Genomic DNA, 57,671 nt, shown 5'->3' on the forward strand with positions numbered 1-57,671 from the left:
CGCCATTCAGTTGTCCGCTTACTTATTAGACGTTGCTTAGGAGTTATAATTACACGAGACAATAAAACGCATCGAGAGTAGCCAAAACGTATCAGGAGAAGGAAGAACATGACTGGAAATATAACGGAAGGTGCAATAACATAACGGCAGGTGTAGCACGAACATGACGGCAAAATATAACAGCTGTAGCAATAACATAACATTACGGGAGTAGCAAAGAGGCCACCCTCCACCCACTGTCGGGGGAAGGGTGGTCTTGCTAGGTGTCCTTACTACCGGTCAAGCGTGAGCGAGTAGTCGACTTTTCCTTTGAGCACGAACACGGTGTAGAGGATGCCGATGACGAGCCAGCCGCCGCCGAGTAACATCGCCGTCGTGTGCAAACTAGAAAACAGCCACAAAATGAGCAACGCACCGATACTTGGAGCGATTAAATAGCGGATGACGTCGCCGCGTGCTCTTTTTTTGCCGCGGATAAAATAGTGGGCGATCACGGACAAGTTGACGAACAAAAAGCCGAGTAACGCCCCGAAGCTAATAAACGAATAAATGATCTCCAATTCGCCGAGCACAGCGGTGAGCGATATAGCGCCGATGAACACGATGTTGAAGACAGGCGTCTTGTACTTCGGGTGGATGTAGGCGAACGGCTTGGGCAAAGCCCCTTCGCGGCCCATAGCGTAAAGTAAGCGCGAGGCACTGGCGTGCGCCGAGAGCGACGCTGAAAAGATGGCGACGATCGTTCCGGAGAGGAAGAACGCCTTTAAAAACGAACCGCCGACGAACACAGCAATTTCTAGGGCTGCCGCATCCGTATTTTTAAAGCTCGTGAAGTCCGGGTGGACGAGTTGCAACACGTACGAGGTGCCGATAAACATGACCCCGCCTAACAGAGCGATGAGAAAAATGGCACGCGGCAACGTTTTGGTCGGGTTGATCGTCTCTTCGGACAACGTCGTAACTGCGTCAAATCCTAAAAAGGAAATACACAAGATCGAAGCGCCGGCCAAAACAGGAGACAGTTCCATTTGCGCCGTATAAAAGGGATCGGCAGAGAGCAGGGTCGCCATTCCCATCCCTTCGTTTATTCCGTGAATGACAAAGCCGACAAATACGAACAGGACGAGCGTTTGAAAAGTGACGAACAAACTCGTGATCGCAGCCGTTAATTGAATGCCAAATATATTGATCGTCGTAATAATGACAGCCAAGATCGGGACCCACACGGTGATCGGGATGCTTGGAAAGGCAGCGGAAAGGAAAACACCGCCAATCGCCAAATCGACCATCGGCAAAAACAAATAGTCGAGCAGGACGGCCCAGCCGACGAGAAAACCGACCGTCGGGTGAATGCTTTTTTGCGTGTATGTAAAGATCGAGCCGGCCGAGGGATAAGCTTTTACCATCTTTCCATAACTGTACGCGGTAAAAAGGAGCGCGACTAAGATGGCGACGTACGCAGTGGCGACGTGGCCTTTCGTCACTTGGGCGACGACGCCGTACGTATCTAACACGACGAGCGGATCCATATAAGCAAGCCCGATGAGGACGAGCGGGATCAGCGTCAACGTCCGTTTTAATTGATTGTTCGAAGCATCGTTTTTCACATCTGTCGTCAATCTAAAATCCTCCCAACAGTTAACAGTAGCGTCTTTTATGAAGTTGCGTTCTCTAGCGTTCTCTTTATGTATGCGTGAAGGAGCAAACAAAGAAGGCAAAAGGTGAACACACAAACGATACAACTAAATGGCGTAGAAGGCAATCGTTTTTTTAGAAGGTAAAAAAAGGTAAAAAAACGGGCACAATAAACATCCCGCGCCACTGTGACTGGGTGGCACGGGATGTGTATCTGCAAACATCTAACGGTCGATTCTGACGATTGAAAGAACGATCAGTCAGTTATCTTTCTTCTGCAATGCCGCTTTGAACGCGTCGGCCAGACTAGAACCAGACGAGTCGCCTTCCGAGTATTTTTTTAGCAGCTGCCGTTCTTCTCGTTTCGAGACCGCTTTTTTCCCGCGGTCGAGCTTTTCCACGATGCCACATGGACGGCATTGAAAATACTTGCCCGCCTTCCCTTGATGGATTTCCATCCGCTTGCGGCACTGGGGACAGCGCCGTTTGGACAGAATCGGATCTTTACGGCGGCGGTAGCCACACGCGCGATCCGAACAGACGAGTACTTTGCCGTCTTTGCCGCGAACTTCTTTAAGGAATTCACCGCATTCTGGACATTTGGAGCCAGTCAAGTTGTAGGCGCGGTACGTTTTTTCGCTCTGCTTGATCGCGCGCACGTATTTTTTCGTTTGGGTGCGAATGTCGGCGAGGAAGGAGCGGGCATTGCCTTTGCCACGGGCGATCGCTTCCAGTTCGCGTTCCCAGCGCGCCGTCAGTTCCGGCGACTTGAGCTCGTCGTTGACGAGGTCGATCAATTGTTTTCCTTTGCGCGTCGGGGCAAAGCGACCGTTTTGCCGTTCGACGACTTCGGTGGCAATGAGGCGCTCGATAATGTCAGCGCGAGTCGCTGGCGTGCCGAGGCCGTGTTTTTCCATGCGCGCGAGGAGGTCCGCTTCTGTTAACCGCTGTGGCGGTTCGGTGTACGCCTGTTCAATGGCGATGTCGCGCGGCACGACAGTGGATCCTTCGCGTAAGGTAGCGAGTCCGCCGCGCGCAGGCTGTGCGCCTGCTCCTGGCGTATTCAGCCCATCCCCCGAATACGTCGCATCTTTTGCATCGTTTGTATCTTTCCCCAGCACCGCTTTAAATCCCGGGTCGCGCACGACCGTGTCGTGGACGGTAAACGTCTCACCGGCAATGTCGATGTCGGCGTGGATGACGTCGTAGCGGTGCGGCGGGTAAAATAGCGTCAAAAAGCGGCGTGCGATCAAGTCGTATAGGCGGCGTTCGTCGGGCGACAGGTCGCTTAGGCGCACCGATTCATCCGTTGGAATGATGGCGTGGTGATCCGTCACTTTTTGTTCGTTAAACACCCGCTTCGCCTGTACGGTTGCCTTGCCGCGCAAAAGTGGCTGCGTTTCCTCTTTGTACGCGCCGGCGATGGCGCGCAGCCGGTCGCGCATCGTCTTTTCCAGGTCGTTCGTCAAGTAGCGCGAGTCGGTGCGTGGGTACGTGACAAGTTTGTGGTGCTCATACAGCCCTTGCAGCACGTTTAACGTTTTTTTTGCGGAAAAGCCGAAACGTTGGTTGGCATCGCGTTGCAGTTCCGTTAAATCGTACGGCAGTAGTTGTGGCTCGCTTTTTCCTTTGCGGCGGATCGAGCGGACGGTGCCGCGCTGCCCTTGTATTTTTTCATGGAGTTTCTGAGCTCTCGCCTCGTCGAACAGACGCTTGTCGCCCTTTCGTTCCCACGTTGCGGTAAAGGTGGGGAAGCGGGCGTGCAACGTCCAGTATTCTTTCGGGACGAAGCTGTTAATGGCGTTTTCTCGTTCAAGCACCATCGCCAGTGTCGGCGTTTGCACCCGTCCGGCGGAGAGTGGGTCGTCGTATTTCGTCGTCAACGCGCGCGTCACGTTGAGGCCGATGAGCCAGTCTGCCTCGGCGCGGCACACGGCCGATTGATACAGCGAATCGTATTGTTTCGCTGGTTTCAGTTGCTTAAAGCCGTCGCGAATGGCGCGGTCGGTTTGCGAGGAAATCCAGAGGCGCTTCACCGGCTTTTTCCAGTGGATTTTTTCGATAATCCAGCGGGCGACGAGTTCGCCTTCGCGCCCTGCGTCAGTGGCGATGACAAGTTCGTTAATGTCTGAACGCTTGGCGAGGCGTTCGATTGCCTTAAATTGCGCGCTTGTCTTACGAATGACCTTTAGCCCCATTTTGTCCGGAATTAACGGCAAATCGTTGAGGCGCCACGTTTGGTATTTTTTGTCGTAATCCTCCGGCATTTTTAACTCGACAAGGTGTCCGAGTGCCCAAGTGACAATATATTTCTGTCCTTCGATGAAGTTTTTCTGTTGATTGTGGCAACCGAGTACGTGCGCTAAGTCGCGGGCGACGCTCGGTTTTTCTGCGAGGACGAGTGTTTTCATCGCGATCTCCTTTCAAGACGTGTGATCACAAAAAGAAAACTAGAGCTGGTCTCCAGTTTTCTATAACGGACGATCGAGTTGTTTCTATATTATACATTGTAACGTCTCATATGCTAATGGGCAACGGACACGGCCCTTCTCGGGCAATGGGGAGGTCTGCCATACGACTCCGCCATGGGACCACGCCGTTCGGTGCCGTTCGATCCTATCATTCGATTAGGTAAACAGCGCTTGTAAAATAAAGTTGAGCGCGAATAAGGCGGCAACAACGTAAAGTGTCGGCGACAGTTGTTGCCCTTTTCCCACGGCGATTTGCAGCAGTGGGTACGCGATAAACCCGAAGGCGATGCCGTCGGCGATGCTGTATGTCAGGGGTATGAGCACGATCACTAAAAAAGCGGGAAACCCTTCCGTAAAGCGGTGAAACGGGATATGTTTCACGTTTTGCATCATCAGTCCGCCGACGACGATTAAAATCGGCGCGATCGCTCCGTCGGGGATGATCGCAATGACGGGTAGGGCAAATACTGCCGTGCCAAACAACAGTGCCGCTGTCACGGCGGTCAAGCCGGTTCTTCCGCCTGCGGTTATGCCGGATACGCTCTCCGCCGCACAGACTGTCGGACTCGTGCCGAATAACCCCGACAAGGCGGCAGAGACAGAAGAGGCTTGGAAAGCGCGTTTAAACTTGCGCGCATCAGGTAGCATCCCGTGCAACAAGCCCATCGTTTCAAAAGTAATGATCATCGTTAGCGAGAACGTTGCCGTCCAGAAGCGAACGTTCAGCCAATCGAAGGCGAATGTGAGTTGTCCGAGTGCGTCCATATACGGTTATAGTGAAATGCCGCCGCTAGGCGCCTGGCTAAACGACGTTTGTCCGCTTAATAGCCCGACGACGGTTGTCAGAGCGATCGCAAGTAAAAAGCTGCCCTTAACGTTTCGTGCGTACAAGACGATCGTGACGAGCAACCCGAACAGCGTAAGCAGCGCTGCCGGCTCGTGCAAATCGGCGAGCGTGAGCATCGTCGACGAGTCAGCTGCGACGAGGTGTCCTTTTTGCAAGCCGATAAACGTCAAAAAGAGACCGATGCCGACGGTGATGCCGTTTTTCAGTGCGTTGGGAATGGCGCGGTGTAATTTTTCACCTAATGTCGTTACGGCGGCGAGCACAAAAAACAGGCCAGAAAGGACGACACAGAGGAGCGCTTCTTGCCAAGAGAGCCCCATCGATTGCACAATCGTATACGTAAAAAAGGCGTTAATGCCCATACCGGGCGTAATGACAATCGGTGCGTTCGCCCACAAGCCGATCAGTAAACTGCCGACGACACTGGCAATAATCGTGGCAATCGTTCCCGCTTGCAGTGGAATGCCAGCGTCCGCTAAAATAAGCGGATTAACGACGACGATGTACGCAATTGTAAAAAAAGATGTCACACCGGCGGTTATTTCCTGCCGGATCGAGCATTCCTGTGCTTCCAGTTGAAATAGACGATTTAACAGGTTATACAACAAATTCCCTTCTTATGATCTACAAAACCCCTCAACCCACCCGTGACTAAAGCCATTGTCACCATTACCTATTATACACAAAAACTGTATTTGTACAGTGGGAGAGGTGGGGAGGTTTTCGCACGGTTAACCTTTCGCTTGTATTTGTTGAATCTAAAATCGGCTTAAAAATTCATGAAGCGATCGTGTAAGGATATTTTATTGACAACCTAAGTGCATAGTGTTTATATTATACATATACACATTAAACACTATGAACAGGTACCCGAAAAAAGGGGGGTTCCATGAATATTATTATTTCCAATGTCGTTAAGGAGCCGATCTACGAGCAAATTAAGCAGCAAATCAAACAGAGCATCTTGAAAGGTGAGCTAAGCGAAGGCGATGCCCTCCCTTCGATTCGCCAACTGGCGAAGGATCTGCACATTAGCGTCATTACGACGAAGCGGGCGTACGATGAGTTGGAACGGGAAGGATTTATCACGTCTGTCGTCGGAAAAGGATCGTTCGTCGCGGGACAAAACAGTGATTTACTGCGGGAAAAACGGCTGAAGATGATTGAAGAGAAGCTAGCGGAAGTCGTCTCAGAAAGCCACATGCTCGGAATCAGGTTAGACGAATTGAAAGAGATGCTCACTTTATTGTACGAGGTGGATGATTAATGGAAAATACCGTTAAGTTAACGAATGTAAGCAAGGCCTTTGCGAATTTTCACTTGCAGGACGTGTCGTTTGCGATTAAGCGCGGGTACATTACCGGGTTTATCGGGCCGAACGGGGCAGGGAAAACGACGACGATTAAGCTGATGATGAATTTGCTGACGCGAGACTCCGGTGCGATCGAGATTTTTGGTAAGGACGTTACCAATAATGAGCAGTCGATTAAGCAACGGATCGGTTTCGTGTACGCCGACAATTGCTTTTACGAACACCTGACGATCGCACAAATGAAGCGGGTGATCGCCCCGTTTTACGAGCAGTGGGACGACACCGTGTTTGAACAGTACCGGCGCGCCTTCAACTTGCAGTCAAACAAAAAAATCAAACAGCTGTCCAAAGGGATGAAGACGAAGTTTGCACTAGCCGTCGCCTTGTCCCACGACGCCGACCTCATCGTGATGGACGAGCCGACGTCGGGACTCGATCCGGTGTTTCGGCGGGAAATTCTCGACATTTTGGCCAACATTATTCAGGACGAGGAAAAAACGGTCTTTTTTTCGACGCACATTACGTCGGATCTGGAGCACATTGCCGACTACATTACATTTATTCACGACGGGCGCATCGTCTTCAGTGAGACAAAAGACGATGTGTTGGCGCAGTACCGGCTCGTCAAAGGATCAAACGAGCTGCTCGATTGCGATACGCGCAAACTGTTTACTGGTGTGCGCGAGACGTCCGTCGGTTTTACCGGGTTGACGCGGCAAGCGGAGCTGGCACAGCAACTGTTCGGTGCCGAGGCAGTGTTTGAGACGCCGTCACTCGAAGATATTATGGTTTATACGGCGAGGGGGAGTCGACATGCGTAACCTATTGTTGAAGGAATATATGGTGAACCGAAGTACAATCTTTATTAGTTTTATCGCGATGATTTTTCTCGGCACGATCATGTTCACTAGTGAAGATTCGCTTCCTCCCGTGGCGATTGCGGTGCTGTTCATTCTCGTCATTCTCGTCAGTTCTGGTTCCGTCGAACAAAAAAACGACAGTGATGTGTTAATAAACAGTTTGCCCGTTACGCGGCGGCAAATTGTGGCGACGAAATTTATGTTCCCGTTAGTGCTCGGAATCGTCTTTATCGCTTATATGGCAGGGGTACGCGCCGCACTCTCACTCGTTGCCCCAGTGGCAGTCGCGCCAGTAAGCGTGGCAAGCGCTCTGTTCGCGCTGGTTGCGATCGGCTTGTTTACGGCAGTATACTATCCGCTGAACTATTTGCTCGGTCCACGCTTTATGCAAATCGGGCTCGTCGTCTTTTATTTGCTTACCTTTTTCGCCTTCCCCATGTTGTTAAATATTGCGCGAAAATATGCGTATTGGGGGTTGCTCACCTGGTGGCAACAAACGTCACCCGTGCTCATCGCCTTGTGCGCTGCCGCTGTTACCGCACTAATCCTCGTCACCTCTTGGTTATTAACGACGCGAGTATATGAGCAGAAAAACTTTTGATTTTCCATCAAAAAAGGTTAACCCAGCCAAGGGCCCTTACAGGAACGGGCTAAGGTTGCATTGTTAATCAAAAAGTGTTGGTCTGTTGTGGAACGATTATTTGCTTCAACTAATAAAGTTTACCCTGTACAAAACTGTTTACTTAATATAATATATATGTATAGCAAGTAAACAAACTTTTGGAAAGGGTGCTGTGAAGTGTCACAATTTGCGTTACCGAAACTGCCGTACGACTACGACGAGTTGGAGCCGCATCTCGATGCGCGCACGATGGAGATCCACCACGGGCGCCACCACGCGACTTACGTGAACAATTTAAACAAGGCGTTGGAAGGGCAAAGCCAGTTAGCGAACGCTTCAATCGAAGAACTGCTCAGCAATTTGAACGACGTGCCGGAAGAGATTCGCACGAATGTGCGTAACCAAGGCGGTGGCCACTACGGCCACAGTTTGTACTGGACGATTATGAAACCTAACGGCGGCGGAAAACCGACGGGGGACGTCGCCCGCCTCATTGACCGCGACTTCGGTAGCTTTGAGGAGATGAAAGTGAAGCTGTCGCAAGCGGCGGTTAGCCGTTTCGGTTCAGGTTGGGGCTGGCTCGTCGTCAACGGAGAGAAGCTAGAAGTGACGAGCACCCCGAACCAAGATACGCCGCTCATGGAAGGGAAGACGCCGATTTTAGTCGTCGACGTGTGGGAGCACGCCTACTACTTGCAATATCAAAATAAACGGCCTGACTTTGTGAGCGCCTGGTGGAACGTCATCAATTGGGAAGAAGTGGAACGGCGCTTGTACGAGGCCATTCGCTAGGTTGACACCGATGTTGGCGAATGGTGTCATTGAGAGTGTGACCCGCCAAAAAATATTGCTGACTTTTAAGACGAATGGCCCCATGCCCGCGCAGCAGATGGCGAAGATGCTCGGCATCACGTCATCGGGTGTCCATCGCCATCTGACCAAGTTAACGCAAGAAGGGTACATACGGTTCGAATGCCCGGACACGAGTCCGGGCAGGCCGTGTCGCTATTACCGTTTGACAGAGAAGTCAAACGGTTTATTTCCCGAGAAATACGACGAACTAGCGTGTGAGTTACTGGACGCTTTAGCGGAGATGCGCGGGGAGTCGTACGTTCGTCAAATGCTGACGCGGCAATGGGAGCGAGCATTTGCTGTATATGAAGCACATGTGGCTAACTTACCGTTAAAGCAGAAAGTGTATCGCTTTGCACAGTTGTACGACGCGGATGGCTACATGTCGAAGGTTGCGGAAGGGGAGGAAGGGACGTACGTCCTGATCGCACACAACCATCCGCAGCGCGAGATCGTCCGTAAGTATCCGTACGTTTGCGAGATTGAATTGACTCTCATCCGCCGCTTGCTGCAGGTGCCCGTGGAGCAGCTGGAATGTATCTCTAGCGGCGGAAGGTGGTGTCGTTACCTTATTTACCCATATGCGAGTTAATGAGTGTTGAAAGTCCTAAAGCAAGTTAAAAGCCTCAAATACGTACATTAGTACGTACATTAGTCCAATCGTTAAGTCCGATCGCCCGACCGAAGGGGCGACTTTTTTTATCGTGTAAGCTTGGGCATGCAGGATGTGAACGAAAGCTGCGATCACGTAAAACGACACCCCGAGGGACAACAAAACCTGAGCTACATTCAGATCGCTCAGGTTGAGGGAGTCAAAGTAACTGTTACTGTCAAAGTAACTATTACTGCTGTTAAAGCGACAGTTTATTTCTGCTGTTACTTTTTTAATCCGTCGTAAATTTTGTCGATGTTCCACTGTAGCATCTTCAAGTACGTATCGCCGTCTTCACCCGGTTTACCCGTTTCATCGGAAAACAGTTTGCTGGCGATGTCAACGCCCGCTTCTTTGGAGACGGTTTCCATCGGTCTGGGCTCGACGTTCGATTCGACGAACAGCGCCGGTACCTTTTTCTCTTTAATAAACTTGACTAGGGACGTAATTTGTTCCGGAGTCCCCTGTTCTTCCGTGTCGATTTCCCATATATACCCTTCTTCGAGGCCATAAGCAGCCGCCATGTATTGGTAGGCGCGTTCACTCGTCACAAGGACGCGGCGTTCCTCGGGAATTTCAGCGATGCGCTCCTTGTACTGTTGGTGAATCTTTTCTAATTCCGCAATGTACACTTTGGCGTTTTCGTCGTATACGTCGGCGTGGTCGGGATCGACCTTTTTCAAGGCGTCGCGCGCATTTTCCGTCATTTTAATCCCGACTTCTGCTGATAAGAAGGAGTGTGGGTTGATTTCCTTTTCTTTTCCGTCGTCAGACGACAAATACATCGGTTCAACACCTTCGTTCAGTTCGAACACTTGGTCGCCGTCCATCGTTTTACCGGCGGATTCGACTAAGTTCTCAAACCAGCCACCTTCTGTTTCCATATCGAGCCCGTTCCAAAACATCACATCGGCGTCGGTCGACTTCTGGATATCTTCCGGAAGTGGGCTGTACTCGTGAGGATCGGTGCCGATTGGGACCATGCTATGGATGTCTACGCGGTCACCGCCGACATTTTTAACGATGTCTTGTAAAATGGAGAAAGTCGTTACGACTTGCACTTTGTCGTTACTTTTTTTGTCATCTTTGCTGTCACTATTTTTTGCATCCGTCGTCGCTTTTTCCCCATTTTTTGACGATGCGTCCCCGGTCGCACTGTCACTGCTACAGGCAGATAAAGCCAACACGGCAATTAATGCGATACAGACGACTTGCAAAAGCTTAAAGCGTTTCATGTGATACATTCTCCTCTACTCTGTATTTCTTCATTTTTTATTTAAAAATGGTACATACTAACATACACTTACGAATGCTCACGAATGGGTGGCTGTCTTTCGTTGGCGCGACTTGAGTGAACGCCATAAAATACCTTGCTTCGGCGAGAAGACGAACGCCACTCCGAACAAGATCGTCGCGACGAGGACGATGACTGCACCCGAAGCTAAGTTAAATTTGTGACTGAAATAGAGGCCGATGATCGACGAGATGACGCCGAACAATGCAGACAAGTAAATCATCACCCACAGGCGATCTGTCAATAAGTAAGCTGTCGCAGCAGGTGTAATGAGCATCGCCACAACGAGAACGATTCCGACCGTCTGCAACGAGGCGACAGTGACGAGCGTCAGCAAGGTCATCAAGAAATAGTGGATCAGCTGGTTCGGCAAGCCGTACGCGGCAGACATCGTCGGGTCAAAAGAGCTAATAAGCAACTCTTTGTAAAAAAGGTAAACCGCGGCGATGATGACGACGCCGATGGCGAATGTCATCCACATGTCGCCCGAACGTACAGCTAACACGTTACCGAACAAAATGTTGTTCAAGTTCGTCGTGCTTTGTGCCGTCGAGATGAGAATAATTCCTAAGGCAAACATCGCCGTAAACACGATACCGATCGACGCGTCGTTTTTAATGCGGCTGTTTTGGCTGACATAGCCGATCCCGAGCGACGTCAGGACTCCTGTTACGACGGCGCCGATGAAATAGTTAATGTCGAGCAAATAGGAGACCGCAACGCCGGGTAATACGGCGTGCGAAATCGCGTCGCCCATTAGGGCCATGCCGCGCAAGATGATGAAACAGCCGATGACGCCACATATGATGCCTACCATCACTGACGTGAATAACGCCTTTTGCAAAAACTCGTACTGCATGACGTCGCGTAAAAAGTCCATTACACACCCACCCCGATTTCTTCAAACAAGGAAAACTGTTTCTGGAAAGCTTTTAGCATGACTTCCGGTTGAAACACTTGTTCAACGGGCCCGCAACCGACGAGTTCCTTGTTAATGACGATGAGTTCGTTAAAGTAGTTATTCACTTTACTTAAGTCGTGGTGCACGACGAGCACCGTTTTGCCCGCGTCGCGCAACTCTTTTAAAATCGACACAATCATTTCCTCGCTCGTCACGTCAATCCCTACGAACGGTTCATCGAGGAAAAAGAGGTCTGCGTTTTGGGCTAACGCGCGGGCGATGAACACGCGCTGCTGTTGCCCGCCGGACAGTTCGCCGATTTGTCGGTTGGCAAAATCTTGCATGCCGACAGTTTCTAAACATTGGCGTGCCCACTTTTTTTCTTTTTTGCGTGGCCGTCGAAAGACGCCTAAACTCGGGTACGTGCCGAGTAGGACGGTTTCGAGCACCGTAATCGGAAAATCCCAGTCAATGTCACTCCGCTGCGGGACGTATGCCACTTTATTGCGTACGTCTCTTACCGCTTGGCCAAAAATTTCTATCTCACCGCGATCTTTCGGTACGAGACCTAGCACGGCTTTGAGCATTGTCGACTTACCAGCTCCGTTCGGTCCGATAATCCCGACTAAGTTGTGCGGCTGAACGGAGAAACTAACGTCATGGATCACTTCATTTCCGTAATAGGAAACGTATAAATTGTGTACAGACATCGCGGGTGTCACGATCGATTCACTCCTTCTCACGTACAATGCTTCTAGGCAAACGTATTGCATATCCGACTTTAATTTGGGCATGGTAAAAAAATATGCTATAAGCAAAACCGTATATACAAATGATAATGCATTTCAATTAAATTGTAAACACCTAGAGGAAAAAAAGCCGCTACAGCGTGCAACTAATAAATGGTGCAACTAATAAATGTCAATAATTGTATGAAGCATATTGTTCGTCAATGAGAACATGTCTCACACACCGCGGGAGTAACAATGATATAATGGACGTTATGGTGGGAGATGCTCGCCTTTTCCGAGATATCGGGGGGTTCGAAAACTAAAGCTAGAAGGTGAACAATTGTGAGAATCAACCTGATAGACCGCTATCGAGGCGGGTTTATTGGTTTGGCTGTAGGGGATTCCGTCGGCGCGGCCGTCGAGTTTCAAGTGCCGGGGACATTTGCTGCCGTGACCGACATGATCGGCGGCGGGGTACACGATATTGAACCGGGAGAATGGACAGACGACACGTCCATGGCACTCTGTTTAGCAGAAAGTTTGCTAGAAAGTGACGGTTTTGACGCGAACGATCAAATGCAACGCTATCTTAAATGGTTCCGCGAAGGATATTTTAGTTGTCGAGAGAATAGTTTTGGCGTCGGGAAAATGGCTGAAGAAGCATTGGTTCAGTTTGAAGAAACAGGGGATCCGTACAGTGGCCTGAATAATCCAGAGAAAGCCGGTAACGGCTCGCTTATGCGCCTGTTGCCGATCGCCCTGTACTATGCGGGCGATGTGGAACAAGCAATCGAGTATGCGACAAAAAGTTCACTCACGACTCACGGCGCCACCGAATCCATCGATGCGTGTCGCTTGTTTGCACACGTGCTCGTTCAGACGGTTCGCGGGGTAGAAAAAGAAAAGTTGTTTGGAGAGACGTTATGGCCGCACCGGCATCAGTTAACGGAAAAAGTTGCCGAGATTGCCGCCGGGTCGTACAAAACGAAAGAGCCGCCAGAAATAAGAGCATCCAGTTATGTCGTCGAGTCACTCGAAGCGGCACTGTGGGCGTTTCACCGCAGTACGAGTTTCGAAGAAGGGTTACTAATGACTGTCAATTTGGGCGACGACGCCGATACGACGGGGGCGATCTACGGGCAGTTGGCTGGTGTGTACTACGGGATGGCCGGTATTCCACGCCGCTGGCGCGAACAGCTAAAAAAACGGTCGCTCATTATGCGCACGGCGGATCACATTTATATGAAAAGTGACCGGCCGCTCGACCAGTAGGATCGTTGTGGAGGATTAAGGTTGCAAAGTTAAAATTACATAGTATTGTACAAACCGTCTAGGTGTCGTGGAAGCGGCCTGGGCGGTTTGTTTTGCGTCAAAACGCCTCGACGAACGAAAATAGGACGTGCGGCATATAGCGGCATATAACTTTGGTGGGCATTGAAAAAACACCGCTTCGTTATCGCATCTGTTTAACTATTTTTGCGAGGCACCGCTCGGGGTGCAAAATGTGTTTGTGTTTAATCAAGGGGTGCGTGGGCCGTCACTCGTGCGCGCTTTGCCCGTCGTCGTTACGGCTGCGTTTTGCGATACGCTACTCATTTTGCTCGCCGTACTCGGCGTGTCGGTTGTCGTGCTGAAGATTGCTTGGCTGCAGACGGTTCTTTATGTGGTCGGTTGTCTCTTTTTACTGTATATCGGTCTTATGACGTGGAAAAGTGCTCCGCTCGATCCCGCGCGGAACGGTCAAGCGGGACGAGGGGAGCACTCGGCGAAAAAACAAATCGTTTTTGCCGTCTCGGTGTCGCTGTTGAATCCACACGCCATTCTCGATACGATCGGCGTGATCGGAGCCAATTCACTCCATTATGCGGGCCAGGAAAAATGGGCGTTTACGCTCGCGACGGTTTTCGTTTCATGCGTGTGGTTTTTGCACTCGCCGTCGCAGGACGCCTCCTCGGGAGGTTAGACGAAACAGGGGTGTGGATCACGCGCTTAAACAAACTGTCGGCGGCCATTATTTGGGCGCTCGCCGGTTATATGGGGTGGAATTTGTTTTGAATAAAATGGACACATATAAAGAAATACATTGCAGAAGGTAAAAAAAAGGGTTGCTGTTCCGTGATACGAACGATAAAGTTAGAAGTATCTACGCGCCAAACGGTTGGAGGGGAAGAAAATGGGCAGCTTTATGAAAGGGTTCAAGAAGGGTACTAAAGCGTTTAAAGATTCGTTCGGACCGGGGAGGTACAGCGTGGCCGGCACTGCAGTCGTCTGTCCCCACTGTGAGCACGACGTGTTCGCGGAAGGGGAGGCCCAGCTTAATACGGCGGGGATGACGTTCTTAAATCTCGACTGGTTGAACCAATCGGCGAAAACACTCGTCTGCACTCACTGCGGTTACATTATGTGGTTCGCAAAAGGCGTGGAGAGAAAGAATTAACGTGAGAGTCATAACGTGGGAGTCGCATTGCTCATGAAGTGCGTTGCTCGTGGAAGCGTTCGTCGCCAATGGATCGCCTGGCTTACTTTGCTGAAGAGTCGGCCGTCGAACAACTTGTTACTTAGGAGCGCATACGTATGAACCAAGAAACGCTACCCGATGCCTTTTGGATCGGTTACTATTTGTTTTTATTCCTAACGTTTGCCTTATCGGTAGGTTGTATCATGCGGGGGAAATTGTCGTCCTTATCCTTCGGTAATTTATTCGCTTGCTTAACTGTGCCGACCGTCGGTTTTTTTGGCGCCCTCGGACGACCTGAAGGTACGGAGTGGGATTGGCTTGTGCAAGAAGTCATACATTTCGAGTGGTGGGCGCTGTACGTGTGTGCTGCCACGTTTTACATATTCTATTGGTGGTATAAGTTTATTTTTTCTAAAACATGATGGGCAGCTGTCATGTTTATTGTTGTATCGTTACAAAAGCAGCATTTAAAAGTCGGCGGCATCGGTGTCGACACAAACAATGAATGGGAGATGTCGGGGCAGGGAAAGATCCCGGCATGTGGGAGGCGTATTATCGCGAACAAATCGTCAAGAACATTCCGCAGCTAGCCCAACCGGGGACGACTGCTCCCCCTATACACGAACGATCGTTCGGATGAAACCAGAACGTCTACGTTTCGATTTAAAGCTCCCCCATTTGGTAGATTTAGTAAATCGGGGGAGCTCGCCGCTGCAAGGGAAAGTAGTCATGCTAGGCGTTCGATAATGCTTACGGTATCGAGCACGGTGGCAAATTCCTCGTGTAACGCAGCTAAATGGATCCGATGAACGTGTTCAGCTCCGTAGTGCTGTCCATCGGGTCCGGTTCGATCGAACGTCGCCGTCGCATCGGATCCAACATACGTCTCAAAGCCAAAATCTGCGGCCATTCGCGCCGTCGTCGAGACACAATGATCGGTCGTTAAGCCGACGATGACCAAGGTGCAACAACCTTTGTCCGTTAGCATTTGGTGCAAATTCGTGCCGATCAAGGCGCTGTGGACGCGTTTGGGAATAACCGCTTCGTTCGGAGCGGTTTTACGATGTTTTTCAACGCGCTTCCAGGGTTGCTCTCATGAAGCGGCGATTGTGGGTTGGTAGATAAATGTTGCACAAAATATACCGGTCTTGCCGTTTGGCGCCACACATTTAATAGCTGCTGTATGTTCTCCTCGGCTTTGGGGTTATTTCGATCGCCCCATTTAGGATCGTCAAATCCTTCCTGTACATCTATAACGACTAACGCTGCCGTTCGTCGGATCGTATCTGTTTGCGCCATATTGTCGCCTCCTCGTTAATCATGTTACCGGTCAACCCGACCAAATAGTTATGCCCTCCCCCGCATTGGTTGATGCTGCCTCCCATCCGGTATGGATCTTCCGCATCGGGTTGTGGTCGCGTCGGCCGCGTGTGCCGCTTTCTCGTAATGACGTTACCAGATGTTGCCCGTCGGGGGAACTTCCGTTATGTTTGAAAGATACAACGAAACGTTATAGGTGATACGTATGCGGACGGAGTGGTTCGCCGCTTTTATCGCGGCGGCGAAGTGGAAAAGTTTTTCTAAGGCGAGTGAACAGTGCCACTTGACCCAACCAGCGCTTGCAAAGCAAATAAAAAGGTTGGAAGAAGCCCTCGGCACGGAACTGTTTGTACGCTCGAGCAAAGGGGTTGCTTTGACGAAGACAGGGGAATTGGCGTTCCAACGTTTGCAGCCCGTTTTGGCAGAAATAAAGGCGATCCAACGCGATATAAACGCCTGCACAAAAAAAGCAAAGGTCACACTCGGTACGTTAGCGTCTCTCGCCACGTATTATTTACCACCAAAAATGACGGCGATACCGGAAGATGAGCTAGATGTCGAACTAGTGATCGGGGAAAGTTCGTTAGGAGTGTTTACGATGCTTCAGGAGGGAGGGGTGGATGCAGCCGTTATTGACGTGGGCGCAATGAGGCACGATTATTGGGTCGCTGATTTGTTCACTGAACCGTATCGCGTGATCGTACCACAAGGGCACCGCTTGAGTAAGTATCAGTCGATTGCAGTCACCGATCTTCGAGACGAATCTTGGGTGCTTTATCCGCACGAGTGTGAGTCGCGTCGGTTTCTCGAGCACCTTTATGCGGCACACGGGTTATCGCTGACGGTTGCGCGTTCCGCGGTGATTGGAAATGCGATGTTGCCGTATGTGCGTTGTGACTTCCCTAAAGCCACATTAACATGTAAATAAGCTATCTGGTCAAAGGTATCGCAATTAAATCCTACAACACTATCGGCAGGACATTGCAGCGTGGGTCAACATTGGCAAAAACGGTGTAATATGTGTAAAATGTATGTGGTTGGTCATTCAAGTCCGTGACGATGCACCCTGTCTTCCGGCGGGGTAAGGATTGACCAATCCGTCTTTGGACAGCTTTGAGATGGAAACAGTTACAATAGGACTAACAGCCGAAAAACTACCTAAGATCTCGAGGAGGATTTTTACGTGGATTACAGAATCGAGTGCGACACCATCGGTGAAATAAAAGTACCTGCGGACAAACTGTGGGGTGCCCAGACGCAGCGGAGCTCACAAAACTTCCGCATCGGCACAGAAAAAATGCCGAAAGAAGTCATTCGCGCTTTTGCGATGTTAAAAAAAGGGGCGGCGCTGGCGAACAAACAGTTAAATAACTTAGAAGCGGAAAAAGCCGACGCGATCGTTCAGGCGGCTGACGAAATTTTAGCCGGTAAGTTAGACGAACACTTCCCGCTCGTCGTCTGGCAAACGGGAAGCGGCACACAATCGAACATGAACGTTAACGAAGTGATTGCCCATCGCGCGAACGAGATTCTTGCAGAGAAAGGTAGCTCCTTGCGCGTGCACCCGAACGACGATGTCAACCGTTCGCAAAGCTCGAACGATACGTTTCCGACCGCGTTGCACGTCGCCGCCGTCATTGCCGTGGAAGATACGCTACTGCCGGCGATCGCCAAATTAAAAGAAACGTTGCGACATAAGTCGGAGAAATTCCAACACATTATTAAAACGGGAAGAACGCATTTGCAAGATGCGACGCCGCTCACACTTGGACAAGAGATTAGTGGCTGGTACCGCATGCTGGAAAAAGACGCGCAAATGGTTGCGGAAAGTGCAGCCCACTTGAAAGAGCTCGCGATCGGCGGGACGGCAGTCGGCACCGGTTTGAATGCCCATCCAGACTTCGGCGACCAGGTCGCAGCAGAAATTAGCGAGATGGCTGGGAAACAATTTACATCGGCAAAAAATAAATTCCATTCGCTGACGAGTTACGACGAAGTCGTCTATGCCCACGGGGCACTGAAAGCCCTTGCTGCCGACATGATGAAAATCGCTAACGACGTCCGTTGGTTGGCGAGCGGTCCGCGTTGCGGCATTGGTGAATTGACGATTCCGGCAAACGAACCGGGTAGCTCGATTATGCCGGGCAAAGTGAACCCGACGCAAAGCGAAGCCGTCACGATGGTCGCGGTGCAAGTGATGGGGAACGACGCGACGATCGGCTTTGCTGCCAGCCAAGGTAACTTTGAATTGAACGTGTTTAAACCGGTGATCATTTACAACTTCTTACAGTCTGCGCGGTTGCTCGCCGATGCGATCGTTTCCTTCCACGACAACTGTGCCGTCGGCATCGAACCGAACGAGGAAGTGATCGCCGATCATTTGAACAACTCACTCATGCTCGTCACGGCGCTTAACCCGCACATCGGTTATGAGAATGCGGCCAAAATCGCTAAACTGGCCTTTAATGAGAATTTGACTTTGAAAGAAGCAGCGATCAAGTCGGGACTGCTGACAGAGGAGCAGTTCGAGCAATTCGTCCGACCGGAACAGATGATTTCACCGAAAAAAAACTGACACAATATGTGCGATGCACGGCATTGCATATGCGCTACAGCGAACCGTACGAAACGACGAGGCCGATCAGCGGCTTCGTCGTTCGTTCTTATAATCGTTCATTCCTTATATTAAAGTTAGCGTTGAGGCAGATGTCGCCGATCGCGGTCTTTTGCCCATAATGACCAGTTGTGGCCGCTCGTTGACGCTCAGGTTTGTGCAGGCGATATTTAGTTAGTTGAACGTGTAAGCGATTAAGGATATATTAGGGCTATAGTAGACGATTTATATATAATGGGAAGGAGAATCGTTCGTATGCAGACGTTACATTGTGCGCAAAAGGTAATTTACGAATTTAATCGGAACGATGAACCTATTTTACAAGTGAGTTCAGGAGAAACGATACAAATAGAAACGTACGACTGCTTCGAAAACCAAATCCAATCTCCTGACACCGAATTAAGCGGGATTGACTGGGATCGAATAAACCCGGCTACTGGTCCCATTTATGTAAAGGGTGCATTGCCAGGGGATATCTTGAAAGTGACGATTGAGAAGTTGGCGATTGGCGAGCAAGGGGTGTTATGCACCGGGCCGAATCTTGGCGTCCTCGGCGATCAACTGACTGAAATGGATTTTAAAATTGTCCCCATTCGCGATCAAAAAGCCATTTTTGACGATCTCGAATTGCCGTTAAATCCGATGATCGGCGTGATCGGGGTCGCCCCGGAAGGTGACGGTATTTCGTGCGGTACCCCTGGATCCCATGGTGGAAATATGGATAACACAATGGTTCGGGAAGGGGCTACGTTATATTTTCCGGTATTTGCTGAGGGAGCCCTGTTTGCGCTAGGCGATTTTCACGCGGCAATGGGTGACGGCGAAGTCGGCGTATCGGGCATCGAAATACCGGGTAAAGCGACTGTTACATTAGAAGTGCTTAAAGGACGCGCCATCGCACACCCGTTGTTGGAGGATGCGCATTCCTGGACAACGATTGTCTCTGCGCCCACATTAGATGAGGCCGCCAAAGAGTCCGTGCGGACGATGGCGTTGCTGCTTCAGGAAAAAACGGGCAGATCGCTTAGTGACCTCGCGATGCTTTTGAGTGCCGTAGGAAGTGTGGAGATTTGTCAGATCGTCGATCCTTTAATGACAGCTCGCTGCGTGCTTTCCAAAGAAATCCTTACACAAATGGACGTCGCCAGCCTCGTTGAATAGCTTTATTTTCGGGCGTTGAGCGACATAAAAAGACTGTTCTTGTAAAGTATAAATCAGGCGCCGGAGTGGCATGTGAGCCGTATAAACAGGATGATCCGTATGAGCAGTATGCGCTGTATGACGCATGATCCGTAATGAAACAGACGTAATGAAACAAACGTAATGAACGACGAGGCTAGCGGAGGCTTCGTCGTTCATATCTTGTCGTCGTTCGTACCTTAGTGGCCGTTAACTTCTCGTGCCCCTAACTTTAGTGATCTCCAACTCTAGTTCCCTAACTTGAGCGTCCCCAACTATAGTGATCTCCAACTTTTTCATATGTCTTTTACAAACAACGCCTTGCCGTCCCATTAGCCGTCCCGTTAACTGATGATCCCCATCTGCCGCGCCTTTTCCACCGCTTCAACCCGGTTCGAGACGTGCAGCTTCGAATAAATGTTGATGACGTGGCTTTTCACCGTTGCGAGTGAGATGTACAATTGTTCGCCGATTTCTCTGTTCGAAGCGCCTGTGGCCAATACTTGCATGACTTCCATCTCCCGTTGGCTCAACAAGTTTGGGGTAGATTTTTGCCCGAATAGCGTGAGGATCTCGTCAATGTATCGTTTTTCGCCTGTACTCAAGTCAGGGGCACGTTCTGTTTTTAATTGTGTTAAGTATGGTGTTAGTGTCGCTCCACCGGTTAAGACGAACGGGGCGAGAATGCGGTCGGCAAAGCTGTAGTGGATCGCTTCCTGCAGTAGATTTAAAATGTGTCGTCTGGCCTCTTTTTCCGTGCGTCGATTCGCCAATGCCGCCGATGCCGCAGTTCCCTCCGTTTCCAAGATCGCGATTTTCAAAAGGAGTGCTTCGATGAGCGGTAAGCGAATACCTCCTTTACGACACTTTTGTAGCACCTCGTCGACCGTCATTAGAGCCTGTTGCCGCTCGCCTTGGCTAAACAGTACATGGCTGTAGGTAAGTTTTTCCGCGAATGTCGCGTGCTGTCTGTTTCCAGCGAATGTGTGTTGAAACGTCGCGACGAGATTCGGGTCAACGTCATCCACATAAAACTGGAAGGTCAGCAGCGAGGCATTATACGGGCGCTCGCGATAGACAGGATGTGTCGCCAACTCGTTTAGTGAGTCTTTAGCAGCACGTGCTTCGCCGCGCAGCAAGTAATATTCCACCTTATTGTGCAAATAGGCGTGTGCCATCGAGGGGTAATTGCTGTCCAACAATGTAGCTACCTGTCGTAAATAGCGGTCTGCCTCGTCGAGCTCCATACGCAATAAGTGAACACCGACAACTCCAAGGGCGCTGTTCCCGTGTAAGGGGACGAGGAACGGATATTTCTCGACGAGGCGAAAGATCGCGTCGTACAAAGCGGTACATTCCGTAAGTGCGCCTAGCGTTTCCTTCACTTGGGCTGTCAGGTTGAGCACAAAAAAACGGATATACGGGTTGTGCAGCCTCCGTTCGATTTGTGCCGCGCGATCGATTAACGCGAGCGTCTCGTCGTATTGATTGAGAAAATTTAAGACAGTAGCTGACGTCAAATAGACGAGTGCCTTCGTCACGTCATTGAACGCCATTTGCTCCACGTCGCGGAAAAACGATAAGTCACTGACGCGGCCGTAATCGCCGTACGTCTGGCGGTCGTCGATTAACAAGCGGAAAAAGCCAAACAGTCGCCACGCGGGGTCGCTGTCGATTTTATCGTTCAAAGCGTGAAGCAGTGTCTGTACCTGCTCTAGTTCGAGGTGACAATAATGATAAAATAGTCGCTGGAACATCATTTCTTTGTTATCAAGTATTTCTGCGGGAGGCACTTGTTTTAAATACGTCCAAGCGGTGACCGGGTGGCGCATGTTGCCGATGAGTCGCAACGCTTCCGTATAATTGTCGCAGGCGAAAAAATGGCGCACGCTCTCCTCCAAGTCGCCCGCCTTTTCATAAGCTCTTGCCGCCCGTTCACGCAGTACTTGCTGTTCCAGTGTATCTAGTTCGGTAAACTTCAGTTGCAAAAATTCGCAGAACAAATAGTGGTAGCGATAAATACTATTCTTTTCGTCGACGGTGACGAGAAATAAGTTTTTTTGCGTCAGCCGATCGAGAAGGCGCTGGGCATCGGTACGCTGGAGTAAGCTGTTGCACACAGTCGCATCAAAGTAGCTTAAGATCGACGTGCGAATCAGAAAGTGCCGTTCGTCTCGATCGACGGAAGATAAAATCTCATTAGACAAATACTCGCCGACGTGTTTATTTAACCCGCTAATTTCGCGCATTGGCGTCCGGTTTTTATTCGCCATCGCTAAAGCGATGAGTTGCAAACCGCCGACCCATCCTTCCGACAGCTGTTTCATCTTCTCGGCCGTTTCCCCAACGACGTCAATTTGCAGCGTGTGTTGTAAAAAAGCGTCTGCTTCCGCAGGTGACAGTTTAAGTTCTTCCTCGCCAATCTCCATCACCTGGCCAGCAATCGTCAAGTCGCCTAAATACACGTTCGGCTCTTCTCGCGTGACGAGCACGAGATGGATGTTAGGAGAGGAATACTTTAGGAAAAATTGCAGCGTGTACAGTAAAAGCGGATCGTCAATGTGGTGAAAATCGTCAAGGACAATTGTCAAGTGGCCGGTGGGCTCAAGAGCGTTGACGAGAATGGCGACTATTTTTTCCAGTTCTTGCTGCTGCACCATGGCGTCGAAGGAAGACAAAATATGCTCACCTTGCGCACCAAGCTCGTCATAGAGGACGGTGAGCATATAGTGCCAAAAGGAAAATGGGTCGTTATTTTCTTTATCTAACGTGATCCATTTCCAGTTGTTGCGTCCGCCACCGTCCTGCGTGAAACCGTTGTGTGCTAAACCATCCGGCACACAACCGTCCTGTGGATCACCACTGCCCGGCGAATAAACATCCGGCACACCACCGTCTTGTGGACAACCACCGCCCGGCGAATAACCATCCGGCACACAACCGTCCTGTGGATCACCACTGCCTGGCGAATAACCGTCCTGCACATCGCTGTCTTGCACACCACTGCCTGGCGAATAACCGTCCGGCACACCGCCGCTGTGTTTGCCTTCGTGAATAAAGGAGGCGAGCAGTGTCGACTTTCCGCTGCCAGCACCTCCTTGGACGACAACGACTTTGTAGTCTGTCGCCCGCGCTAACTTTGCAAACAACTCGTGCCGGATAATAAAATGTTTGCGAGGTATCGGTATTTTTATTTTGGCCGTAATCAAGGGCAACCTGTCGGGCATAACTATCACCTTTGTTCCACTTACTTCGTCACCGTCTATTATATCGCACACGGCCTGTTAGATGACACATCATGCACACACATTCGCATCCGTTAATAATTGCCTGTGCGGAATTTACGGGCACAGATGACTACACCTACCGCAAAGGACACAGCGACAAAAAGGAGGACGTAACTGATCTCCCCCACATAGTCGGCGAGGGGAGCCTGCCGTTCGAAACCTTGTGCTAACGTCATCACGTGTTTTTGCGGCAGGACATGGCTCACATATGCGATCGCGCTGTCCTTCGCTAGCGCGAAAAAGCTTCCGGACAAGAGCGACGTCAAAATAATGACAGACGAACCGAAGGAGAAAATGTTATCCGCTTTTTCCATCGCCGCCGTGACGACTAGCGCAAAAGCGGAAGACAAAAGCGCGAGTAGTGCCAATAAAAACGCGTACTCGCCGTACGTAAAGCCGATGTCGAGGCGGAACACTTCTTTAGTAGCGACCAGTAAAGCGAGAGACGGCACAAAGACGAACGCAAAAGTAAACGCGTATTGTGCCGCAAGATAGCGCCCGATGCCAGCGGGAGAGGTGGCTATGCGCTTAAACGTCCCCTTTTGTTTGTCTGCAGTGAAAAAATCCATGAACAGTAGACCACCCAACAAAATGAACATGACGAGATACCCGACAATGTTCGCGCCGATGCCGCGTGTCGCCTCTTCCGGACTTGCGTTACCAGCAGTCGTCAACGGATCAGATTTTGATTTTACTCGTGATTTAGTGTCTTGTGATGCAGGAAGTGTGGCTTTTGTCGCAGGAAGCGTTAGTGCCTGCAGCAGCTTCGTCTTGAAGGCGACGCTTTTGACTGTGAAAACTTCGATCTCGCCTCGAGCGCTAACGTCACGATCGCTAGCACCACGATTGCTAACGTCACGATCACTAACGTCACGATCGCTAACGTCACGATCGCTAACGTCACGATTGCTAACACCACGATTGCTAACGTCACGATTGCCAAGGAGGATGACGGCGTCATATTTATTCCGCACGAGAGTGGATAGCGGCGGAGCTTCCTGCATGACGTCGACATTAAAGCGAGCGGACCGCAACTGCTGGAGTAACTTTTCTTTCGATGGTCCGACTTGCGGTATACGCGATTTTTCTAACGTTTCGTCGGACGTCCTTTGCGCTTTTTGACCGTGTCCTAATCGACCGTCTCCCGACTGCTCTCGCCCGCGTTCGCTCACTTCTTTGTACCAAGTAGGAAGAGCTCCACCGTCGACAAGGGCGATGTTGCCCTTGACTTCGAAATGGGACGTAAAGTAAATCGCGAGAATGATCGGGAGTAGAGTCATGATTGCTGTTGTGAGCATGTAGCTGCGATTAGCAAGGGCACGCCACACATTATTCTTCACAATTGTCAGCATTGTTAGCGTCGCTTTCATACGTAATCCTCCACCTTAAACGTCCGTTTACAGCCAATGAGCAGCAGGACAAATCCGCTGAAGAGCACCGCGATCGTCGGTGCGAACAAGCTAAAATCGCCATCGTAAACGATGCGGAACAACCCTTCGGCCACCCATTTGACGGGGGAAAAGTATGACACCGTTTCCGCCGTTTTTCCAAAGCTGTCGAGGGAAAAGAACAAGCCGCCAGCGAGTGCGAGTACGTTGTTGCACGTACTTAAAATTTTGTTCGCTAGCTCCTCGCTTTTAAAGAGGCAACAAAAAAACACGCCAAGGCTAGACGAAAAAAGATTGAACACAAGTATGACCGCGACCAAATAGATGGCATGTTCCCCGCCTAAATGAACGCCGAGTGCACGGTCGAGCAAGAGTAGCAGCCCGAGATTGCAGCAAAACGTAAATAGAAATGTCGCTGTAATTTTTGAAAGGTAAATGTATGACGGGGGGATGGGGGCGTACATAACGCGCAAATTACTCGTTTTCAAACTTTGTTCCATGAAGCTGTTCGCGGCTGTGATCGACACGTTGAGCACAGTGAAAATTAGTATCGTAATCCCGTAATAGTCGTAGGCGGTAATCTCCGCTGCCCCGTAATAATCCTTCGTCAAGTAGCCGAGCACGACAACGAGTAGCAGGGGGGCGACCGTATTCGTCATTAGCAGCACGGGATTACAGACGATGCCTGCGATGTCTCGCCGCACAATTGTCCAAAAACGGTATAAGGCGCTTAAACGTTCATCACTCATGTCCGTTACCCCTCCTAATTTCTTAACGTTCGGCCCGTTAAATTGAGGAAAACCATTTCCAAACTAGGCGCTACACTTGTGATATTGTTGATTTTTCGTCCATTATTCATTAAACAGACGATAATTTTATCTAAATTTTCCACCCCGGCTAGCGTTGCCACTTCGATGAGCTCGCCCTTGATGGCGACTTTTTTTACCCCTTCGATACGGAATAGTTCGTCTTCCGGTACCCGCTTCACGTCATCGACGGCTACGCGGTACAGTTTTTCCTTAGCGAGGCGCTCTTTTAACTGCTGCTTCGTTCCTTCAGCAATAATCTTGCCGTGGTCGATAATGACGATGCGGCTAGAAATTTCCTCCACCTCCTCCATGTAATGGGTCGTATAAATGACGGTTGTGCCGGTTTTGCGCAGCTGTTTGATCGATTGCAAAATGTGGTGGCGCGACTGCGGATCGATGCCGACGGTCGGTTCATCCATAATGATCACTTGGGGCTCGTGGGCGATGGCACAGGCGATGTTGAGCCGTCGTTTCATCCCGCCGGAGAACGTTTTTGGTTTGTCGTTTTTGCGCGCCGTCAAACCGACGAAGGCGAGTGCTTTAGCGACGCGTTCGTTTAACACTTTGCCGCGCAGTCCGTAAAGAGAGGCAAAGAAGCGCACGTTTTTTTCCGCGGATACGTCTTCGTAAATGGCCAAATCTTGGGGGACGATGCCGAGCTGCCGCTTGAAGCGAGCCTTGACGTTCTCTACCTTTTCTCCTTGGAAGCTGATTTCCCCCCGGTCGTAGGACAGTGCAGTCGACAAAATGTTAATGACGGTGCTTTTGCCAGCGCCATTTGGCCCTAGAAAACAGAGGATTTCTCCGGCGTGTACGTCGAACGAGAGGCCGTCCAACGCTTTTTTTTGCTGGAAAGACTTCGTTAAATGTTTGACTTCGACAATCGGTGTGTCATTCGGTGTCATAATGTGATGCTCCTTTCACGATTTATCTTAAACGGTATGCGCATAAAAAAAATCAACCGATCGGTTGATTACAGCGGTTGATTGCAGCGGTTGATTGCAGAAGTTGATTTCACTCGTTTTTCTCCCATGGTTGAGCGATATGTTTTTCTTCCCAACGTTGAGCGATATATTGTATGATACTTATACATCGCTATATTTCGCTTAGTACGACGTCTTCACACGCGGGAGGGTCTTAGGAGGCCGGCATTGACGGTTGGCGATCCGAAACATGCGATAGTAGTGACGATTTCTGAAAAGGGGGAGTGTAATGAACGGTACACCTGTGACTATGCCCACTAGGACGAAACAAAGAAGGAAAATACTCAAGTGGGTCGCCTGGCCACTTGCCGTCGTTCTATTTCTTGTTGCAGTTGCTAGTTTGGGCGGTTATTGGTACGTCACGCGCAGCTTACCTGCAACGAAAGGAGAGAAGTCCGTTTCCGAGTTGCACCAACCGGTTGCTGTCACTCGCGATGCGCGGGGCGTGGCAAAAATTGTTGCTGCCGATTTAGAAGATTTGTTTACGATTCAAGGGTATACGGTGGCGCAAGATCGGCTGTTTCAAATGGATTTGACGCGGCGCGCGGCAAGTGGCACGATTTCCGAAGTCGTCGGGGAAAGCGCGCTAGAGATGGACCGCTTTTTCCGCGTGTACGGTATGCACCGCATGACGGAAGGAATGGCAGCGAAGCTGGACGTGGAAACGCGCCAAGCGGTCGACGCTTACGTGCGGGGCGTGAATATGTACATAGAGGAGTCGTTCGGAGCGAACAAGCAACCGATGGAGTTTAAGGTGCTCGGCTACCAGCCGAAGCCTTGGACGATTGACGATACGTTTTTGGTCATTAAGTATATGGGGTATATGTTAGCTGGCAATTATAACGAGGAGCTCCTTCACTACCATTTACTAAAAACGTTAGGCGAAGACGGCAAGGCATTGTTACCCTATTACGACGAAGCGCTTTTTCCGACGATCGATCGCCATAACGAATCGCCGTTTTCCAAACAAGCGCTAGACCGACTGGCGGCCTTTGCACCGCCGCCTCACAACGGGAGCAATAACTGGGTCATTTCTGGCAAGCTGTCAGAATCGGGCTTTCCGTTAATCGGTAATGACCCCCATCTCGAGTTAGCTATTCCAGGTATTTGGTACCAGACTCATTTGCAACTTAAGGGCGATTTTCAAGCGGTTGGCGTAACGGTGCCCGGGGTGCCGGGTGTCGTGCTCGGGCATAACGAACAGATGGCATGGGGCGTGACGTCGTTGATGGCGGATACGCAAGACCTTTTCCTCGAGCGCGTTCATCCAGAGAAGCCTTCGTTTTACCTTTTTGGCGACAAATGGGAAGAAGCAGAACGGATTAAAGAAGTGATCGCAGTTAAAGATGGCGAGCCACACGTCGAATGGGTAGAAGTGACCCGCAACGGGCCGATCATTAATAAAGTTGTGAAAAAAGAAGGGCCGTACCAAGCGATCTCCCTTGCGTGGAGCGGCAGAGAACCGGGCTCGGAATTGAATGCGATGCTGCAATTTTTGCGGGCTAAAGACGTGCACGAGTTCTCCGACAGTTTGGATGGCTTTGTGACGCCGGCGTTAAATTGGGTATTCGCCGACCGGGACGGCAATATTGCTTATCGGGGGCAAGGCTTAATTCCGATTCGGAAAAAAGGGGACGGCTCGCTGCCCGTGCCGGGTTGGGATCCGCGTTATCAATGGGCGGGCTTTATCCCTAACCGCGAGTTGCCGCAGGTGATCAACCCGGAAAAAGGGTACGTAATTACGGCGAACAATAAACCGGTTGATGACGATTACCCGTACGTGATCAATCGCAACTTTCATCCGTATCGGGCAGAACGGTTAACGGAAATTGTGGAGGAAGCGATTGCCGCTAATAAGAAGATCACGGTCGACACAATGCGAGATATGCAAGTGGACTTTACGAATACGCAGGCGCGGGCGCTACTGCCCCATGTACTCAGCGCGTTAAAAGCAAACAAAAAACAGTTGTCGTCAAGCGAACAAGAGGCGGTTGTGCTACTGGAAGGTTGGGACTTTGTCGAAAGTGCGTCATCTCCGGAGGCACTGATTTGGCACTTATGGTACGACCGGTTTATGGACGCGGTCGAGGAGCGACTCGGCAAGCGGCTCATCTCTTCACTCGTCGTCCACCGCTTAATGACAGAGGCAGAACGACCTGCGTTTAAAAAACTTTGGAATGGAGGATATTCAGCGGGGGCCGGTGCAAAGGGGCAGTCATCTGCTTCAGCGTCGGACACATCTGTAGCTGCCTCGGCACCGAAAGAACAGTCGTTTCAAACGGTTGCCTTGCAAGCGTTTCAGGCTGCCGTTGCACAAGCTGTCGACCTGCAAGGCAAAGACCCGCAAAAATGGGCTTGGGGCAAGTGGCACCGACTCGAGCTGAAGCACCCGCTCGGTGCGGTAAAGCCACTGAATCTTTTATTTAATCGCGGCAGTTGGTCGCTCGGGGGGAGTTCTGCGACGCCCGGGGCGAACGGTTACGATTTAGAGACAGGTGTGGTCAATCACGGCGGTGGCTGGCGCATGGCGGGAGATTTAGCGCGGATGGACACGTTCTACGATATATTGTTGCCCGGGCAGTCGGGACAAGTCTTTTCCCCATATTACGCCGATCAAATAAACGATTGGGTCGCAGGGAAATTACAACCGATGGTTTGGGAGACAGAGATAGAGCCTCAGGCCGAGACGATCCTTTATAAACCAGCAAAGCAGTAAATGAAGCCATGTATGCCGCAGTCGCGCCCGCGCCTCACCTGAACAGGGTGCGCCGCATAGCTCACCACAAAAAAACTGCCCCTAACGTAGCGTTAAGGGCAGTTTCGTTTAGCTTACAGCTTGGTGACATCTTCGGCTTGCGGGCCGCGATTTCCTTCAACGACGTTGAATTGAACGCGTTGACCTTCGTCTAACGATTTGAAGCCTTCGCCGTTAATCGCGCTGTAGTGTACGAACACGTCGCCGCCGCCTTCAATTTCGATAAAGCCGTAGCCTTTTTCAGCGTTAAACCATTTAACTGTACCTGTTTCCATTCTGTTTCACCTCCGGCCAACAAATTAACATGATCCTTTTTCATAATAAAAAATTCACACATTGCAAAAGGTCCCATCGAAAAATTGACACCCTTTACACCGTGTGAATTTGGGCTTCCAATTTATCAACGTTGTTATCATACCACGGTCAGCAACGGAATGCAAGCCGTAACTCCATTTCGATTTTAGACATCCTTCCCTTGCTTTCCATTTTACAGCAGGATGTCTGTCGTTTTACTCCTGAAAAAAAAGAAATCCTCACGGTAGTAGCGGAGTATGCGAGCGTTGTTGGGAGTGTACCGTTGTCGCGTCGTCCAAAGTGCCAATACACATTAAAAGTCGCATAGGGCGATAAAGCGAGCCCACATCCTAATACGGTCGCGTTAATGCGACACACGTTCATGCGACAACGGTACAGAAAACAGTCTTGTCAAAGAGACACGGCTAGACTTTAAATAGCTTTATTTTTCCCCGATAAACTGACAGATACTATCGATTACTTCCGTTTCCCACTCGTAGCGGTTAAATGTATGGTCGGCGTCTTCGATCGGATGGAGCTTCGCCCGTCCGCCGTACGACAGCTCTTGATACTTCAAGGAGACGTCGTAAGGGACTGTGTCGTCTTTCGTCCCGTGGATTAATAGCACGTCGCCATCGTACGATTTAGCGCGGGTGAAGACGTCGAGCGTTTTTAGATCCTCGGCAAACGCACGTCCGACGAGGTTACCGTCGTGGTCGACAACTTGCAAATCGGGGTGGGCGAGGTAGGCGTCGACGGCGTCTTTAATGATGTCGTACATGTTGCCGGCAGCTGCCATTAAGACGAGCTTGTGCACGTCCTGCGGCCGATCGCCAGCGAGGACGGAGGCGACGAGGCCCCCCATGCTCAGTCCAATGAGGCTGATCTGTGTGGCGTCGACGCGCGGGTCGTTTTGCACCGCATCGAGAATAGCGTGTGCTTCCGCAATTTCGCCGGAAACCGTCATCTGTTCGAAGTCGCCGTCGCTTTCGCCACTGCCGGAAAAATCGTAGCGAAACACCGCAAAACCGAGTTTTTCTAACGCACGAGAAATTTTTACAAACATGCGGTGCGGTTCGAGTTTATTCCCGGTGAACCCGTGAAACAGGATGACCGCTGGTAGTTTTTCGTCAGACGCTTGTTCTGGAATGTGCTCCATACCCCGTAATACAAAACCGTTACAAGTTAATTCAATCGCCTTTTGCACGTATGTACCCTCCAAAAGCTTCGTTTTTTAAAAAAATAAAAATTCATGTTCTTTAAGGAGCTAGTAAGGATGTTTCAGCGTTTTAAGTTTCGTAGCATTACGGCTTCATTATAGCACAATAGACAGGATGAATGATGAAGGTCGTGATCTATTAATATAATAGCCAAAGAGGATGTTTACGGATGTGGTAAAATGAGCGCAACAACGATGTGAGAGTCTCTGCGGTTTCGAGTATTGTGCGGATTATAAATTTGCCGATGATTTCGTTCGATGAAAGGATTGCGGCTGATGAAATTGGAACGATTACTAGCGATTGTCGTCCTTTTAATGAATAAAAAACGGGTGCAAGCGAAAGAACTTGCCGACATGTTTGAAGTGTCGGTGCGTACGATTTATCGGGATGTGGATGCGATCAATCAAGCGGGAATCCCTGTTGTCACATATCAAGGAGTGAATGGCGGCATCGAGATTATGGAAGGGTACCGACTCGACAAATACGTGTTGACGAATGATGAGCTCGCAGCGATTGCCGTCGCGTTGCGCAGTGTGGCGACGTCGTACGACCATTACCGGACAGATGTCTTGTTGGAAAAAATTAAAGGCGCCGTTCCGCCGAGTGAGAGTGAGCGCTTTCGAGCGAAAACCGATCACGTATTTGTCGATTTTAGTCCGTGGGGCGGCGATCCCCAGCTGAAACAAAAAATGACGACGCTCCGAGAGGCGTTGCAGGCTGAAAAATGTGTGAGTTTTTCGTATTACAGTGTGAAAGGGGAAGTGACAGAGCGCGAAGTAGAGCCGCATACGCTCGTGCTAAAAGGGCAGAAGTGGTATTTGTACGCGTTTTGTAAGTTGCGTGGGGCGTTCCGTTTCTTTAAGCTGGCGCGGATGAAGGACTGTGCGCTAACGGACGTCAGCTTTCGGCGCCAAGCGGTGGCGTTAGACGATGCCCCGTGGGACAAGGCGTGGTTCGATCCGTTGCAAACAGTGGATGTCCGCTTGCGCTTCACGGCCAAGGTGCGTCCGATTGTCGAAGAGTGGTTTGATGTGGCCAATATCCGTTATGAGTCAGACGGAACGTGCACGGTACAAGTGACGCTCCCGGAAGACGATTGGCTGTACGGATTTATTTTGAGCTTTGGGGCAAACGTCGAAGTACTCGCACCGGAAGAGCTGCGGGAAAACATTCGTACGATCGCGGGGGAAGTTTACGACGTGTACAGTGGGTAACGTGATAGTAGGTGACGTATACAACGGATGACACGTTCAGCGGGGGAGATACAAGGTGGAAGTACAGCGGGTTATGCGTATAGCAGGTTAAACAGAACCGATTATTTTTCTAAACTTGACAGGCTGTTGTCACCTTTCCCTATTTATAATGAAGGTGAATGATAACCTTGGAGGGATTACGATGGAACAACAGCAAGACCAACACATGTGTCAAAGTTGCGGCATGCCGTTGACCGAGGAAGCGCTGTGCGGTACAGAAAAGGGCGGTGCAAAGTCGCGGGAGTATTGCGTGTACTGCTACGAGGAAGGGCAGTTCAAGCAGCCGGAGATGACTTTGGAAGAGATGGTCGACCTTTGCGTCCCGCACATTGTCGCCGAAGGGCAGATGGATGAAGGCGAAGCGCGGGAAATGATGACGAAGTACTTGCCGACTTTAAAAAGATGGCGATAAAGGTGAAACAGGTGGCGATTGAGGTGGCGGCTACTTTTTAAAAAGGTAACCGCCGCCAAGAGCCAATAGCTACCTCTATCCTTCTAGTAGTGAGCGGAAATAAGAGACAGCCCGTTTTATTTCGGCCACGAGGCGATCCACATCGTGGGCGGTCGTCTCCCTTCCGAGTGTGAGGCGGATACTTTGCAGCGCTTGATCCGTCGTCTTGCCCATCGCTAACAGGACGGGTGACGGTTCACTCTTTCCGGCGCTACAGGCGGAACTGCTTGCGACGGCGATCCCTTTGCGATTTAGTTCGAGCATGATCGCCTGTCCTTCGATTTGCGCGAAGCTGACGTTAAGGTTGTGGGGCAACCGTTCTGTAGGGTGTCCGTTAAGAGTGACATCGCGTATTTCACTGTTTAAACGTTGCCATAACCTTCGGCGTAGGTCGGTGAGGCGCTCGTTTTCTGTTTCTAATTCGCGCTGGGCCAACTTCGCGGCGACGCCGAAACCGACGATGGCGGGTACGTTTTCCGTTCCCGGGCGGTAGCCGCGTTCTTGGCCACCTCCGAAAACGATTGGCGCTAGGCGGCGACCTTTGCGGATATACAGCGCGCCGCTCCCTTTGGGACCGTAAATTTTATGAGCGCTGACGGAAACGAGATCGGCGCCGATGGCGTCGACATCGAGTGGACATTTTCCGAACAGTTGCACGGCGTCGGTGTGAAATAACGCTTGGTGCTGTTTTAACCGCTCTCCGATTTCCGCTAGAGGTTGTAACGTTCCGACTTCGTTGTTGGCGGCCATAATCGTGACGAGAATCGTCTCGTCGCGCAGGGCGTTTGTGACATCGTCAACGCACACGCGGCCGTCTGTGTCTACCGGTACATAGGTGAGGTCATAGCCTTCCGCTTCTAATTCCCGGCACGTGTTTAAGACAGACGGGTGTTCAATTTGCGAGGTGATAATGTGCTTTCCGATCTGCTTTTGTCGCCGAGCGGTGCCGATGATCGCCATATTGTTCGCCTCGGTACCGCTTGCAGTGAAGACAATTTCTCGCGGTTGTGCGTGCAAGGTGGAGGCAACCAGCCTACGCGCCCACTGTATGCGGTCGCGTGCTCTTAATCCAAGGTCGTAAAGACTACTCGCATTTCCGAATTCGTGTTGTAGGACGTGCGCCATTGCTTCGAAAACTTCCGCTCGTAATGGCGTCGTCGCCCCGTGGTCAAAATAAAGCGACACGCTGGATCCCCTACCTTTAGCCTCATTCATGTGTAATATTGTGCGCACATACACAACTTACGAAATGAAAGATCTCCCTGTACGACATGTTGACAGAATAAGTGAAAACCGTAACAATAAAGATACTTATATTGTAGCATAAAAAGAGGCATTGTTGGCGTTTTTTTGATCACTACTACACATATCACAGTAGGGGAGAGTCTTTTAAATATGCGCATATAATCACAAACTTGCCTAAGCTAGGTAACGGTACGCTTTTTTCCTGAAAAATAAACCTTGACAGACGTTGACAGATGGTAATAGGAATGGAGTGGAGTCGGTGAATCCAATTGCTTTAAGAGAGATGGTTCATACGTTTTTAAATGAAGACATCGGGTGGGGAGATGTGACGACCGAGGCGATTGTGCCCGAAGAGGCAGTGGGCGAAGCGATTGTACGGGCGAAAGCCGACGGTCTCGTGGCTGGATTACCGATCGCGGCAGCTGTATTTCGCGAACTGGATCCGCACATGACATGGACGGAAGCCGTATGTGAAGGCGACAATGTGCAAGCCGGACAGGAATTGGTCCAGCTGAAAGGGAAGGCGCGAGCGATTTTAACGGGTGAACGTGTGGCGCTCAATCTTTTGCAACGGCTTTCAGGAATTGCGACGACGACTCGCGCCGCTGTACAGGCGGTGGAGGATACAGACTGCCTCATTCTCGATACGCGTAAAACGACTCCGGGGCTCAGGCTTTTAGAGAAGTATGCGGTAAAAGTAGGCGGCGGCCGCAACCACCGTTTTAGTTTAGCGGATGCGGTCATGGTTAAAGACAACCATATCGCGTTTGCCGGTGGGATTGAGGAAGCGGTACACCGCGTGAGGCGTTCTGTCGGTCCAACGGTGAAGATCGAAGTGGAGGCGGAGACGTTGGCTCAAGTTAGGGAGGCGTTAGCTGCTGGGGTGGATATCATTATGCTCGACAATATGGACGTGGAGACGATGCGAGAAGCGGTTCGCCTCATCGCCAGTCGGGCATTAAGCGAAGCGTCGGGCGGGCTTAAGCCGGAGTCGGTCGCACGTGTGGCTCGCACGGGTGTCAGTGCCATCTCGCTCGGTTGGTTAACCCACTCCGCGCGCGCGTTGGACATAAGTTTAGAATTTACGGAGGTGCTCGAGTGAACGCGTTTGCGATTGAACAAGAAGAAAAGAAGCAGCTTCCTGCTCGTTATCAAAAAATGGCGCCGGAAGAACTGACCTCGCGCATTTGGCAGGCGAAAAAGGCGTTAGGAAACGATTTAGTCATTATGGGGCATCACTACCAGCGGGACGATGTCATTCAGTTCGCGGATCACCGCGGTGACTCTTTGAAGCTCGCGCAAATAGCGGCGGCAGAACGAGAGGCGACATACGTCGTGTTTTGCGGCGTTCATTTCATGGCAGAGACAGCCGACATTTTAACGACGGATGAACAAGCAGTCGTCCTGCCCGATTTGCAGGCAGGTTGTTCGATGGCGGACATGGCAGACATCGACGACTTGGAAGAGGCCTGGGAAGTGATTGAGAGGGATTTTGGCGAGACTGTCATTCCGGTAACGTATGTTAACTCGACGGCTGCCATTAAAGCATTCGTCGGGAGACACGGCGGCTTAACGTGTACGTCGTCCAATGCGGAAAACGTGTTACAGTGGTGTTTCGAGCAAAAAGAACGGGTGCTGTTCTTGCCGGATCAACACTTAGGTAGAAATACAGCGGTTAAATTCGGCATCCCCCTTGAACAGATGATTGTGTGGAATCCCTTACGCGGCGCCTACGATGACGTTTCTGGGGATTTGACTGCGACAAAAGTGATTTTATGGAAAGGCCACTGCTCGGTGCACCAAACGTTTACGGTGGATCACATACGACAGTATCGGGAACGGGATCCGGAATTTCGTATTTTGGTTCACCCGGAATGTTGTTACGACGTTGTGCAAGCGGCGGATGACGACGGTTCCACCGATTACATTATTAAACAGATTCAGCGGGCACCAGCGGGAAGTAAGTGGGCGATTGGCACCGAGGTGAACCTCGTGCAGCGGTTGGCGCATGAACACCCCGACGTGACCGTCCGTTTGCTGAGCCAAACGATGTGCTCCTGTTTAACGATGAATCGGATCGATCAGCCCCACTTGTTGTGGGTGTTAGAATCACTCCTAGACGGAAAAGTGATCAACCGGATTCAAGTTGCTGACGACGTTGCCCGCGAGGCAAAAACTGCCCTCGATCGCATGCTGGCGCTCGTGTAAGGCACGAATTGTCGTGTCGTAAACTGGGAAGTAGGGCGGGCTTGTCACAAAAAACGCTGGAAGGATGACTTTTTTGCCCAGTCTTAGGCAAGACGGACTTGTTTCTAAATCATTCACCGGAAAGCCGACCGGAAGGCGTTCGGCTTTCCGGAAGTTTGCTCCCTCGCAAACTAGGTGAGAATAAGGTCGTCCATTTTTTTACAACAGCAAAAAAGGTCATTAAATAGCAGAGAAGGTCATTAAACAGCGAGAAAACTCACATCAATAATGCGCGAGCAGCCCTTTATCCATCGCCACGCGTTCGCAGCGGCGGAACACAAAGATGCCGATGACTAAGTAGACGGTGGCGTTAACAGTAATTGTGAGCCAGTCTTGCCATGGAATTTGGCTGAAAGTGACATCGTTAATCATAATATTGCGAATGAGGTCGATCCCTTGCACGAAGGGGAAGTAGACGAGAAACTTCACCGCACCTACCGGGACGAACGTTAAGCCCATTAAAATGAACTGGAAAATTTGCAGGAACGCTTGCACTTGTTTCAAGACGATGGACATCCCGGCGACGATGTAGGCGACGCCGAACATACTCACTAAGGTGATCGCTAGCACCGGCAAGATTGTGAGGACGTCGAAAGAGAGCCACTGTCCCGTCGTCGCCATGGACAAATAGAGCAAAGCAATAATGATACCGAAGTGAAACAAGGTCGAGGCGAGTAAGCGAGACATGAGCACCCGCCACGCGCCAAGCGGCGACATATATAGTTGTTCCAACGTCCCTCGCAACGCTTCATTCGTAATGACCCACCCGATAAAGTTCATGATCGACATCGCTAAGTACCAGCTAATGTAACTGACCATCGTAAATTGGATGCTCACATCCATCGTCTTCGGATCACCGGTCATTTTAATCCCGTAAAACATGGCCAGAAAAATGCAATAAAACGTTAACACTTCCGCGATCGTATTAGGCAAGTAGCGCTTTAACTCGATATACTCTTTACGCGTATTCGCCTTAAGAAGATTGAACCAGCGCATCTCGTTGCTCCCCCTTGACGATTTTTAAGAACACTTGTTCAAAGTTAATCGTGCCGCGATCGATCGCTTCGACGGGCGTGTTGTTTTGTTTTAAAATGGCGAGTAAGTCGTAAATGTCCTCGCTTTGCGTTAAGGTGACTTGCAGTGTCGCTTGATGGGCATCGGGCGCGTACGCGTGGTCAGGAAATTTTTGCTGCAACTGTTCCTGTTGAGCTGCAGTTAAACACGCTCCAAGGGTGACCGTGTAGGAGCGGGCATCAAATAGGCGCAACAAGTTTTCTACGCGATCGTCGACGACGACTTGCCCTTTATTAATAATGACGGTACGGGCACACAGCTCTTGTACGACGGGCATGTCGTGGGTGCTAATAATGATCGTGCGCGCGTACTGCTCCGCGACTTGTTTCAGTAGATCCCTCACTTCGTACCCTGTCTCTACATCGAGCCCAAGCGTCGGTTCATCCAACAAAATGACGTCTGTTTCCGCTAACAGTGCGACGGCGATGGCCAGCTTTTGCTGCATGCCGCGCGAGAGGCGGTTCACTAACTCGCTTTCTTTTTCTTTGAGGCGGAACTGTTCGAGTAACCTTTCTACCGTGTCGCCGATCTGCTTGCGTCCGTAGCCGCGGTTGCCGGCGAAATACTCCAGGTTCTCTCGCACCGTTAGGCGCCAGTAGAGGTTGCGGTTCCCTTCTAGTACGGCACTAATGTGGCGTAGCGCTTTGAGCCGCTTTTTGTGCATGTCGACGCCGTTGACGGTGACTATTCCCGCATCAGGGGTGAGTAAGCCGCAAATCATTTTAATTGTCGACGTTTTACCGGCGCCGTTCGGCCCGAGGAGGCCAAGGATTTCCCCGCGATACACGTTGAAGGAGACGTCGTTCACGGCGCGGATCAGTTCTCGCGACTTCCTTTTTTTGTATGACTTCGTTAAACCTTTCACTTCGATTAGCGGATTCATAGTGGATCCCTCCCATACGATGCTGAATGTAAGTCTTTTTTGACGATAGGCGATATTGACATTATAGCGGAAGCAGGTGACACTTTATACAGTCAAGGGGCGGAAGTTCGCTCCGGCTGGAGACGGAGTTCACCGACGAAAAAGAACGATGGGGTTTAAAAAAAGGTCTCGTTGTTACAAGCAGTTTTTTTGGACAATTAAAGACGCGCCCGCCATGTCGGTGGAGCGCGTCTGCAAAAAAAGTGTGGTTACTGACCGCTGTCCATCTATTTCTCCATTTATTTCTCCATCTATTTCTCCATCTTTGTCCATCTACTTGTCCATCTGCAACACGTGTTCCCTCAACGTCGCGTATTGTTTCAACTTTTTCGGTTCCGTCGTCAAAATATCGTATGTTTGCACAGACGCGTAGCTAACCCCTTCATCCGAGTACAGCAGTTTCTGCCTATCGAGCACTTTTGTTTCATTCTTGCTCGACAGCGGATACTTGGCGTACAGTGTCGAGACGGGGAGGAAACTAATCGCTTCCTTGCCTTTGTATTTGTAGCCGTCGGGGATCGGCAGGTGTTTGAGGAACAGGATGTATTCCTGACCATCTTGCATCACGTTATACCCTTCCTCGACGAAATAAGTTTCGAGGTAAAAATTGCTCGGTTCATAAACGTAAATACGCTCCCCTTTTTTTACGTTTCCTTTATACACGTCTAGCACGTCCACACCTGAGAGAATTGCCCGCATATAATTCAGTCGTTCATTGCTTACCTTCACTTTGACAATGAGTGCTGAGCGTTCTTTCAGTTGTGTCAAATCTTTCATCTCATTATCAAAATAGATTCCGGTAAATTCCTCATCGTCGCTCAAATTGACGGTGTACTGATCCGGCTGCTCCATATGTTTTCCGACTTCGATGTCTTGGGCAAACGAAAACCGCGTCATCAATCCGACACCGATCGCAAGCACAAGAACGACACTCCAAACAGCGAAAAAAATTTTAGTCCCTCTCATCCGACTCGCTCCTTACTTACAAACGGGGTCACTTTCCCGTCACTAATGCGGAACTTCTGGTCAGACAACAAGTTGATGTCATCTTTGTTGTGGCTCGCGATTAAAATCGTCGCGCCGCGCGCTTTTTCCTCGCGCAAAATGTCTCGTACTAACTCGACGCCTTCTTCGTCTAAAGAGTTGGTCGGTTCGTCGAGCACAAGCAGATCTGGTTTTTCCATCAGGGCTTGCGCGAGCCCCAACCGTTGCTTCATCCCTAACGAGTACTTTTTGAACGTGCGCTTATCTTCCGGATCCAATCCGACACGTGTAATCGCTTGTTTAATTTCGTCGAGGGAAATCTCATTTTTAATGCTCGCAAGCAGTTTTAAGTTATCTAAGCCGGTGAGGTAGGGCCAAAAGCCGGGCGATTCGATAATAACACCGACACTGTCCGGGAAAGAGATGTCTTTGTGCAACGTTTTTCCGTTAATTTGGATTTCGCCCGACGTCGGTTTAATTAAACCGCATATGGCGCGAAATAGCATCGTTTTCCCTGAGCCGTTGCGGCCAAAAAAACCGTAAATGTGTCCTTTGTCGAGGGAGAGATTGACATTTTGTAGGATCGTTCGATTCCCGATCGTTTTACTGACGTCGACAATATTTACTGTGTGCATGTGAAGAAGCCTCCTACATGAGATCCATTTTGTTAAATCTGGCATTTCCGATGACGATGGCTACCGCACAAATGACGAGCATGTATGCGATCGAAAATAGCGGACTAAGTGGCGGTACGTGAAGCGGGAATAGCTCGCCATGTGCTGTAGGCAGTAAGCTTGAGTGCCACGATAAAATGCCTTGCGTAAACGGCAGCCATTGTACGATCGCCAGCCGGTCGGGGTAAAACTCGTACAGCCACTGTGCGCAGAAGAGGCAGCCGATATTAACCGCTAACACACTCACCGTACTGAAGGTGACGTTTATTTTAAGAGAAAGCAAGTTGATCAAAAACAAGTTCATGACGTTCAATAGGACGAGCAAGGCGTATTCGTAGACAATTAAGGCGATGTCCGGAGCACCGATCGCCAGCCGAAAGCCGAAAATGGTTCCCACCACTGCGGTGACTAATAGTAGAACTGCGAAATAAAAACAGACAAACAGCCACACATTGACCAGTTTCGCCAGTAGCCACGACGTCCGCCGCTCCGTGCGCGTGAAAATGTATACAGCGTGTTGTTCGAGGTCTCTAGTAATGTAGTCGCCCAGCAAGTAGAGTAGTACAATTTGTGGTACTAGCCAAAAAATGACGGGAATCACGTACTTAATCGCTTCAATGTTTAAATCGCCGTACGCGAGTACGAACAGACATTGGATCGTGTCGCACGCATGTATAGTAGCGAGGCGACTGTTGTACAAGCTGAAGAACACAGCTAACAGCGTCGCGGCGATGAGCAGTTTTCGTAAAATGGCGAACTCAAGGCCGATTAGTTTACGCAACGGTTATTCACTCCAGTAGAAGTCTTTTCTTGCAGATAAGGTTGAACCGACGATGTACAGGGCGGCGATCGCGCAACACATACTAAATATTGGAACGAAATCCGTAGCAGCGAATGTCGATTCTTCGAATGTCCATTTATATATTAAGGACATGTATTCCGGTAACGTTATATACGTCAATTTGAAAAGAAACTTTAATACGCCGCTTAGTACAATCGAGAGAAAAGTTATGAAAAAACTAATATACGGCTTTGAGAAGATCAATGTTAACACTTGATAAAATGTGCCGATCAGTAAAAAGCCGAAAAGCTGCATGACCGTGCTTAGCGCAAGGAAACCAAAATAATCTATGTCGATATCCTTAATGTGACCACTACCTGCGAGCGCGCCCAAGACTAGTGACAGGATAACGAATGTACAGATGAAGGCGATTAAATTTACACAAAACAGCTTCCCTTTCCACCACTTTTTTGAGCTGTTGTATCTTAGTAATACTTTGTACTTGTCAAACATAGTCGACACGAGACCTGTCATTAGCAAAAATAGTGGAATGATGACGTATAGCATCAGTCGTCCATCTACGACGCGATAATAGATCGCAATCAAGATTGAGGCAAAATCAGGGCCTTGATTGGGCGATTGTACGTATAGAGTTATCGTTCGTATGGCGAAAAGGATTAATATGCCTAAAAACAAATAAAATCTTTTCGAACGAAACAATGTTTGCAGTAACAAGATATGTATCCGTTGTGGTGAAATACCCATCTATCTTTCGACCCCCAATTCATTTCGAGGCGTTTTTATCGTAATAATGGTTATGCTCGGTGCAAGCAGCGCAGACAACCATAGTAACATGGCAGTAAACGATCCAGTATTTCCCGCTTGCAATAGATTGATGAGAGAGAGTCTGTACGATCCTAAGGAGCTAACGATCATTTCCCCGATTATATACAGCAAAAAAACACCGACGATCGCGGCGAAGCGCCCCTTCTTCCCGATAAAAAAGATACTATAGGTAAGTAAGGCAAACAAAGCCGCGACTAAACTGATTAAAAAGATGAAGAGTAAATTGTACAGCGCTGGGTGCTGTAGACGTATTAGATCGAACATCGCAGCGGGATCGTAATGTTGCACTCCGATGTCGTAAGGCGGGAAAGCATATCGGCTATCAAACCCTTCCGGTGGAAATGCCACGAAGCATAACAATTGGTTCAACAGCAGGGGAATAAAGAAAACAGAAAATGCCACACCAAAATTAACGATTGCTTTCGCCCACACGTACGATCTTTTATCGGTACGCGTAAGAATAAATTTGTACACACCACAGGTTACATCGGTAAAATAAGTATCCGAATAAATAATCGAGGCTAGGAGCGGGATGAGTGAGTACATAATAATTAGTAACATGTCTGTGGAAGGCCATTGTATGGATCCCATTTCATATGCTGAGCGAATAGCTGTCATGTTCCACCCATAAACTTCAAAGCAGGTGAATAAAAAGCTTCCTATGGAGATTAGCAGCATGATCGAAGCAATAAACTTAAACTCTTTGCGGTTTAAGCAGTTTTTCAGTTCAAGCAATAGCATCTTTCGCATACGAGCCTCCAGTAAATATTTATTGGAAGTTAGGGTACCAAAAGCTAGTACCCTAACTTCCATAAAAGCCTCCAATATCCTTTGTCGAAAACCTTACACATCATTAAGAATGCTAAATGAACCTATCGAAAATGGGGATTCGCCATCCAATATTATCCACCTCTTCGCTATCATCCATTGGACAGTTTTTGCCGTATAGAACATCGAATCATGTATCTCCGTAATAATTGACGAGGATCCCTCCATCTTCAGGAACTTTTTTAATGCATACGACGTCTAAAGAGTAACGACGTATATTTGGTAACATGATGGGGATCCAAGTGAGTACGGCAAGGGGAAATAGGGTTATAAAAGAATGGATTTATTAGTAATGGAGGTATGCAATGATGCGCACGATACAAGACATCCTCAAAATCGACGATCACTATCAATTGGACATCAACCGTCAATTGTTGCTTAAAAATGGTTTTTCGATCGGTCTGTCGAGAATTGAATGTCGCATCCTGTATTACTTAGCACTACATCTGGGAAGACCCGTGCCAAGCGAGCAGATTGTAGCGTACGTTTGGGGGGATGAATCTTACATAAGCAAGCAATCGTTGTACGTATACATTAATCGGGTTAGAAAGCATTTAGAGGATGACCCGAAGCACCCTAAGCATTTGTTAACGATCCACGGATTTGGGTATATTTTGGCTTTGCATGGAACGGCGGAAGGTTCCTAAGGAGGGTGCCTGAACAGTTGCGCATGGCCGGACGCCTGACCCGGACGCGAAATCTAGCAAACTGAAATTAATATTGATATACTAAAAGGGCACCTAAATCGCACGCTGTGCATGATGATAGGACGATGCGGCACAGCGGAAATTGAGGTGCTTTCATCTTATGCGATCCGCGTGCCGGAACGGGTCATACGGCGTACGGTTCACTGCGACGCGTAACGATTCGTTTTTACCAGTCCTGTCTACATAAATAATGGAGGGTTTAACGCTAATGCAACTTTCGATTGGCCGTCAGGAACAAGCTGACGTTATGATTTATCCACTGTTTAGTGACGCTTATGACAAACTCGCCATCGGGTACGAATTGAAAGCACACATGGGTGAACGTGGGGCGGTCACGTGGTTTTTTGGCCGTGGGGAAGAACCGCACATGCTCATCGTAGGTCTAGGGGAAACAACCGCTTGGGATCTTGAACGCTTGCGGGAAGCAGCCGGTAACGCGGGCCGCGCGGTAGAAAAAGAGCAGCTGAAAGAGGTCAATGTATCGTTGACGGCGCTTGCGGAAGCAGTTGCCGGGCGCACGGGTGCGGCTGATCTCGTCACCGCTTGGGTCGAAGGTTGGCAACTCGGGACGTACGCCTTCGACAAATATAAGGCGAAAAAAGCGGAGCAGTCGGTAGAGGCGCTAGCGATTTCTTGTGACGCTGCGGCTTGTGAATGTGGCGGTGGCGCGTGCGACGACGCCGAGTTAGCGGAAGCGATCAAACGGGGCGAAGTCCGTGCAAACGGGACGGCACTGGCGCGCTCGTTGTGCAACGAACCGCCAAACGCGATGCGTCCGTACACGTTGGCGGAACGGGTTACGGAACATTTTGCCGAGCGGCCAGTGTCTACAAAAGTGTATAAAGGGGAAGAATTAGAAAAACGGCAAATGAACGGTTTGCGCGCCGTCGGCCGCGGCAGTGTGCATCCGCCAGCGCTCATTGAAGTGAGTTACTGCACAGCCCCTGATCAGCCGCTCATCGCACTCGTCGGCAAAGGGGTTACATTTGACACGGGCGGCATTAGTTTAAAGAAAGGCCGCAACATTTCCGACATGCGCATGGATATGGGCGGCGCCGCAGCGGTGATCGGGGCATTGGACATTCTTACGAGCTTAAAGGCGAAAGTGAATGTCGTCGGCTTAATCTCGACCGCAGAAAACATGCCCGACGGTGGATCCTTGTTGCCGGGTGAAGTGATTGAATATCCGAACGATCTGTCGGTACAAGTCGGCAACACGGACGCTGAGGGGCGTCTCGTCCTCGCCGACGCGTTATTGCACGCCAAAACGCTCGGGGCGACAAAAATTGTCGACATCGCGACGTTGACCGGGGCGTGTGGCGCCGCGCTCGGACCGCGCGTAGCAGGTGTGCTGGGCGGTGCCGCCGTGCGGGAGACGTTGCAACAAGTCGGCGATGTGAACGGGGACGGCGTCTGGCCGCTGCCGCTCATCGACGAATACGAAGAGGCGCTGAAGAGCGACTACGCCGACATTTGTAACATTAGCTCTGTCCCATACGGCGGTGCCATTACCGCTGCCCTGTTCTTGCGCCGCTTTGTGAGCGATGCAGAACAGTGGGCACACGTCGATATGGCCGGTCCGATGGACACCTCGCAGACGAAAGGGTACCAAGTAGCTGGTGCGACCGGGTACGGGGCGCGCTTACTCGCCGATTTTGTGCTCGCGAGCAGCTAGCTGTCTAGTGCCTAGTCAGGCGTCTTGCACAAAACGCGTGCCTGGCGAACACGTCGTTCGTCGTTCGCCAGGCGACATCTTCGATCTCGTAAGCCAGACGACGATCTTCGATCTCATAAGAAGTGGTTTTCTCCCGCGGGCGTATGCTCGCGGGTGTTCTATACATGTTGTATAATGAAGGGATGCGACGGATTGGTATGCGAACGAGTACGACGGTGTGCGACGGACGCGTACGACGTTTGCGCATAAATACTACGACAGACGGAAGATGATTGCAATGAAGAAGAGCAGCTCTCATTCGTTTTCAAAACAAGATATCGCACGCTTGTTCACGCCGATTAATGTGCGCCGGGGGACGACTTTTAAGCGACAAGGGCGGGTTGTCGACCTGTATTACGATGCGGAAGCAAACTGTTGGCACGCAAAAGTGTTAGGTAGCCGCCTATACGAAGTCGCCGCGTACATTTATAACGGCGGGTTTGACGCGACGTGCGACTGTCCGGCGTTCGCGCGGCAATGGGAGTGTAAACACATCGTCGCCGCGTTATTGCAGTTGTCGGACCCTAGCGTGCGTAAGGATCAACAAACGGAGGGTATGTATCGCGCCGCTGACGCGTTTATTAAGGCGTTTACACAAAATGAAGCTGTGCCTTCCACTGGGAACGGCAACGATACGCGGGAACTGCTCACGGTAGAGTACATTTGTAAAGTCCAACCGCCGCCTAATTATATGGTGGGAGATGCGACGGAATTATTGAGCGTTGAACTGAAAACAGGTGTGAAACGACCGTACGTCGTCAAGAATATAACGAAGTTTCTCGACTGTGTCATGAACGAAACGACACATTATTTTACGCCGCGCTTTTCGTATGACCCGATGGCACATGCGCTCAGGGACGAGGATCGGGAAATTTTTCAAATACTAGTCGATATTGCGCGCAATGAAGGTGTGTATCAACAGAAGTTTTCCCCATACGGTTACGGTTCGGCAGGGAGCGATCGCGAACTGATCATCCCGCCTCTCGTGGCTGACAGGTTGTTCCATAAACTACAAGAAGGAAATAGCCGCTTAGAATACGGGGGGACCACGTACCAAGGGTTTGAACTTGTCGACGATGCACTTCCTTTTTCCTTTTTGTTAGAGGAAAACGGTGCCGATAAGTTTCAACTAGATTTAAGCGAACTAGCGACCGCCGCTTATTTTCCGCTGTACGGCTTCGTATTTAACAGCGGTAGCTTCTATAAATTGTCACCGCAGCAACAGGCGCTCATGGAGGAGCTCGAGCACGTCGTGACGATGTCGCGCGAAGGACGCCTGCCGATTGCAAAAACACAAATCGGTCCGTTCTTGTCTCACGTCGCTCCCGGCTTAAAAAGGATCGGCCAACTGGACATTAGCGACGAAGTGGCGTCGCACATCGTCCGTCCACCGCTTGAGGCGAAAGTGTACGTGACCGATGAAGAAGACGTCTTGCGCGTCAAGGTCGAATACGCCTACGGGGAATGGACGGTCAATCCGTTCGCCGACGGCGCCATCGGTACCGATCGAGCGGAGGACGTGCAAGCAAACGGGGCGATCCTCATTCGCGATGCGGAAAAAGAGCGGGGTATTATGCAAGCGATTGAACGTTCGCCGCTAAAGATAAAGGATAAACAATTGTATTTGGAAAAAACAGATGATAAGCTGTATGATTTTTTGTACAACGTGCTACCAGAACTCGCGCAAAAAGCGGACGTTTACACGACCGATGCGGTACGGTCGCTCATGTTGCCGGAACGGTCGGCGCCAGTGACGTCAGTCGACCTCGATGGAAGAGGCAATTTGTTGGAAGTCAGTTTTGACATGGTTGGCATCGCGGAAGACGACATTCAGCGCATTTTGCAATCTGTCGTCGAAAAGAAAAAGTACTACCGGTTGCCGGACGGCCCCTTTGTTTCGCTAGAAGGGGACGACTTCGAGGCGGTGCGCCAGCTGTTCGGCGCTTTCGACGTGCCGGCCTCGAAAGTTTCGGCGAACGGCATGCAGTTGCCTGTGTACCGCGGATTGCAAGTCGATGAACTCGTCGGCCGCGAGCGGCAGTATGCGGCAAAGGTCGGCAAAGCATTTCGCCGCCTCGTGCAACACTTGCGCCATCCAGACGAACTCGATGTCGAGGTGCCAGCGACGCTGGACGCCGTGCTGCGCGACTACCAAACGACCGGTTTCCAATGGTTGAAGACATTGGCTCATTACCGACTCGGGGGGATTCTCGCCGACGATATGGGGCTCGGTAAAACCTTGCAGACGATCGCCTACATTGTCTCGGAAGTGGAAGAAGGGAGGGCGGGAGGTGGCAAGCGATTAGAGGGGGCACCGCAAGAACTCGGACTGACGTCAAGAAGAGCTGGGGCTGGCGGGATTGACCCAACTGGCGAACACGCGACGAATAAAGAAGGCGCGACTGCTACCGCTGCCTCAGCTGCTCGGGTTGCTCCCGTACTCGTCGTCGCCCCTGCGTCGCTCGTATACAATTGGAAAAACGAATTTACGAAGTTCGCGCCCGAATTGTCAGTCGACGTCGTCGTCGGCACGCCGGCAGAACGCGAAGCTATGCTAACCGAATCCCAACCGCCTGACGTGTGGATCACGTCGTACCCTCTGCTGCGGCAAGATATCGAGCAGTACAGCGCGCAGACGTTTTCCTCGCTCATTTTGGATGAAGCACAGGCGATCAAAAACCACCAGACGAAGGCGTTTAAAGCGGTGCAAAAAATTAACGCACCGCGGCGGTTCGCCCTTAGCGGCACGCCGATCGAAAACTCCCTCGACGAACTGTGGTCGATCTTTCAAGCGATTATGCCGGGTTTTTTCCCCGAGCCGGCGTCTTTTCGCAAGCTTGCGCCCGAGCAGGTCGCCAAAATGGTGCGCCCGTTTATTTTGAGGCGGGTGAAGAAAGACGTGTTAAAGGAGCTGCCGGACAAAATCGAAACCGTCCACTGGTCGGAGTTGACCAAGCAGCAAAAAGAGTTGTACCTCGGTTATTTAGACCAAATACGCCAGGAGACGAAAAAATCCCTCTCGACGGACGGATTTAACAAGAGTCGCATGAAAATTTTGGCTGGATTGACACGGCTGCGGCAGCTGTGCTGCCACCCGGCGTTGTTTTTGGAGAATTACACCGGGGAGTCCGGCAAGTTGGAGCAACTGCGCGAACTCGTCGACAATGCGCTTGCGAGCGGTAAACGACTGCTTATTTTTTCCCAGTTTACGAGTATGCTGGAAATGATTCGCGCCGCGTTAGCTGAGCGGCAATGCGCCTTTTTTTACTTGGACGGTAAGACAGCAGCGAAGGAGCGGGTCGACATGGCCGAGCGCTTCAACGCCGGCGAGCGGAACGTGTTTCTCATTTCGCTGAAGGCGGGGGGGACGGGATTAAACTTAACCGGCGCAGACACCGTCGTCCTGTACGATTTATGGTGGAATCCCGCCGTTGAGGAGCAGGCGGCGGGGAGGGCACACCGCATCGGCCAGAAGCGCGTCGTGCAAGTGATGCGGCTCATCGCTCGCGGCACGATCGAGGAAAAAATTTACGAGATGCAGCAAAAGAAACGGGAACTGATCGAGCAAGTGATCCAACCGGGCGAAACGATGTTGACGCGTATGACGGAAGCGGAAATACGCGAGATTTTAAGTATTTGACAGGGATAAAACGGACAGGGATAAAACGGGACAGGGATAAAACGGGACATCTTCATTCTAGATATCGATGCATAAAAAAAACGATACCCTCCGCGGTACGGGGATATCGTTTTTTACGAATGATGCGTTTCATTTTCAAATAATGTTACAATACGCGGCGGGCACTAATATACGAGCTGTCTAACCACCCGCTGTTCATGTCGTCAATGCGGACGCCGCCCGGTCCCCACGTGTGCAACAGTTGGCCATTTCCAATGTACAGTCCGACGTGAGCGATCTGTCCATTGGAAGATTTCGTGGAGAAGAAGACGAGGTCTCCTTTTTGTAAGTTGCTGCGGGAGACAGGTTCCCCTATTCTTGCTTGTTGTTCAGACAGACGCGGCAGTTGCGTGCCGTTTTCGGCGAAAATCGTTTTCGTAAACGATGAACAGTCAAACGTCCTCGTCTGGCCATACGGTGCACCTAAATCGTACGGTGTCCCTAAATATTTTTTTCCATCGTTAATGATCTCATCAGCTGAAGAACTGACCCCCGTCTTGGCGAAAGCTTGTCCGGCTGCTACAGGAGCAAATACACCAGCAATAAGGGCAAAGAGTAAAAACGCGACAATTGCAGTTTGCTTGATCATAATTAGTGCCTCCTTTTCCTCGCAAGTTTTCTTGTTTCGGGAGTACGGTTCTCATCGTAACATATCGATCCACTGCGTGCGGAAGCAAATGTTGACAAGGAAATATGTAGCGTTACAAGTTTTAAAGTTGTCCACGACGTCGGTCGACAAGTTGCTCACTATGTGCGCCGTTGCAACGTGCCGTCGAAAGGTGCCGTCGAAACGCGCCGTTGAAACGTCATGATACGTTCTTATATTATTAGTCGTTTTCATTGTCTTACGAGCTGTACACGTGCTATACTTATGTTAAGTTCATACCCAGCTGGAGATAGGGAGAAGACTACAGCTATCCACGTAAAACAAGTGGATCGTTGTGGTCTTTTTTTTATCCTATTTCCATTAATTGGTCATACTAAGGAAAGATTCCACGACAGGAGGAATTATTGATGACGGACTTTTCCAGTTTAGAGCGGAAAAACGTGCTTAAGGAGATGGCGGCGGAGACGCTCGACTTGTTAGTGATCGGGGGCGGAATTACCGGTGCCGGTATCCTGCTCGACGCAAAAACGCGGGGCCTCAATTGTGGCTTAATTGAAATGCAAGATTATGCTGCCGGCACATCGAGCCGTTCGACGAAGCTCGTTCACGGTGGCTTGCGCTATTTAAAACAGTTCGAAGTAAACCTCGTCGCCGAGGTGGGCAAAGAGCGGGCGATCGTGTACGAACTTGCGCCGCACGTGACGACACCGGAATGGATGTTGCTGCCGCTGTACAAAGGAGGCACTTTTGGTAAATTTTCCACCTCGATCGGGTTGAAAGTGTACGATAACTTGGCGCGTGTGCGTAAATCGGAGCGGCGCACGATGCTGAGTCGCGATAAGACGATCGCCAAAGAACCGCTGTTGAAAAAAGACGGTCTCGTCGGCGGCGGCTATTACGTCGAGTACCGTACCGACGATTCCCGATTAACGCTCGAGGTCATGAAAGAAGCGGTACAGCGCGGGGCAAAAGCTGTTAACTACGTAAAGGGGGAGCGCCTTCTTTACGAAGATGGAAAAATCGTCGGCGTCGTCGCTGTCGACCAGTTGACAGGGGAAGAGACGACAATTCGCGCCAAAAAAATCGTTAACGCCGCTGGCCCGTGGGTTGACGACTTGCGGGAAAAAGACAACTCAAAGCACGGGAAGTATTTACACATTACGAAAGGCATTCACATCGTTTTCGACCAAAGCCGTTTTCCGTTAAAGCAAGCTGTCTACTTCGACGTGCCCGACGGGCGGATGATTTTTGCCATTCCGCGCGACGGGAAGGCGTACGTCGGGACGACAGACACGGATTACAATGCCGATCTCGTCCATCCGCGGATGACCGTCGCCGACCGCGACTACTTGGTCGAAGCGGTGAACAACATGTTCCCGACCTTGAAGTTGACAGTTGACGATGTAGAATCGAGCTGGGCTGGGGTGCGGCCGCTCATCCACGAGCAAGGGAAAGACCCTTCCGAGATTTCCCGTAAAGACGAAATTTTCCATTCGCCATCTGGCTTAATCTCCATCGCCGGTGGGAAGTTGACGGGGTACCGAAAAATGGCCGAGCGAGTCGTCGATTTAGTAACGTCTGAATTGACGGCAGAAGGGGTCGGATCTTATTCGGAATGCGTCACCGACAAGGTGAAACTGTCTGGAGGCGACGTAGGAGGCAGTGATCATTTGCCACAGTTCGTCGCTGAGAAGACGAAACAAGGTGTCGCACTCGGCCTAGACGGAGAAGAGGCGCAACTGCTCGCGAAACGGTACGGCAGCAACGTCGACGAGCTGTTTAAACTCGTCGAAACGGTACGGGAAGAAGCGGTGGAGAGGAAATTGCCCGTGCACGTCTTGGCGATGCTCAAATACGGCATGGGTCACGAAATGACGATGACTCCGTGCGACTTTTTCGTTCGCCGCACGAGTGACCTTCTCTTTAACATTAACGCGGTTCACGAATGGAAAGACGGCGTGATCGCCTATATGGCGGAACAACTCGGGTGGAGTGAAGCGGAAGAAGAACGCCACCGCGGCGAATTGGAAAGAGAACTGCACGACGCGGCAGTCCCTTTGGAAAATTAAGTGTGGGTGTATAAGAAAAGTCAATGGAGATACCTTGTCACGAAATGTTAAATACTACAGGAAAAAAGCTAGTACCTTGAACGGTGCTAGCTTTTATAATAAACCGTACTTATGATAAACCGTACATTAAAGGTTGAATATCTGGTCTCTTTGTTTAGGGCCGTGTCAAATCACAACGTTAAACGAACTTGACAAACAAAAAAAGATCCGATATTATTATCTTGAATTCGAGATAGTACCGGAAGGTTGGATGGGTATGACTGGCAAAAGCGGGTTGTCACTCAAACTGTTGATTGTCCTCACCCGCGCACACCGAGCGATTACAGATCGGGTGACTGCAGATATTAAAAGCTACGGATTGAATCCGACTGAGTTTGCCGTCTTAGAGATGTTGTACCATAAAGGTGACCAACCGATCCAACAAATCGGCAAGAAGGTGTTGCTCGCAAGTGGAAGTATTACTTACGTCGTCGATAAGTTGGAGCAAAAAAAATTGCTCGTCCGCAAGCCGTGTCCGAAAGACCGCCGCGTCATTTACGCGACGATTACCGATGCGGGAAAAAACTTGATGGACGATATTTTTCCGCAGCACGAGGCGATGATCAAACACCTGTTTGACGTGCTAACAGACGATGAAAAAGAGGAGCTCATTGCACTGTTGAAAAAGGTCGGCTTATCCGTTCATAGGCAGTAGTTAGGCAGTCATTTTTTTACGGAGAATACTCGAATTCAAGATATATGAATGAAGGGTACTACCGAATGACAAGTGGTCGACTAACGGATCGACCGCTGTGGCTGCGAGCCGGCACACAAAGGAGGTGGTGCGACGACAGGGAAGTGCGTGGCCACATGTCTGCATGTACACGATCACATGTTATGAATAAAGGGCACATACGTGCTTACAATCAGATACGTGCTTACAATAGTGAAGCTAATGGATTGGGGACATAATACAAGCAGCTATTACTTCAGTCACGTTAACGAACAAAAAAAGCGGGGTATGAATACATCATGGCAAACATTAAACTGGCGATTATTTATTACAGCTCGACCGGCACGAACTATCAATTGGCACAATGGGCAGCGGAAGGAGCGAAAGCAGCGGGGGCGGAAGTAAGGATCGCGAAAGTTCCGGAACTGGCACCGCAAGCGGCAATCGACTCTAACCCGGCTTGGAAAGCGCACGTCGAAGCAACAAAAGACGTACCCGAGGCGACGCTCGATGATCTCGCTTGGGCCGACGCGTACATTTTCAGCGTACCGACGCGGTTTGGAAACGTACCGTCTCAATTTAAGCAGTTCTTGGACACGTCCGGTCCCCTGTGGATGGAAGGTAAGCTGACGAACAAAGTTGTCAGTGCGATGGCGAGTGCCGGCAACGCGCACGGCGGACACGAGCAGACCGTATTGTCGCTATACACATCGATGCTTCACTGGGGCGCGATTATTGCCGCACCAGGCTATATCGACCAATCGGCGTACGTTTCAGGCGGTAACCCGTACGGAACGAGCGTGACAGTGTCGCAAGATGGCACGATGCAAGAAGATGTTGAAGAAGCGGTCAAATATCAGGCGAAGCGTACAGTGACAGTGGCCGAATGGGTAAAGAAGGGTCAACAACAAGCGTGACACTTCTCAACTGAAGCGACTTACGACAGCGACTTACGACAGCGACTTACGACCGGCCGTCAAGGAGTATCGACGGCCGGTTTTATAAATATATCATTACTCATTCGTTTCACCGCGGAGCGCGTCTTGCATAAATTGCGGCAGCTGGAAGCATTGCGATAAAATGCCGTCTGTGACGTAGCGGGCTTCCTTATCGAAGGTCGTATGCGGTCTGTCGTACCGTTTTGAACCGAGTGTAAAACTCCAGAAGCCGCCCGGGTACGTCGGGACGGTGGCGCTGTACGTTTTGGCGATCGGAAATAAGCTGTCGATCCGCTCGTAGGTCTGCTGCATGACGTCGGCGTAAAACAAGGGCGATTCGCTCTGGCACACCATTAACCCGTCGTCGTTTAACGCGCGATAGACGTTTTTATAGAAGTCGAGACCGAACAGTTCAACAGCTGGTCCGACTGGGTCCGACGAATCGACGATGATGACGTCGTAGCGCGTATCTACATCTTGTACGAAGCCGACTCCGTCGGTAAAGTGATAGTTCACGCGCGGGTCGGACAGGTTGCCGGACACTTCTGGCAAGTGCTTCTTACATACGTCGACGACGCTCGCATCGATTTCGACGAGGTCGATCATCTCGACACTGTCGTACTTGGTGACTTCGCGGGCCGCGCCGCAGTCTCCGCCGCCGATAATGAGTACGCGCTGCGGGTTCGGGTGAAAACTTAACGGCAGGTGTGCAATCATTTCGTTGTATATGAAACCGTCTCCGGCTGTCGTTTGGACGAAGCCGTCGAGAACGAGCATTTTGCCAAAGTCGTAAGAATCGACAATCATAACGTGTTGGTACGGGGATTGTTTTTCGTATACGACTTCTTTAATCCCATAACGTATGTATAAGTTGTTCCCTTCGGCTTCCGTTAGCCACAATTTTCCGTCCTTTTCTTGAACGTATTTCGGTAGCTGCTGCATGTTTGACCTCCCCAATTGACTAATTTATTCGTGCAGTGGACATGAAAAGAGTGCCATAGCGGCACTCTTTTACAAAAGTTTATCATAAACGTCCTAGGGATACAATCTAAATTAGGAACCGACGGCTACCGTTTCGGGTAAAGTGCTGCCGCCGTCGATGACGATTTGTGTGCCGGTGATGTAGCTGGATTCGTCAGAAGACAAGAACGCAGCAAGTTCACCGACCTCTTCAATGCGTCCTAAGCGGCCCATCGGTACGCCTTGGCGAATCCCTTCGATGACGGCTTCCGGGTTGTCGGGGTTCGACTCTTTTCCGATTTGTTCAGCCATCGGCGTATATATGTAGCCCGGAAGGATCGCGTTCACCGTAATGTTGTCCGGAGCGACTTCGCGGGCGAGTGCTTTCGTGAAGCCGAGTACGGCAGCTTTCGTCGTCGCATACGCCGCTTCACCGGGGTCGGCGACCATCGTACCAGTAACCGAGGACAAGTTAACAATTTTGCCGTATTTATTTTCCTTCATATGCGGGAGAACCGCTTTCGTGACGTTCCAAACGCCGTTAATGTTGACGTTGAACTGAAAATCGCGCACGTCGTCGCTCATTTCGAGGAAATCGACGATGCGGACGACGCCGGCGTTGTTGACGAGAATTTCAATTTTTTTGCATTCCTGCAGCGCTTCTTTGACGGCGCGGTCTACGTCTTCGTAGTTCGTCACGTCTACTTTGTAGCCGGTTGCTTGCAGTCCTTCCGCTTTGATCGCATCTGCTGTTACAAAGACTTTATCATTGATGTCGAAAAGTAAGACGTGTGCGCCGTGTTTCGCTAAAACTTTGGCGATACCTTCTCCGTTCCCCATGGCGGCGCCAGTGACGATTGCTGTTTTTCCTGCTAATTTACCCATCGAAAGGCCTCCTTAGGTACTAACTGTTATACTTTCTCAGTATAATATTACCATAAAACGGGCGATGTATAGGGAAGCAATTATGAAGACTGTATCACATTTTTCCGCCAATATGAGCTAAAACAGTTGAATCCGCAGGACGAGCTTTATATTTATTTAGTCACTTGTGACGATCGCGTCATCGCGTAAAGCAGTAATCCCTAGCCCTGGCGCGGGTGGTAAGGTGATGCGCTTGCCGTCATAAGTGATGCCACCGACGGCGAGATCGCGGGCCAACCAGAGCGGTGCGTCTAAGTCGGTAAAAGCGATGTTGTGTTTTGCGGCGGCGAGGTGGGCGGCTGCAGTGACGGACAGCTTCGACTCCATCATACTTCCAACCATACACGCAATGTCGTACGCTTCCGCGATGCCGACGATGTGTAACGCTTGGCGGATGCCGCCGCACTTCATGAGTTTAATGTTTAATAAGTCGACGGCGCGACGCTGCAACAATGTGACGGCGTCGCGGGCGGAGAATAAGCTTTCGTCGGCCATAATCGGGGTGGCCACGTTGTGCGTCACGAACGCCAATCCGTCAATGTCGTGCCTCGCGACAGGTTGCTCGACGAGTTCGACGCCGAGCGCTTGTTTTTCCATTTGTTCGATAATGTGTACCGCCTGCTTCGGGGTCCAGCCTTGGTTGGCGTCGACGCGAATGGCGATGTCGGGACCGACCGCTTCGCGAATGCTGCGAATCCGGGCGAGGTCGTTTTTCCAGTCCTTGCCAACTTTTATTTTTAGCGTTGTAAAGCCGGAAGCGACGCGCTGCGTGGCAGTACGGGTCATTTGTTCTACTTTGTCGACGCTAATCGTCACGTCGGTTTCTATTTCCGAACGCGTGCCGCCTAACAGACGGAAGAGCGGCAGTTGGTAGCGCTGGCAAAACAAGTCGTACAATGCCATGTCGATTGCCGCTTTCGCACTCGTGTTGCCGACGACAGCCCGTTCAACATCGACTAAAATCGCTTCCAACTCTTCGATCTCGCGACCGACGACGACGTGGCGCAGCGGTTCGTTTAACGCGCTGTAAATACCGCCGAGCGAATCGCCGGTAATGACGAGCGTCGGAGCGGCCTCGCCCCAGCCGATGAGGCCGGTGTCGCCGATCAGTTTCACGACGATAGAATCGACAGCGTGTACCGTTCTGAGGGCGGTTTTAAACGGCTGGGACAGTGGGGATGTACAGCGGACGAGTGTCATATCTACGATTTTCATAAGATTCGGGTTCCCCCTCTACTTTAGCCATGCGGTTGAATAACGCATCCAGTTAAAAGGAACGATGCGATCGTGTCGCATGCCTTAATAGTTGGCTAACAGTTGCAGTGAAATGACCACGAAAGTCATCGACAGCAAACAGACAATCATAAACGCGTGGTAGGCGTGTTGCCATAGGCGAAAGGCACGCTGCGGGAATTCCTCCCGCCGGCGGTCGATCGCGTGAGCGAGTAAGCAGAGTACGATGAGCAGGCCTGCCCACATATCGATTAACAGCACCAATCGGATCACTCCTATGGATCGCCGAGGCGAGCGCGCCGCGTCGCATTCTCGTGCGTTATTGCGTAGGGCGCACATTTGACTAGGGTACTAGCGATTATTCATTGCGTGCGGCGCCCACCCCTCACCCTAAACGGTCTGCCACCGCGACAGGCGATGAACGGTCAATACGAGTCCATACAGTACGACGTTTTGTGCGGCACGAGCTGCGCCAAGCACTGCACGGCTTCCGCGTCGCCGTGCAACCGTCCAGTCTCGTACAGGTCGTCTGCGCGTCGGTCACCTAGTAACAGCGCCGTTAACGCTTGAATCGATGTGTGCAACTGGGCATCTCGTTCGCTCTTCGCGCCGTCTAACGCGTTGTTTTCCTTCGGGTCGCCTTCTTCCTGCCTCGTCACCCGTACCACGTGCGCCTTCCCGCATTCGTCGATGGCAATCGAAAAGACCGCGTCATTCCACGGCGCACACGGGTCGTCGACGTTGAGCGTCAGGTTGCTTACTTTGCCGATGGCGTTAAACGGATATTGAGCAATAAAGGCGGCGACGTCGACGATCCGGCCCATGAAGTGTGGTACGACTTCTTGCTTAATGCGCGGCTCGGGCAACCAAAACGGTAACAAGTCGTCAGAGGCGGCCTCTAAACATACTTTCATTACCATCGAATCGTGATGACTAATAAACTGCCACAGTCCGCGTCGCGCGTCTTCGTCGAGTGCAATGAGTTCGTCGATCGCCATCTCTTCGTTTTTTACGGTATACAACATATAGCCCCGCGGCTTTTGTGTGACGTCGAAGTAGACGGCGATCGTCTTTTCGCCCCGTAGGACGTTGTGCTGCCACCAATCGTCACTCCGTTTGAGCATGCCGTTGTAACGAAGGGCATAAGCGTCATATATTGGCTTCAAGATCGAATAATCGGCTTTACTCTTGCGCACGATCGTGCCACTTGTCGCTAAGTGTCGCGGTAGTTGGTGTACGTTAATTGTATACTTTTTGTAATCGGTTATGTATTCCCAGCCGTATTTGCGGTAATAGGCGAAAGAAAAAGGGACCAAGTACGAAATTGTCTGCCCAGCTTCCTTCATGACGCGCAAGCCGTGGGTCAACAGTCGTTTGACGAAGCCGTTGTGCCTGTATTCTGGCCAAGTCGCAACACTGGCAATCCCGCCCATGGCAAACGTTTTTCCCTGGATGACCGATTCGAGAGGGAGGATCGTCATTTTCGATGCGAGGTGGCCGTCTTCGAAACATCCCCAGACGTGTTCCGCTTTGGTGCGAGCCCGTTTACTTTCTCTTTCGGCTGGACTTAATTTATATTGAAACGCAAACTCGGACAGGTCTAAGCTTTTATCGATTTCCGCAGTGGTCAGTTGTCTCATCTCGGGCAAATTAATCTTCCTTTCCTGTCTTTGTCGCAGCTCTCACTAGGTGTGACAAATAGTAAAAATGATATTTTGCGAAGCGATATTATTCATACGCGCGTGTTAATATGCTACCATATGTGTAAGCGATTTGTAACCTTCGTTTGCCGAAACATATTTTTTTAAATGGGCAGCATTTAGGAGGGACATAGTAGATGAAAGTTTTAGTGTTAGGTGGTACGCGCTTTTTCGGTGTGCGTCTGATTAAGCACGCGCTCGATGCAGGACATACAGTCGTCGTGGCGACAACGGGGCGTTCTCCGGTGCCGTTCGCGGACAGAGTGGAACACGTGACGGTCGATCGCCACGACCGCGCGTCGATGGAGGCGGCGCTGAAAGGGCGGGAGTTCGACGTCGTATATGACCAGGTCGGATACTCTCCAGACGACGCAAGTGTCGCGTGCGACGTGTTCCAAGGGCGCATCGGTCGCCTCATCTTTACGTCTTCCGCTTCCGTTTACGAACCGCAAACGATACCGCTCAAAGAAGAGATGTTCGATCCGCGCGTTGCGCCATTGCGCCACGGTGGGAAAGATGAGCTGACATATCCGGAAGGGAAGCGCTATGCGGAGGCGATGTACTTCCAGCAGGCGACATTCCCTGTTACTGCTGTCCGCTTTCCGATCGTCGTTGGAGAAGACGATTATACCGGTCGTT

Annotated in this window: 49 protein-coding genes and 3 pseudogenes (1 of these 52 running past the window's edge); 25 read left to right on the forward strand and 27 right to left on the reverse strand. The window is 50.6% G+C overall.

What is annotated here, in order from left to right; all coding sequences use genetic code 11:
* Positions 1 to 272: 272 nt before the first annotated feature.
* From BN1247_RS04370 to BN1247_RS04380, 3 genes and pseudogenes are all read right to left on the reverse strand, one after another.
* On the reverse strand, positions 273 to 1,607 hold the full coding sequence (locus BN1247_RS04370; RefSeq protein WP_054951486.1) for an APC family permease: 1,335 nt from the start codon (positions 1,605 to 1,607) through the stop codon (positions 273 to 275).
* 288 nt (positions 1,608 to 1,895) lie between these two features.
* Positions 1,896 to 4,046 carry a DNA topoisomerase III gene (locus tag BN1247_RS04375; RefSeq protein ID WP_054949302.1) on the reverse strand — a complete coding sequence of 717 codons (2,151 nt, stop codon included), beginning with the start codon at positions 4,044 to 4,046 and terminating at the stop codon, positions 1,896 to 1,898.
* 216 nt (positions 4,047 to 4,262) lie between these two features.
* Positions 4,263 to 5,558: pseudogene (locus tag BN1247_RS04380) on the reverse strand (NCS2 family permease).
* Positions 5,559 to 5,842: 284 nt separating this feature from the next.
* Between BN1247_RS04380 and BN1247_RS04385 the strand changes: the two are divergent.
* From BN1247_RS04385 to BN1247_RS04405, 5 genes are all read left to right on the forward strand, one after another.
* Positions 5,843 to 6,220: a GntR family transcriptional regulator gene (locus tag BN1247_RS04385; RefSeq protein WP_054949303.1), complete on the forward strand. Its 378-nt coding sequence runs from the start codon at positions 5,843 to 5,845 to the stop codon at positions 6,218 to 6,220.
* A complete protein-coding gene (gene pmtA / locus BN1247_RS04390; protein ID WP_054949304.1) occupies positions 6,220 to 7,086 on the forward strand; it encodes a phenol-soluble modulin export ABC transporter ATP-binding protein PmtA in 867 nt (288 codons plus the stop codon). The genes BN1247_RS04385 and pmtA overlap by 1 nt, the downstream gene beginning before the upstream one ends.
* Entirely contained in the window at positions 7,079 to 7,726 is a 648-nt protein-coding gene (locus BN1247_RS04395; RefSeq protein WP_054949305.1) for an ABC-2 transporter permease, read from the forward strand. Before pmtA ends, BN1247_RS04395 begins: the two co-directional genes overlap by 8 nt.
* Positions 7,727 to 7,924: 198 nt before the next feature.
* Positions 7,925 to 8,539: a superoxide dismutase gene (locus BN1247_RS04400; RefSeq protein ID WP_054949306.1), complete on the forward strand. Its 615-nt coding sequence runs from the start codon at positions 7,925 to 7,927 to the stop codon at positions 8,537 to 8,539.
* 10 nt (positions 8,540 to 8,549) lie between these two features.
* Positions 8,550 to 9,191, forward strand: a complete 642-nt coding sequence (locus BN1247_RS04405; RefSeq protein WP_147675177.1) for a helix-turn-helix transcriptional regulator — start codon at positions 8,550 to 8,552, stop codon at positions 9,189 to 9,191.
* 284 nt (positions 9,192 to 9,475) lie between these two features.
* Here BN1247_RS04405 and BN1247_RS04415 read toward each other — a convergent pair whose 3' ends face one another.
* The 3 genes from BN1247_RS04415 to BN1247_RS04425 form a co-directional block, all read right to left on the reverse strand.
* On the reverse strand, positions 9,476 to 10,486 hold the full coding sequence (locus tag BN1247_RS04415; protein WP_054949309.1) for a metal ABC transporter substrate-binding protein: 1,011 nt from the start codon (positions 10,484 to 10,486) through the stop codon (positions 9,476 to 9,478).
* A gap of 78 nt (positions 10,487 to 10,564) precedes the next feature.
* The gene (locus BN1247_RS04420) at positions 10,565 to 11,425 is read right to left on the reverse strand and encodes a metal ABC transporter permease (protein ID WP_054949310.1); all 861 of its coding nucleotides are present in this window, start codon (positions 11,423 to 11,425) and stop codon (positions 10,565 to 10,567) included.
* Entirely contained in the window at positions 11,425 to 12,168 is a 744-nt protein-coding gene (locus BN1247_RS04425; protein WP_054949311.1) for a metal ABC transporter ATP-binding protein, read from the reverse strand. The genes BN1247_RS04420 and BN1247_RS04425 overlap by 1 nt, the downstream gene beginning before the upstream one ends.
* A 351-nt stretch (positions 12,169 to 12,519) precedes the next feature.
* Between BN1247_RS04425 and BN1247_RS04430 the strand changes: the two genes are divergently transcribed.
* From BN1247_RS04430 to BN1247_RS18370, 5 genes and pseudogenes are all read left to right on the forward strand, one after another.
* Positions 12,520 to 13,449, forward strand: coding sequence for an ADP-ribosylglycohydrolase family protein (locus BN1247_RS04430; RefSeq protein ID WP_261796027.1), 930 nt, complete (start codon positions 12,520 to 12,522; stop codon positions 13,447 to 13,449).
* A 190-nt stretch (positions 13,450 to 13,639) separates the two neighbouring features.
* A pseudogene (locus BN1247_RS04435) lies at positions 13,640 to 14,232 on the forward strand (LysE/ArgO family amino acid transporter).
* 118 nt (positions 14,233 to 14,350) lie between these two features.
* On the forward strand, positions 14,351 to 14,614 hold the full coding sequence (locus BN1247_RS04440; RefSeq protein ID WP_054949312.1) for a hypothetical protein: 264 nt from the start codon (positions 14,351 to 14,353) through the stop codon (positions 14,612 to 14,614).
* A 137-nt stretch (positions 14,615 to 14,751) separates the two neighbouring features.
* Positions 14,752 to 15,057, forward strand: a complete 306-nt coding sequence (locus BN1247_RS04445) for a hypothetical protein (RefSeq protein ID WP_054949313.1) — start codon at positions 14,752 to 14,754, stop codon at positions 15,055 to 15,057.
* An 83-nt stretch (positions 15,058 to 15,140) separates the two neighbouring features.
* Positions 15,141 to 15,275 (forward strand): hypothetical protein, encoded by a 135-nt coding sequence (locus BN1247_RS18370; RefSeq protein WP_261796028.1) that lies wholly within the window; start codon positions 15,141 to 15,143, stop codon positions 15,273 to 15,275.
* An 87-nt stretch (positions 15,276 to 15,362) separates the two neighbouring features.
* On the opposite strand, the pseudogene BN1247_RS04450 reads toward BN1247_RS18370, so the two are convergent.
* Positions 15,363 to 15,934, reverse strand: a pseudogene (locus BN1247_RS04450) (cysteine hydrolase family protein).
* A 226-nt stretch (positions 15,935 to 16,160) separates the two neighbouring features.
* On the opposite strand from BN1247_RS04450, the gene BN1247_RS04455 reads away from it, so the two are divergent.
* The 3 genes from BN1247_RS04455 (at position 16,161) to BN1247_RS04465 (ending at position 19,730) form a co-directional block, all read left to right on the forward strand.
* Positions 16,161 to 16,883: a LysR family transcriptional regulator gene (locus BN1247_RS04455; RefSeq protein ID WP_054949314.1), complete on the forward strand. Its 723-nt coding sequence runs from the start codon at positions 16,161 to 16,163 to the stop codon at positions 16,881 to 16,883.
* A 255-nt stretch (positions 16,884 to 17,138) separates the two neighbouring features.
* Positions 17,139 to 18,530: a class II fumarate hydratase gene (gene fumC / locus BN1247_RS04460; RefSeq protein WP_054949315.1), complete on the forward strand. Its 1,392-nt coding sequence runs from the start codon at positions 17,139 to 17,141 to the stop codon at positions 18,528 to 18,530.
* A gap of 294 nt (positions 18,531 to 18,824) precedes the next feature.
* A complete protein-coding gene (locus BN1247_RS04465) occupies positions 18,825 to 19,730 on the forward strand; it encodes an acetamidase/formamidase family protein (protein WP_054949316.1) in 906 nt (301 codons plus the stop codon).
* Between the two features lie 362 nt (positions 19,731 to 20,092).
* Here BN1247_RS04465 and BN1247_RS04470 read toward each other — a convergent pair whose 3' ends face one another.
* The 4 genes from BN1247_RS04470 to BN1247_RS04485 form a co-directional block, all read right to left on the reverse strand.
* Positions 20,093 to 22,897 carry a winged helix-turn-helix domain-containing protein gene (locus tag BN1247_RS04470; RefSeq protein WP_187119720.1) on the reverse strand — a complete coding sequence of 935 codons (2,805 nt, stop codon included), beginning with the start codon at positions 22,895 to 22,897 and terminating at the stop codon, positions 20,093 to 20,095.
* A 170-nt stretch (positions 22,898 to 23,067) separates the two neighbouring features.
* Entirely contained in the window at positions 23,068 to 24,405 is a 1,338-nt protein-coding gene (locus BN1247_RS04475; RefSeq protein WP_054949318.1) for an ABC transporter permease, read from the reverse strand.
* Positions 24,402 to 25,172, reverse strand: coding sequence for an ABC transporter permease (locus BN1247_RS04480; RefSeq protein WP_054949319.1), 771 nt, complete (start codon positions 25,170 to 25,172; stop codon positions 24,402 to 24,404). The genes BN1247_RS04475 and BN1247_RS04480 overlap by 4 nt, the downstream gene beginning before the upstream one ends.
* A gap of 14 nt (positions 25,173 to 25,186) precedes the next feature.
* Positions 25,187 to 26,137, reverse strand: a complete 951-nt coding sequence (locus BN1247_RS04485; RefSeq protein WP_054949320.1) for an ABC transporter ATP-binding protein — start codon at positions 26,135 to 26,137, stop codon at positions 25,187 to 25,189.
* 307 nt (positions 26,138 to 26,444) lie between these two features.
* On the opposite strand from BN1247_RS04485, the gene BN1247_RS04490 reads away from it, so the two are divergent.
* Positions 26,445 to 28,931: a penicillin acylase family protein gene (locus BN1247_RS04490; protein WP_054949321.1), complete on the forward strand. Its 2,487-nt coding sequence runs from the start codon at positions 26,445 to 26,447 to the stop codon at positions 28,929 to 28,931.
* Between the two features lie 113 nt (positions 28,932 to 29,044).
* On the opposite strand, the gene BN1247_RS04495 is transcribed toward BN1247_RS04490, so the two are convergent.
* On the reverse strand, positions 29,045 to 29,245 hold the full coding sequence (locus BN1247_RS04495; RefSeq protein ID WP_054949322.1) for a cold-shock protein: 201 nt from the start codon (positions 29,243 to 29,245) through the stop codon (positions 29,045 to 29,047).
* Positions 29,246 to 29,706: 461 nt separating this feature from the next.
* Positions 29,707 to 30,471 carry an alpha/beta hydrolase family protein gene (locus tag BN1247_RS04500; RefSeq protein WP_054949323.1) on the reverse strand — a complete coding sequence of 255 codons (765 nt, stop codon included), beginning with the start codon at positions 30,469 to 30,471 and terminating at the stop codon, positions 29,707 to 29,709.
* Positions 30,472 to 30,759: 288 nt separating this feature from the next.
* Between BN1247_RS04500 and BN1247_RS04505 the strand changes: the two genes are divergently transcribed.
* The gene (locus BN1247_RS04505; RefSeq protein WP_054949324.1) at positions 30,760 to 31,698 is read left to right on the forward strand and encodes a helix-turn-helix transcriptional regulator; all 939 of its coding nucleotides are present in this window, start codon (positions 30,760 to 30,762) and stop codon (positions 31,696 to 31,698) included.
* A 181-nt stretch (positions 31,699 to 31,879) separates the two neighbouring features.
* Complete coding sequence (locus tag BN1247_RS04510; RefSeq protein WP_054949325.1) at positions 31,880 to 32,149, forward strand: zinc ribbon domain-containing protein; 270 nt, start codon at positions 31,880 to 31,882, stop codon at positions 32,147 to 32,149.
* Positions 32,150 to 32,224: 75 nt separating this feature from the next.
* On the opposite strand, the gene BN1247_RS04515 is transcribed toward BN1247_RS04510, so the two are convergent.
* The gene (locus BN1247_RS04515) at positions 32,225 to 33,373 is read right to left on the reverse strand and encodes a cysteine desulfurase family protein (RefSeq protein ID WP_231633140.1); all 1,149 of its coding nucleotides are present in this window, start codon (positions 33,371 to 33,373) and stop codon (positions 32,225 to 32,227) included.
* 319 nt (positions 33,374 to 33,692) lie between these two features.
* On the opposite strand from BN1247_RS04515, the gene nadC reads away from it, so the two are divergent.
* Positions 33,693 to 34,535, forward strand: a complete 843-nt coding sequence (gene nadC / locus BN1247_RS04520; protein ID WP_390622025.1) for a carboxylating nicotinate-nucleotide diphosphorylase — start codon at positions 33,693 to 33,695, stop codon at positions 34,533 to 34,535.
* Positions 34,532 to 35,641, forward strand: coding sequence for a quinolinate synthase NadA (nadA, locus tag BN1247_RS04525; protein WP_074011047.1), 1,110 nt, complete (start codon positions 34,532 to 34,534; stop codon positions 35,639 to 35,641). The genes nadC and nadA overlap by 4 nt, the downstream gene beginning before the upstream one ends.
* Positions 35,642 to 35,902: 261 nt before the next feature.
* Here nadA and BN1247_RS04530 read toward each other — a convergent pair whose 3' ends face one another.
* From BN1247_RS04530 to BN1247_RS17930, 7 genes are all read right to left on the reverse strand, one after another.
* On the reverse strand, positions 35,903 to 36,676 hold the full coding sequence (locus BN1247_RS04530; RefSeq protein ID WP_054949326.1) for an ABC transporter permease: 774 nt from the start codon (positions 36,674 to 36,676) through the stop codon (positions 35,903 to 35,905).
* On the reverse strand, positions 36,654 to 37,637 hold the full coding sequence (locus BN1247_RS04535; RefSeq protein WP_054949327.1) for an ABC transporter ATP-binding protein: 984 nt from the start codon (positions 37,635 to 37,637) through the stop codon (positions 36,654 to 36,656). The genes BN1247_RS04530 and BN1247_RS04535 overlap by 23 nt, the downstream gene beginning before the upstream one ends.
* Before the next feature lie 312 nt (positions 37,638 to 37,949).
* Complete coding sequence (locus BN1247_RS04540) at positions 37,950 to 38,642, reverse strand: hypothetical protein (protein ID WP_054949328.1); 693 nt, start codon at positions 38,640 to 38,642, stop codon at positions 37,950 to 37,952.
* Positions 38,639 to 39,295, reverse strand: a complete 657-nt coding sequence (locus BN1247_RS04545) for an ATP-binding cassette domain-containing protein (protein WP_054949329.1) — start codon at positions 39,293 to 39,295, stop codon at positions 38,639 to 38,641. The genes BN1247_RS04540 and BN1247_RS04545 overlap by 4 nt, the downstream gene beginning before the upstream one ends.
* A gap of 13 nt (positions 39,296 to 39,308) precedes the next feature.
* Positions 39,309 to 40,115 (reverse strand): DUF2705 family protein, encoded by an 807-nt coding sequence (locus BN1247_RS04550; RefSeq protein ID WP_054949330.1) that lies wholly within the window; start codon positions 40,113 to 40,115, stop codon positions 39,309 to 39,311.
* A gap of 3 nt (positions 40,116 to 40,118) precedes the next feature.
* Positions 40,119 to 40,721 (reverse strand): hypothetical protein, encoded by a 603-nt coding sequence (locus BN1247_RS04555; RefSeq protein ID WP_187119721.1) that lies wholly within the window; start codon positions 40,719 to 40,721, stop codon positions 40,119 to 40,121.
* A 159-nt stretch (positions 40,722 to 40,880) separates the two neighbouring features.
* Entirely contained in the window at positions 40,881 to 41,435 is a 555-nt protein-coding gene (locus BN1247_RS17930) for a hypothetical protein (RefSeq protein ID WP_187119722.1), read from the reverse strand.
* 662 nt (positions 41,436 to 42,097) lie between these two features.
* On the opposite strand from BN1247_RS17930, the gene BN1247_RS04565 reads away from it, so the two are divergent.
* The 3 genes from BN1247_RS04565 to BN1247_RS17390 all read left to right on the forward strand — a co-directional run bounded on the left by BN1247_RS04565 (position 42,098) and on the right by BN1247_RS17390 (position 47,850).
* Positions 42,098 to 42,436: a winged helix-turn-helix domain-containing protein gene (locus BN1247_RS04565; RefSeq protein WP_187119723.1), complete on the forward strand. Its 339-nt coding sequence runs from the start codon at positions 42,098 to 42,100 to the stop codon at positions 42,434 to 42,436.
* Positions 42,437 to 42,704: 268 nt separating this feature from the next.
* A complete protein-coding gene (locus tag BN1247_RS04570; RefSeq protein ID WP_054949334.1) occupies positions 42,705 to 44,171 on the forward strand; it encodes a leucyl aminopeptidase family protein in 1,467 nt (488 codons plus the stop codon).
* A 277-nt stretch (positions 44,172 to 44,448) separates the two neighbouring features.
* On the forward strand, positions 44,449 to 47,850 hold the full coding sequence (locus BN1247_RS17390) for a DEAD/DEAH box helicase (RefSeq protein WP_054951491.1): 3,402 nt from the start codon (positions 44,449 to 44,451) through the stop codon (positions 47,848 to 47,850).
* Between the two features lie 145 nt (positions 47,851 to 47,995).
* Here BN1247_RS17390 and BN1247_RS04580 read toward each other — a convergent pair whose 3' ends face one another.
* Positions 47,996 to 48,478 carry a C40 family peptidase gene (locus tag BN1247_RS04580; protein ID WP_054949335.1) on the reverse strand — a complete coding sequence of 161 codons (483 nt, stop codon included), beginning with the start codon at positions 48,476 to 48,478 and terminating at the stop codon, positions 47,996 to 47,998.
* A gap of 425 nt (positions 48,479 to 48,903) precedes the next feature.
* Between BN1247_RS04580 and BN1247_RS04585 the strand changes: the two genes are divergently transcribed.
* From BN1247_RS04585 to wrbA, 3 genes are all read left to right on the forward strand, one after another.
* A complete protein-coding gene (locus tag BN1247_RS04585; RefSeq protein WP_054949336.1) occupies positions 48,904 to 50,565 on the forward strand; it encodes a glycerol-3-phosphate dehydrogenase/oxidase in 1,662 nt (553 codons plus the stop codon).
* Positions 50,566 to 50,821: 256 nt separating this feature from the next.
* Positions 50,822 to 51,259, forward strand: coding sequence for a MarR family winged helix-turn-helix transcriptional regulator (locus BN1247_RS04590; protein WP_054949337.1), 438 nt, complete (start codon positions 50,822 to 50,824; stop codon positions 51,257 to 51,259).
* Between the two features lie 317 nt (positions 51,260 to 51,576).
* Positions 51,577 to 52,194 carry an NAD(P)H:quinone oxidoreductase gene (gene wrbA, locus BN1247_RS04595; protein ID WP_054949338.1) on the forward strand — a complete coding sequence of 206 codons (618 nt, stop codon included), beginning with the start codon at positions 51,577 to 51,579 and terminating at the stop codon, positions 52,192 to 52,194.
* Between the two features lie 96 nt (positions 52,195 to 52,290).
* Here wrbA and speE read toward each other — a convergent pair whose 3' ends face one another.
* From speE to BN1247_RS04620, 5 genes are all read right to left on the reverse strand, one after another.
* Positions 52,291 to 53,157 (reverse strand): polyamine aminopropyltransferase, encoded by an 867-nt coding sequence (gene speE / locus BN1247_RS04600; protein ID WP_054949339.1) that lies wholly within the window; start codon positions 53,155 to 53,157, stop codon positions 52,291 to 52,293.
* A 111-nt stretch (positions 53,158 to 53,268) separates the two neighbouring features.
* A complete protein-coding gene (gene ucpA / locus BN1247_RS04605) occupies positions 53,269 to 54,060 on the reverse strand; it encodes an SDR family oxidoreductase UcpA (protein WP_054949340.1) in 792 nt (263 codons plus the stop codon).
* Between the two features lie 156 nt (positions 54,061 to 54,216).
* A complete protein-coding gene (locus BN1247_RS04610) occupies positions 54,217 to 55,314 on the reverse strand; it encodes a mandelate racemase/muconate lactonizing enzyme family protein (RefSeq protein ID WP_054949341.1) in 1,098 nt (365 codons plus the stop codon).
* Between the two features lie 84 nt (positions 55,315 to 55,398).
* Positions 55,399 to 55,593: a hypothetical protein gene (locus BN1247_RS04615; RefSeq protein WP_147675179.1), complete on the reverse strand. Its 195-nt coding sequence runs from the start codon at positions 55,591 to 55,593 to the stop codon at positions 55,399 to 55,401.
* Between the two features lie 164 nt (positions 55,594 to 55,757).
* A complete protein-coding gene (locus BN1247_RS04620; RefSeq protein WP_074011249.1) occupies positions 55,758 to 56,972 on the reverse strand; it encodes a GNAT family N-acetyltransferase in 1,215 nt (404 codons plus the stop codon).
* 197 nt (positions 56,973 to 57,169) lie between these two features.
* Between BN1247_RS04620 and BN1247_RS04625 the strand changes: the two genes are divergently transcribed.
* Positions 57,170 to 57,671, forward strand: partial view of an NAD-dependent epimerase/dehydratase family protein gene (locus BN1247_RS04625; protein ID WP_054949344.1) — the 5' portion only. It continues 380 nt past the right edge of the window; only the first 502 of its 882 coding nucleotides appear in the window; it begins with the start codon at positions 57,170 to 57,172; its stop codon lies beyond the right edge, outside the window.

The sequence above is a fragment of the Numidum massiliense genome, from assembly GCF_001375555.1.
Lineage (GTDB): Bacteria > Bacillota > Bacilli > Thermoactinomycetales > Novibacillaceae > Numidum > Numidum massiliense.

Coding starts and splice junctions, on each gene's coding strand:
- BN1247_RS04375 (WP_054949302.1), bottom strand. CDS start 4,046: ATGAAAACACTCGTCCTCGCAGAAAAACCGAGCGTCGCCCGCGACTTA.
- BN1247_RS04385 (WP_054949303.1), top strand. CDS start 5,843: ATGAATATTATTATTTCCAATGTCGTTAAGGAGCCGATCTACGAGCAA.
- pmtA (WP_054949304.1), top strand. CDS start 6,220: ATGGAAAATACCGTTAAGTTAACGAATGTAAGCAAGGCCTTTGCGAAT.
- BN1247_RS04395 (WP_054949305.1), top strand. CDS start 7,079: ATGCGTAACCTATTGTTGAAGGAATATATGGTGAACCGAAGTACAATC.
- BN1247_RS04405 (WP_147675177.1), top strand. CDS start 8,550: ATGTTGGCGAATGGTGTCATTGAGAGTGTGACCCGCCAAAAAATATTG.
- BN1247_RS04415 (WP_054949309.1), bottom strand. CDS start 10,486: ATGAAACGCTTTAAGCTTTTGCAAGTCGTCTGTATCGCATTAATTGCC.
- BN1247_RS04420 (WP_054949310.1), bottom strand. CDS start 11,425: ATGGACTTTTTACGCGACGTCATGCAGTACGAGTTTTTGCAAAAGGCG.
- BN1247_RS04440 (WP_054949312.1), top strand. CDS start 14,351: ATGGGCAGCTTTATGAAAGGGTTCAAGAAGGGTACTAAAGCGTTTAAA.
- BN1247_RS04445 (WP_054949313.1), top strand. CDS start 14,752: ATGAACCAAGAAACGCTACCCGATGCCTTTTGGATCGGTTACTATTTG.
- BN1247_RS18370 (WP_261796028.1), top strand. CDS start 15,141: ATGGGAGATGTCGGGGCAGGGAAAGATCCCGGCATGTGGGAGGCGTAT.
- BN1247_RS04455 (WP_054949314.1), top strand. CDS start 16,161: ATGCGGACGGAGTGGTTCGCCGCTTTTATCGCGGCGGCGAAGTGGAAA.
- BN1247_RS04465 (WP_054949316.1), top strand. CDS start 18,825: ATGCAGACGTTACATTGTGCGCAAAAGGTAATTTACGAATTTAATCGG.
- BN1247_RS04475 (WP_054949318.1), bottom strand. CDS start 24,405: ATGAAAGCGACGCTAACAATGCTGACAATTGTGAAGAATAATGTGTGG.
- BN1247_RS04480 (WP_054949319.1), bottom strand. CDS start 25,172: ATGAGTGATGAACGTTTAAGCGCCTTATACCGTTTTTGGACAATTGTG.
- BN1247_RS04485 (WP_054949320.1), bottom strand. CDS start 26,137: ATGACACCGAATGACACACCGATTGTCGAAGTCAAACATTTAACGAAG.
- BN1247_RS04490 (WP_054949321.1), top strand. CDS start 26,445: ATGAACGGTACACCTGTGACTATGCCCACTAGGACGAAACAAAGAAGG.
- BN1247_RS04495 (WP_054949322.1), bottom strand. CDS start 29,245: ATGGAAACAGGTACAGTTAAATGGTTTAACGCTGAAAAAGGCTACGGC.
- BN1247_RS04505 (WP_054949324.1), top strand. CDS start 30,760: ATGAAATTGGAACGATTACTAGCGATTGTCGTCCTTTTAATGAATAAA.
- BN1247_RS04510 (WP_054949325.1), top strand. CDS start 31,880: ATGGAACAACAGCAAGACCAACACATGTGTCAAAGTTGCGGCATGCCG.
- BN1247_RS04530 (WP_054949326.1), bottom strand. CDS start 36,676: ATGCGCTGGTTCAATCTTCTTAAGGCGAATACGCGTAAAGAGTATATC.
- BN1247_RS04535 (WP_054949327.1), bottom strand. CDS start 37,637: ATGAATCCGCTAATCGAAGTGAAAGGTTTAACGAAGTCATACAAAAAA.
- BN1247_RS04540 (WP_054949328.1), bottom strand. CDS start 38,642: ATGAGAGGGACTAAAATTTTTTTCGCTGTTTGGAGTGTCGTTCTTGTG.
- BN1247_RS04545 (WP_054949329.1), bottom strand. CDS start 39,295: ATGCACACAGTAAATATTGTCGACGTCAGTAAAACGATCGGGAATCGA.
- BN1247_RS04565 (WP_187119723.1), top strand. CDS start 42,098: ATGCGCACGATACAAGACATCCTCAAAATCGACGATCACTATCAATTG.
- BN1247_RS04570 (WP_054949334.1), top strand. CDS start 42,705: ATGCAACTTTCGATTGGCCGTCAGGAACAAGCTGACGTTATGATTTAT.
- BN1247_RS17390 (WP_054951491.1), top strand. CDS start 44,449: ATGAAGAAGAGCAGCTCTCATTCGTTTTCAAAACAAGATATCGCACGC.
- BN1247_RS04580 (WP_054949335.1), bottom strand. CDS start 48,478: ATGATCAAGCAAACTGCAATTGTCGCGTTTTTACTCTTTGCCCTTATT.
- BN1247_RS04585 (WP_054949336.1), top strand. CDS start 48,904: ATGACGGACTTTTCCAGTTTAGAGCGGAAAAACGTGCTTAAGGAGATG.
- BN1247_RS04590 (WP_054949337.1), top strand. CDS start 50,822: ATGACTGGCAAAAGCGGGTTGTCACTCAAACTGTTGATTGTCCTCACC.
- wrbA (WP_054949338.1), top strand. CDS start 51,577: ATGGCAAACATTAAACTGGCGATTATTTATTACAGCTCGACCGGCACG.
- speE (WP_054949339.1), bottom strand. CDS start 53,157: ATGCAGCAGCTACCGAAATACGTTCAAGAAAAGGACGGAAAATTGTGG.
- ucpA (WP_054949340.1), bottom strand. CDS start 54,060: ATGGGTAAATTAGCAGGAAAAACAGCAATCGTCACTGGCGCCGCCATG.
- BN1247_RS04610 (WP_054949341.1), bottom strand. CDS start 55,314: ATGAAAATCGTAGATATGACACTCGTCCGCTGTACATCCCCACTGTCC.
- BN1247_RS04620 (WP_074011249.1), bottom strand. CDS start 56,972: ATGAGACAACTGACCACTGCGGAAATCGATAAAAGCTTAGACCTGTCC.